Source organism: Ruoffia tabacinasalis (assembly GCF_005864045.1).
GTDB lineage: Bacteria > Bacillota > Bacilli > Lactobacillales > Aerococcaceae > Ruoffia > Ruoffia tabacinasalis.
This window is the reverse complement of sequence record NZ_VBSP01000002.1, coordinates 1-57,671: the sequence shown is the minus strand read 5'-3', so window position 1 is coordinate 57,671 and position 57,671 is coordinate 1. Positions and strand designations below refer to the sequence as shown.

Sequence of the window (57,671 nt, the reverse complement as noted above, 5' to 3'; positions counted from 1 at the left end):
ATGAGAGCAACAGATTTTCTGTAATTGCTCTCATTTTTTTGATATTTTTTAGGGAAGGAGGAAAAGAATGGCATTAAGAAAAATAGGTGTTATCTTCTCCGCAGAAGGTCATGCGCAGTATTTAGGACAGCTTAAACAAGTCAATCAAGAGATGCGTACACTATCAACTCAGTCTAAATTAGCAGTGGCTCAATTGGGTAATAACGCGTCAATTACGGACACGTATGGTGCACGCATGAAATCTATGACCGCTCAATTAGACGTCGCTAGAAGTCGAACTACGATGTTAGTAGACCAACAGAAAATTCTGGGCGATGAACAAAAACGTCTGCCATCAATGATTGATAACGCAACTAAGAGTTATAACCAGTCAAATGCCACGACAAAAGAATTGAGAAAGTCATATCAAGATTTGGCTAAAGCAAAAGGCGAAGATGCTCAGGAAACAATTGAAGCTGAGAAAGCATATAAAGCATCTAATCGAGAAACTAATGCACTCAAAAAAGAGTTGAAAGAACTTGAAGTTGTTTATAACCAAAACTCTAAAGAGTTAGAGAAATTACCTAACAACATCGCAAAGGCTGAACTAGCTCAACAGCGATTAACTAATTCAACTCAACGATTGCACGAAGAATATCGTAATCAAGGAGGAGTTTTAGCGGACGTTGCTAAAGGTTGGCAAGACTTTGGTGACAGGGTACAAAATGTTGGATATACGATGACTCGCACTGGGGACTATCTAACCACCAGAGTCACGTTGCCAATATTAGCTACTGGTGGATTGATGGTTAAAGCGTCAATGGATTGGGAGTCTGCTTGGGCAGGCGTAATGAAAACGAATGATGAAGTTGTTGATTCGACAGGTAATGTTATTTACGGATATGAACAACTGGAATCTGAATTAAGAGGTTTAGCAACAACAACACTTCCTTTAACACATACGGAGATTGCTGGGATTGCTGAAAATGCCGGTCAGCTAGGTATTGCGGCACAAGATGTGACGGAGTTTACAGAAGTTATTGGTAAGTTAGGCCATACAACTAACCTTACATATGATGAAGCTTCAACAGCCTTAGCACAATTCTTAAACGTCACTGGTTCAGGTACTGACACAGTAAGTAATTTAGCTTCAAGTATTGTTGCCCTAGGAAATAATACTGCAGCAACTGAAAAAGATATCTTAATGATGTCTCAGCGGTGGGCAACTACAGGTGCGATGATTGGTTTGACTGATGATCAAATCACGGCTATCTCTGCAAGTCTTATTTCAATGGGTGTGAATGTTGAAGCAGGTGGGTCAGCTTTACAACGATTTGGGCAAAAAGTAAATTCACATGTTTTAGATGCGGGTGAGAGTTTAGACTTATTAGCTGAAACATCCGGAATGACAGCAAGTGAATTTGCGACTGCTTGGGAAAATGAACCAGTTGAAGCAATTCAAGCATTTTTACTAGGATTGGACGGCGTAGTAAAAGAAGGTGGGAATGCTAACCAATTATTAAAAGAGTTAGGCATTACATCTGTTAACGAACTAAATGCGCTTCTAGCCTTAGCCGGAGGGCACGAACAACTCGCAACAGCGATTGGTCTATCTTCAGATGCATACGCTGAAAACACGGCTTTAAATGACGAATTCGCAGTGTTCGCTGAGACGACTGCTGCAAAAGTTCAAGTATTAAAGAATAGATTAACGGATATTGCGATTGAATTTGGTGGACCAATTGCTGACGCTTTAACATCTGCCTTAGATGCAGCAGAACCATGGATTGAAACTTTAGCGGATATAGCGGAAGAGTTTTCTAACATGGACGAAGCTGGTCAAAGAAACATATTAATGTGGATTGGAATTGCAGCAGCTGCTGGACCAGTATTAAGTATATTTGGTCGGTTAACATCAGTATCAGGAAAAGTTATTACAGGTGTCGGTAAGGTAATAAAGACTATTGGTAAATTAACTACCCCTAAATCGATACTAGATATGCCAGGCAACATAGGAAAAGTCACAACTGAATTAAACAAAGTACCGGGTAGTGCAACAACGGCTGGAGGTGCTGCATCACTATTCAGTAATCCATATGTGGTTGCGAGCGGAGTGGCCATAGCGGCTATTGCTGCGGTAGGTGCTTACTTATTATATGAAGCTAATGAACCTGTAAGAGCTCATGCTGAATCAGTGAAAGAAACCGAAGGAGCTTATCAAGACTGGTTCGACGGTGTGACTGCTGGAATTGGAATAATTTCAGAGTTAGGTGAAACAGCTATTGCTTCTGCCCAAGATACGACACAAGCTTATAAAGATGCATTAGATGAAATTCAAAATGCAAATGCGGAAACCCAAAATGCACTCAGTGCGATGTTCGGTGAGAATGTATTTGGTGGGAATGAGTATCGCTTCTTTGAAGGTGAATGGCTAAATCAATTTAGATTAAGACTAGATAACGTTACGCGCTCTATGAAAGATTTTGGAGCGAGTGAAGAAGAAATAAATCGTGTCCAAACTGCTTTTAATAACTACGGAACGATGTTAACAAATACTCAATCTGAAGTATTTAGATTATTCGAAGCAGAACAAGTCGTAACGGCTGATTGGGCGATTGCTCAAACACAAGCCATTGACGGGGTAACTAAAGCGGTTGTTGAAGGCTTAGAAGAGCGACGCACGGTACGTCAAGCTGAACTCGATGCACAATTGGAAGGTCAATATATTACTCAACAAGTGTATGACCAAGAAATACAAGCATTGAACTCTTACACTGATCAGGCTATAGCAAGTATTCAAAAATCAACACAAAGTATTAGTGAGATATTTGCGGAAGCGTCAAGAAACAACCGAGTCTTGCAAGAAGAAGATGTCGCTTCATTCGTGGCGAGCATGATGAATATCTCTAAAGTAACCGGTGAATCGTTATCTGAAAACCAAGAAGTTATGAATTTATTGGCGGATAATATGAGCTTCCTAACTCAACACACTTCTGTCGAAGCCATGAAGCGTATGGGGATCTTAGACGATGAAGCCATAAGTGCTTTAAAAAATGCTAAAACCACTGAAGAAGCTTTACAAATCATGATTAATGCACTAGATGCTTACGGTGCTAAAGAACTAGAGCCTAAGAATGCCTATGTAGATGGTAGTCAGGCCGAAGTAGAACTAATGGACCTCACCGACTTAGCTAACGAGTGGAACAATCTCACCTTAGAAGAGAAACGTGCACAAGTTGAGTCGCGCGGTAAAGAAGAAATTGATGAGCTACTTGAGTTACTTGGTGTTGATTGGGAGTCACTGACACCTAGTCAAAAGCGCTACTATGCTGAAGCTGAGGGTGGCGAAGCGTTAGAGAATATTTTATATCTAACAGGCGAATGGAATCGTCAAACAGACCCTGAAGTTAAATATGCAGTACTGGAAACTCAGATAGACAACGAAGCATTACTTGGTGCGATTGAAGCGCGTGATTTATGGAACAACGCTGACTTTATGTCATTAGCAATGGAAGTAGATACGAACGCACCAGATGCTGAAGCGCAACTCGTTAATTTAGTTAATTACTTTAGTGCACAACTTGGTTTACATCCGTTGCAAATGGAAACTGAGGCACTGACTGAAGAATCACAACAGAAATTAGCAGATTTAATCGCTACTTATACAGGTGCAGACGTTGGGGAAGTTTTAGAATTTCTGACAGAAACCAATGCACCTGAAACCGCTGATGAAATAGAGGAATTTAATGAAGCAGTTGCGGGCTCATCACCAGAAGTCACATCGACGTTCCATGCTAGTGCAGGTGAGGCGGATGTTGAAGCAGGTAAAGCTGATGAATGGAATACGACGTTAGGCGAGACACCAGAGTCAAAATCATCTGGTATTCAAACGAATATATTCTCAATGGCTTTAAACACTATAGCAGTACTTGGATACAACGTAGCAGTAGGTGCGATGACAGACAAAACATCTACTCTTACAACTGCCGTGCCTGGCATAGTCACGAACACATTATTAGTGCATGGTTGGAATAATGCAATGGCAAATTCTTACAGCAAGACATCTACATTGACCACCGTACACCGAACAGTGCGTGAAAATGCAGGGTTTGCAACAGGTGGCCACATCGATGCGTATGCTGAAGGCGGAAATATTGCATGGGGTGGAATGTTTGCAAATGGTGCATCTAATGTACCACGTGATTATGTGGGGATTGTTGGTGAAGCAGGACCAGAATTATTCCACGTAACTGATCGTGGTGTAAGTATCACACCTTTAAACTCACGCGAGAAAATGCGTGGCGTGACGGGTGCGATTGAAGATTATATGAAAGGCAAAGGCGGTGGCGGTGACACAATCAATTTAAGTGTGAATATCGACCAGCCAGTCATCCGTGAAGATAATGATTTAAAAGAATTAGAACAACGTTTTGTAAAAGTGATTGATAAATCACTGGGTCAATTAGGAATTTATAAACGAAGGGGGCTATCTCGATGAGTGATGGAATTTGGTTTAATGGGAAACATAGTTATGAAGACTTAGGACTGACTATGCCACGAGACCCCCAGATAGGTTTTCCGCAGAAAATTAAAAAGAAAACTCGGATACCGGGTACGAATATTATTATTGATAGTGACGAAGGTAGAAACACTCAAGAATATACTGAACGTGAAATCACTGTTTGGTTTAACATTATTGATTTTTCAAATATACACATAAAAAACACACTCCAAATTATTGAAAGAGCAGCTAACTGGCTTATAAGTCCAGTCGGTAAAAACAGGCTAGAGATAGATAATATTCCGTATTATTATTTTGAAGCTGAAGTTGAAGGTGTTGAGAATTTTGAAACTGATATGTTAAAAACAGGCGAAGCAGAAATTAAGTTTATTGCTTATCCGTTTAAAATTTCTAAGTTTAGAGAAGGTCATAACTTGTGGAATCCATTTGATTTAAGTCGGGATGTCTGGCAAGACGTCCAATTTACTTTACCGGATTTAGTGACACAGCAATTACCATTTAGACAGTTACCAATTGGTGAGATGGTCATATTAGGGTCGTGGACAAGTATTCAATCTGTCGGAGTGAATAATGTCATCCGACACTATGAAACTGAACCATTTTATGAAATTGTCGCGAAACGAACAGTTGAAACGAACCATTCAAATGGCTGGTTCGGCAATACTGAATATCAACTCAGCAATGGTTATTGGGTGCGAGACCAGAATATTATTCAAGCACGTACTCGTTGGCTAGATGTTAAATTGATTAATGTGAGTGATCATCCGATAACGCCTAAGATTTTACATGTGCCGTCTGATAGCGGTACGGCGTGGAGAGGAATTACTATTCAGCGTGATAATAACTTTTATAACTTGCGTGGGGATGTTCCAGGGCAAGCGGAATATCATAATGACTCATTCCAGTTATTACCTGGCGAGAATGATATCCGAATTTATGGGCAGAATAATGTTGTTGAATTTGTTTGGAGTAAGGAGGTGTTGTAATGGCTTTTCAAGCTGATTTTATAAATGGTAGTGAGAAAGTCAGAGCGCACTCACCTATCGATGAGGTAACTCGACTGAAAGATATTGAACTATCTCTTTCTGCTGTAGATATTGATTCGTTTGATTTTTCGGTTGAATGGAACCATCCAGCCATTGATTTTATAAATGAAATGAAAACGATGATAGAAGTTATCAACTTGGACACGAAAGAGACGATGTTTGAAGGACGTATCTTATCTCAAACAGGAACTACTGATGATAATCAAACCGAAAGACGGTACATCGCTGAAGATTGTACCGCTTTTTTGCATGACTCAAGACAAATGCCTAAGAAAATGACGGTTAAACCGAGTGAGTTGGTAAGGTTTTTATTAAATAGACATAACTCACTTGTAGAGCCAGAAAAACAGTTCGCTGTAGGAACAGTTGAGATTGATACGTATATTGCTTACGGAGATAGTCCAGAAGCTGAATTAGTGAAAGTGGAGCTACAAAGTGGTGACACCGCGACTATCAAACCAAGCACAACGAAAATATATGATTGGAACGGCAACGCACTGAATATAGCAAACTATGCTAAAGGGGTTGCTCATACGATAACAGACACACGTATGTTGAACGGCGTAAAACAGTATCTGTTAAGTCGAACTTGGCCAAGTGGTGTAACTACTCAGGAGGGCTTTATAAATGAGAACGATATTGTTGAAGCACAAGCGACAGTGTCTCCAGGTCAGATAACTGAACCAGGCGGGGAGTTATCGCCAAGAACGAAGTTTAAGATACGAGAGGGTGTCACAACTTATTATGGCGCTTCAGACGGCGGTGGAGCTAAAACAATCCCATCCGAGTATCGCGGATATACGTACACAGTTAGTTCGCATGGTTTAATTAATGGAATGTACGGAATGCTGTACAACGGCACGGTTATTGCGTGGATCCCATCAAGTGATGTTGTCCAGATTGATGGACGTGATTTTGAAGTAGTAACACCGCCAGAATCAACGGCTCCAGTAAAAGTTGGGGATAGTTATCCGCCTGGGACAAAAGCAAAAATTAAAAGTGGTATCACAACTTATTATTGGTCAGCTGATGGAACTAGACCAACCACAATACCATCTGATTATAAAACTAAAACTTACACCACACGTGAGTGGTCATCATTGTACAAGCGATATGCAATCTATTGGAATGGCACGCACATCGCATGGATAGATGAGTCTGCTTTAGATTTTGGTGCAACACCTAAACCAACTCAACCTATTGGTCGTGACAGACCGGTGTATACAGAGAAGATTAGATACATTGATGTAGAGCTAAGTTATTCAGACAGCACTTATGATGCGATTAAAAAGTATCTACTCGATCCGTTTGGTGCAGAATTAGAATGGACAAAGGTTGAAGAAGTTCGAACATTACATGTAAGACGAAGAATACAAAATGAAACAGATGAAAAGATTATGCCTGGACTAAACCTAATTCAGTCGAATTTAGAAGTTAATCCAGAGAATGTCACAACTGTTTTAATACCGATTGGTAATCCACCTAGCGACGAAGAAGGTGAAGAATAATGGTAGTAAGTGCAAACAGATGGCTGAATGAAGCCGAACAAAAAGAAAATGCTAAATATATTTGGGATAGACTCCGTGCGTTTGGTTGGTCGGAACAAGCAGTCGCTGCATTACTTGGAAACACGCAAGTAGAGAGTGGACATAACCCAGGCATTTGGGAGGGAACAAACCCCAACGATGCAAACAGAGGTTTTGGACTAGTGCAATACACACCAGGTAGCATGATAATCGATTACGCAAGAAGTATTGGTAAGTCGCCAGGCAACATGGACTTGCAATTAGAACTCATTGACAGCGACCATTTTGGACACTGGATACCGACTGAATCGTATGATTTTAGTTTTGCAACTTTTAAAACAAGTACGCAATCCGAAGTAACTTTAGCTGATGCATTTCTGAAAAACTTTGAACGGCCAGCAAACCAGTATCAACCAGATAGAGGAACACACGCAACCAGATGGCTTAAAGAATTTACAGGGTCGTCTGATGGAAGTAGTGGCCCAGTCATTGTTGAGAATGGTGGCCAGATATCAAAGGCTATTGAATGGATGCAAGCACGACAAGGTAAGGTTACTTATTCCATGAAGTTCAGGAATGGACCTAACAGTTATGACTGTTCAAGTGCCGTTTTTTACGCCTTACAACATGCAGGTTTCCCAATCCCCTTTGTCGGTAATACAGAAACTTTATACAGCATGGAAGGCGACCTATTAATTCCCATTAACAGAAACGATGTTCGCATGGGAGATATTTTTGTATCGGGAAATAAAGGTGGTTCAAATAACGCTTATGGACACACTGGTTTTGCGCTAAATGAAACGCAAGCCATCCACTGTTCAAGCCGTTTTAACGGAATTGGTGTATCAAGTAATGCGAACAGTACAGTATGGGCCTACAGCGGTGCACCTGTTTATTGGTACCGCGTGGCAGGTAGTAATATTGCTGGACCGACTGCAGACATCGATGAAGAAGATAAAAGTATTTACATCAACTCTGTGAACAATGGCAAAGAATACTTAAGACATGAACAACTTATATCGTTGTTTGGAGTAAATGTTGGCGAACAAACTTTTGATGACGTTGAAAGTCCGAATGATCTAATGCAAAGAGGTTTAGACTGGCTAGATAGCCAACCTCTAAATATAACTTCACTATCACTCACATATGCAGATTTAAGTTTAATGGACAGTCGCTACAAATCGCTAAAAATAGGTGATGTGATTACAGTGGTAAATGAAGAATTGAATATAAACACACGAATGAGAGTTGAGAGTATGAAAATAAACCTTGCTGATATGAGTATCCAAGAAATAACATTAGGTAAACAACCAATCAGAATTAGTGATTGGCTAGCACAACCAGAATTACTTACGACATTTAACACTATAGGAGGGATAAGATGACAGTATGGGATTACACACCAATTGGGCCTAAACCACTGCCATTACAAGTAGGGAAGATAAGCCCAATAGGTCAACAAATAGCAAGGGACGTAAGGCTGAAAGGCTACGGAGAAGATACAAAAGAAGCCATGGCTCGCATTGTAGAATGGGCTGATATTTTAAATAGTTATGCGTCTGAAGTGAGTGAAACGGCTCGAATATTATATAACGAGTACTACCGACAATATTCAGACGTCATCACAGAACTAAGCAAAGACCAAGACTACTACTCGCTACCTGAAATTGCGGGGGCGAGAGGTGGTTTTGACACGCTGGGGGAAAGGTTGAATGAAACTACCGCGCAGTTGGCACAAACTAAGAGCGAAGCCGAACGGAAAAGAAGGTTAGAGGATTTAGATTCAGAAGTTCTTGCGGCTATTGAGGGAGGCGAGGAAACCGAATTTAACCTGCTAACAATCCCGCAAGATGATAGCGCCACGATGTCGAAAATAAAATCCACTTTCGACTTTTGGCCTAGAACTACAAAATTTAAAAAGCGAAGTGTAAATTCAGCAGGCGAATATACAAGCTCTACTGTAAACTATGCGTCGGACTTTATACCTATATACGACAGTTACGAAACACTTGTAAACAATGACAAGAAATATAGAATTACAGTAGTATTTTTTAACGATGATAACGAAGCTGTGCATGACATGTCGTGGCAAACAGATGACATGGACATCAAGTCAATCATCGAATCAAAACCCGATGCTACTAAATTCGTCGTGCGTGTGAGTAATTTAACTGGGTCAACTATGCAAGACGATCTAGGAGATTACTTATCTTCTACGATTTATGTCAAAACTAACCGACATCCAGCACGTACTTCAGATTTATCAAAAGTGGAATTGAACGAGTGGCTAAAAAGATTCCCGAGTGCGAACTTCGATAGGGGTTATTTGACTGTGGATAACAATAGTTTAGCATTGGGTCAGAATATTGCAACAAGCTACCACAAGTGGTTAGCTTACGCAGACACTGACACCTCAAGGGAAATATCGCATATCAAGGCTAATTTTATAGCAAAAACAAATTCGTCCAATAGAATCTTTATAGAGAGTACCGACGGCAGAGTTGTGTGGCTATCGCTCGGCTCAAGTAATATCATCGAAGCCTATACTTTAAACAAATTCGATGGCACTTTTGCACCAATTATACATAAATATGGACGCATCGACTTATTCAGCTATCCGAGCGAAAATGAAACTTTTTCGATGACTGCGAAAATTGTGGGTAAGCTGGTAGTTGTTTATATTGACGACTTAGCTCAATGCGCTTATGACCTAAGCGGGTATATAGGTGATAAAATCACAAAGTGCGGTCTTGCATATCGAGGGAATAAATCGACGCCTAACACTGTCAAAAATTTCGAAATAAGTTATCAAAATGACAATTTCATGCACATAAGTATAGACGACACTTTTAGCGTCCTTAAAGATTTGACTATTAATGCGAGTTCCTACGCAACTCTCTTTGATCATGCGGACTTCGCTTTTATGAAATCCATGCACGAACAATATGGAGCGGTTTTTAGTTTGTATCTTTTCAATCAAGTAAATGGTGACTCTTTTAACTTGGAAGCCATGACGAATAAATTTAAGCAAGAATTTTCCGAAAATTCACACTGGTTAAAATTAGGATATCACTCAGACGCTGAAGACACTTATGCAAATACGCTGACTGATAGTGCGCTTGTGGCGAACGTTAAAAGTGTGTACGCTCAAATTCAGCGGTTTGCATCTAAAGATAACATTGATTTAATACCTCGATTTGGCTTTTTTAGCGTCAATAAAAGCGGGCTGGCGGCACTAAAAGCTCAAGGATTAATTATGGGCGCTTTGACAGCAGATGATGCGCGGACAGAAAATAGCGGATTGTCAGGTGTAGGACTGGATGTCGCCAGAAGTGCGGACAGATTCGTGGATATGCTTGAAGAATTGCATTATTTCCGAACTGAAACCAGATTGGATGGAATGTCTGGCACGGATGTGGTCAACTTACTCAATTCAATTAGTTTGGATCAAAATAACCGTAAAAACTACATACTATTCTCCCACTCTATTGACCACCAACCGTTAGAAAGTGCAATTAAATGGTCATTTGAAAAACAAATTGGTTTTGGTTATCCGATGAACAACGTTTAAAGGAGCGTGAAAAATGCAAATTGATTTAAATCTTATTGCTATGTGGGCAGGTGCTATCGCAACAATCTGGAGCATGATTAGATTGGTCGTAACACCTTTTAAAAATGCCATCACCAAAAATGACCAGACGATGAAGTCACTGGAAAAGGCGATTGATGCACTCACATACGATTTGAAAGATTCACAAAAAGATAGAGAGAAAATTCACAAAATATTGGACGTACATACAAGAAAAATTGGTGATTTGGAAGATGATGCCATTCGTAATACCGAGCGTATTAATACGTTGTTTAAACAGAGATAAGGAGTGAATATATTGATAGAAATATTAGATAATGCCGTTATTGTTGCTGGAGCGCTAGTGTTCATCATCAACGGTATCGTGGAAGTCATTAAACAAGCTACAGACTTAGATAACAAATACATCCCCTTATTATCGCTTGTAATTGGTTTTGGGATAGGCGTAGCGATTGCCTTAGGGTTTAACTTACCACTCGCAGAAACTATTCTAGCGGGCGGTATTGGCGGATTAGGAGCAAGTGGGTTATACGATAATTTTAAGAGTGTCTAATGGCACTCTTTTTTATATGGAGGTAATTAAATGGTACTAACGGAACAACAAGTACGAGAAAAGTTAAAAACATACGCACCACTCGTGCAAAATACGATTCGCCTATTTCAGTAGCTACACGCTTAGCGCAACTTATCGTGGAATCGCAAATGTTTACATCGGAACTTGCACTTAAATCAAATAACGGATTTGGGATAAAGGCATCTGCACCATGGACAGGTGATAGCGTACCACATGTATCGGGTGAAGTAGGCGGAGCGAGAGAATCGGAGTTTAGAAAATATCCATCGCATGAAGCTTCAATAAAAGATCATGCGGAGTTCTTTACGTCAACACCTTTTAGACAGACGGATAAGGTTTATGGACTAGCTATTAAAGCGACCAATTATAAAGACGAAGCAAAATATCTGGCGCCGAAATTTAAAGGGGATATGTATTCTTACGCAGGTGATCCTAATTATGCAACGAAACTTATAGATAAAGTGGAGAGATATAACTTAACGCAGTACGACACAAAGAAAGGAAATGATACAATGAGTTTTCCAAGACCAAAAATGACAGACAGACGCAAACAAGCCTTAGGTTATCCGGGTAGTGGAGCTTATGCTAAACGTTCGGTGAGTGCAATTAAGAACATCGTATGGCACTACACTGCAACTAAACACGAAGGCAATGGTGCAACGATCATCAAGAATCACGAACGCTATTGGCGAAATACGTATGGTTGGGATATTGGTGGCTACCATTATTACATTGACCGACAAGGTAACATCTATTGGAACTATGATTTGGAGATTGTGACATACGGCGCAGGAAGATTAAACCCGCAACTTATGCACATCTCGTGTGAGGCAAGTTCGGCGAGCAATTACACATCAGCGCAAGTTAAAGCACGTGAAGCGTTAACGTTATGGCTAATGAGTGAACCGCTGAAACACCTAGGCGGTCAAGACATGCGAGGACACAAGGAAATTCCTTATAACTCAACGTCATGCCCGGGATATTCGGTAGCCGAATTAAATCAATATCGTAAAGATTTATCGGCTAAGTTAAAAGCTGGAAGTAAACCTGTTGATCCGAATAATCCTCAAGGTATGGCAACGACACCATTCAAGGACTACAAAGAACCACGCTTACCGTTTGATGAACTTAAAAAGGGCGATACAGTGACCTTAGATACTAATTGGCAATGGGCCGATTTGACTAAACGTCAGCTATTGGCTTCGCCAAAATATAAAGAATTACTAGGTACTAAGGATAAAATTTCCGAAGTTATCAAGTTAGATAAACCTGGCAACCACTCTAAGGTGGCGTACAGATTAGAGAAATACAATTCGATTATATTAGAAGAATACTTAGAAGAATCTAAACGAAGCTGGGAACTGAAACCAGTCGAAGTTGAAACACCCGAAGAAGTTAAACAGAAATACGAAGAACTTCAAGAAGGTGAGTATATTGATAATGACGGTGTTGTATGGGTGTGGGGCAAGAAGTAAAATACATAGCTTGAGATGGTTGTGTATTTATTATACAATATATGTATATGATCAATAGGAGTGCTAATTATAGTCCTCTGAAAAAATAACCCCACTTCATTGCGAGGTGGGGCTTTTTTTATGCAATCATTCATTTACAAACCAAACACTTGTTCGTATAATGACAGTGAGGTGTATAATTATGAAAATAGATATGTTAGGTCCAGAGTTTAATAAATTCAGTGAAATATTTGATAAGTTGTACGTAGGTCGCGAACCATTATATGCAATCATAACAAATTTGGAAAATATGATGACAGCAAATAAAATAAATTTTTTCAAGCTACCAGCATTCAAATCAAAAGATTCTCGTAATCACTATTTTATCTTTAAAGTTGTGGACGACAGGTATGTTTTCTCGTATCTTAAGTAACAAAAAATGCCCCTTGATAAATGGGGCGATTAAGGGGCAAATTTCACTTAGTTTTATCTTAGCTAGTACTAGTTAGTAAATTTCAGAACATTGAACTGATGCGGTTATCCGAGGTTGGAATACTTGAGAAAATTTATCGTTTGGTTTCTGTATACCCTGCAGTTCAAGAAGCTTAATTATCATTAATTAAGGATCAATTGAAATAAGCCAGTTTAGACGAATTAAAAGTCTAAACTGGCTTATTTTTTTTGCTTTGTTTTGAGGAGTAGGTTTGCTGATTAAATCAAATATAAATGCCGTAATCAAGCATTCGAAAAAGAATTCGAGTGCATGTTTAGTCGTAATCAAGCATTCGAAAAGAATTCGAGTGCACGATTAGTCGTAATCAAGCACTCAAAAAGAATTCGAGTGCATGTTTAGTCGTAATCAAGCATTCGAAAAGAATTCGAGTGCACGATTAGCCGTAATCAAGTACTCGAAAAAAATTCGAATACTTGATTAACATAATATACTGGTCCTATGAACGTGGACAACCAGAGACATGTCCATTTCATTCGTGGGCTCATTTCATTCTGAAAAAATTTAAGCAGACTCATATATAGAACCCAAAAGCTTATGAAGACTAATCAAAGTTGTCTACTCCTCAAACATATCACTTCGATCAACAAAACCATCTGATGTTAATTCAACAATTCGATTACATACAGCTTGTAAAAAGCGCCGGTCATGCGACACTGTGATGATTACGCCAGGAAAGTCCTTAAAGACCTGTCTTAATTCACCCTGCGATGTGGGTGAAAAGTTTCTTGACGGCTCATCTAATAACAAAACATTTTGTCTCTGTAGATCAAATTTTAGTAAGAAAAGTTTTGCTCTTTGGCCACCAGAAAGGGCGTTGATAGAATGCGACATTTCATCAGGCAGAAACTTCATGCTGCCTAAGTAAGTCATAATTTGTGTTCTTTCTTCAGCCGATCCAGTTTCACTTAAGAAACTAATTGGGGTATCTTCGGGTGAAAGGATGTCATCATAATTTTGTGGCATATAGCCAACTTTTACTGCTTCAGTATTCGCTAATTTTTGCTCGATTTTCTTTAAGAATGTACTTTTTCCGATACCATTTTGCCCGATAATTCCGATCTTGTCAGAACCATTTACAGTCAGTTCCAGATTTTTGGTTAAAACATCGCCATCAATATCAATCGTTTCATTATATAGATGAAGAATTTGTTTACCATGTGGAACAGGCTGGGTATTCGAAAAGCGAATATCAATGGGATCTTCTTTTATTGGGACTTCGTCAAAATTTTCAGTTTCCCGGTCATATCGATTCCCCGTAGATTTGACTGCTTTCATTTTCTTAGCAAGTAATCTACCAGCGGTTGCATCATGCGCAGCTCTTAACTGTTGAGTCACGCTTTGTTCGATGCGATGGTGTCGCGCCATCTTTTTGTCGTGTTCTTCGCGCTGCTTCAAAGAAATTTTCATTTGTTGATTAAACTTAGATTCTTTTTGGCCAATGTATTCACTATAAGGTAGGTTAGCAAAGGTTGCTACAGGGCGTTCTTTGTGTTGCAATCTTTCAAGATGCAAGACACTTGTAGCAGTTTCTTCCAACAGGGCTTCATCATGGGAGATAAAGATGACCGTTTGTGTTGTATTTTTTATAAAATTCGTCAACCAATTCAAAGTTTCGATATCTAAATCATTGGATGGTTCATCTAATAGTAATAAATCACAGCCGATCATGAGCAATTTAAGAAGTTGAACTTTAATGCGTTCGCCACCAGAAAGTGATTTCAGTGTTTGCTGGGAGTATAGTCTGTCAATATCAAAGGCAAGTTGACTCCCGTATTTATATAATTCAGTGTAATCAAGTGTTGCGACGTCTATATCCGCAAAGAAAAATGATTCGATCTCTTCTTGTAATAATTCTTCCGGTAGAGCTTGTGGTAGATAGCCTACTTTACTAAACTCATTGACCAGCTCACCAGAAATATCTAAGTAACTGTGGATGTGATTTTGTTGTAAGATATAGTGCAGCAATGTTGATTTACCATTACCTTCTTGTCCAATAATCGCGAGTTTATCACCCGAATTCACCACGAAGTTGACATTTTCCATTAAAATCGATAAATCATATCGATGTCGTATAGTTAAATTTTTAATTTGTAACATAAATATTCACCTCATATTCAAAAAAACGGCCGACTACAATGAGATTGCAGCACGGCCGTTTTTAGGAAAGGGCATATTAGTAGGCAGTTTGGTATACCAAAAAAGCCTGTAGGATGCACAATTATCATCTAAAAAAGACCGCAAAAAATAAACCTTGTGTGTCTATTTTCCTAAAGCTGCTTTTTTAGATAATAATCATTTGTACACCACCTATCTTTTTATTATTCAAAATGTACCACAAAGTCAGATTTTTTACAAATATTTTCTTAAAAAGGGATTAATTAATGTAGAGTCAATAAATCAGTGGTAAAGTAAAAGGTGGACATAAATTCAATCTTAAAATATATATAAAGGAAGTGAAGTATGCTAGAGTTAAAAAATCTCAAAAAAGTATACAAAGTAGGAAATACAGTTACGAAAGCATTAGATGATGTATCTGTTGCGTTTCGTCAAAAAGAATTCGTAGCAATTCTTGGGCCAAGTGGTTCAGGGAAGACAACGTTTCTAAACGTGGTCGGTGGACTTGACCGCTACGATAGTGGAGATATGATTATTAATGGACAATCAACAAAATCTTTTAAAGATACAGATTGGGACGCTTATCGAAATAACTCTATTGGTTTTGTTTTCCAGAGTTATAATTTAATTAGTCACCTAGGCATCACTGATAATGTGGAATTAGGTATGACTTTGAGTGGTGTTTCGAAAGAGGAAAAACGTCAAAAAGCGGAAGATGCCTTAAGACGAGTAGGTTTGGGAGACCACTTAAATAAAAAACCAAATCAATTATCCGGAGGACAAATGCAACGTGTAGCCATTGCTCGTGCGTTAGCAAATGATCCAGATATTTTACTATGTGATGAACCCACAGGGGCATTAGATTCAGATACTGGTATTCAAATTATGGAGTTAATTCAAGAACTATCACTTGAGAAATTAGTGATTATGGTCACACATAACCCTGAATTAGCAGAAAATTATGCTAGCCGAATCATTGAGTTTAGCGATGGGCAAATGGTGGGGGACTCAAATCCATATGACAATACGGTTGAAGCAGATAAATTAAATTTAAAACGTACTATGATGAGCTATTTTACAGCATTAAGCTTATCATTTAAAAATATTTGGACTAAAAAAGGACGGACGTTCCTAACTGCATTTGCATCCAGTATCGGAATCATCGGAATAGCAGTCGTCCTATCTTTATCAAATGGTTTCCAAAAGCAAATTGACCAAACACAAGCAGAAACATTAGCGCAGTTTCCGATTACGATTTCTCAAATTGCTCAAGATACATCCGCAGAGAATCTGACGAATATTCAAGATAGCGGCAAACCTTTTCCTGAGACATCAGAAGTAGTCGCAGATGTGGATCCGAGAGAGAATTTACAACATATTAATCCAATTGATGAAAAATTTATTGATTACGTGGAAAATATTGATCCGGATTTGAGTCAACATATTAACTATGCGCGTAGCACGCAGTTGAATTTAATGCGCGAGATTGATGGCGAGCCACAAGTGGTTCAATTTTCAAATGTTGATAGTGAAAATCAAACCACCGGTGATATGATGAATATGGTCTCAAGTATGACCGGTGTTGGAGTTTCAACATTCCCGCATAACTTAGATTCCGGCAACAATACATTTTTACAAGATAACTATGATGTCCTTTCTGGAAATTATCCAACCAATGAAAATGAAGTCGTCCTAATTGTCGATGAGAATAACGAAGCGAACTTACATGGCTTGAATAATTTAGGATTTGAAGTAGAGGAAAGTGACGCGATTCCATTTGAAGATATTGTCGGAACTGAAATTGCCTTAGTTTATAATAATGCTTACTATGAAGAGTTACCTACAGGTAATTATGTACCAAACCAAGATTTAGAAGAAGTTTACAATAATGATTTAAATGAAATAATCACAGTGTCAGGAGTTCTTCGAATTAAAGAAGACTCACCAATGGACTTATTAGCTCCAGGTATTGCATATAGTGATTTACTCGCTCAAAAAGTTGTGAATGAAAATCAAGAATCTGATGTTGTTCAAGCACAGGAAGATTCCGATGTTAATGTGATGACGAACGAACCTCTAGAAGGTGAATCAAAAGATCAATTAATGACTTTCTTAGGTGCCAATGAAATACCAAATACAATTATGATTTATCCAAACAACTTCGAAGCTAAAGATGAAGTCCTAGCTTATCTTGATGAATTTAATGAAGGTAAAGATAATGAAGATAAAATCATTTACTCTGACTTAGCTGGTACGATGACAGAATTAACGGGTGGCTTAATGGATGCGATCACGTATGTGTTAATCGCCTTTGCTGCTATTTCATTAATTACAAGTATGATTATGATTAGTATAATTACTTACACGTCTGTACTTGAAAGAACGAAGGAGATTGGTGTACTGAAAGCCTTAGGTGCTCGTAAGAAAGATATCACACGCGTATTTGATGCTGAAACATTAATTCTTGGAGTCTTCTCAGATGTTATAGGAATCGTCGTCGCTTACTTACTGACGTTCCCAATAAACTCAGTGATCGAATCGTTGACGGAATTACCTAATGTTGCCCAACTAGATCCAGTACACGCACTCGTATTGGTAATCATCAGCACGATCCTAACTGTACTAGGTGGACACATTCCTGCTAAAATGGCAGCCAATAAAGACGCGGCGATTGCTTTACGAGCAGATTAATCGGTTTATGGGGATTTATCGACTCAAAGTGATGCTTTTCGCTCAAAAGCGATACTATGGAAACTCAAAGTGGCGCTTTTCGCCCAAAAGCGATACTATGAAAACTCAAAGTGACGCTTTTCGTTCAAAAGCGATACTATGAAAACTCAAAGTGATGCTTTCCGCTCAAAAGCGATACTATGAAAACTCAAAGTGTCACTTCCACCCAAAAAATCAACAAATTAAGTAGGAATCACATTAAATTTCCTGCCTAAACACAAAAACGACTCAATCGCATCGGATTGAGTCGTTTTTTTATTTGAATTCTTTAAAGTAACTCGTTTCGTCTTGTTCAGTCAGTTTACGCAATTCATCGCGCGTTTCTTGAGGTAACGATCCACCGAAGTCCATAAATTCGATTAAATCTTTGAAAGCGCGTCTTGGAATTGCCAAGTCAGACAGCTCATCTAATTCAAAGCCAAGTCCAATATCATCTTCCTTACCATTTTCTAGCTTTTGAACAAAATCTGGTTCAGTAACAAACACGGATGACATTCCGATCATGTCAGCATTTTCTAAAGCTTCTAACGCTTTATCGGGATCATTAATCCCACCTGTTGCGATGACTGGAACACGTCCATTAATATGATCATAAACTGCTTTGTTAACTAATTCGCCTTCGTGTTTTCCAGCGCGGGCAGTTGCTTTATAAATATCGCGCCCCCAGCTAGCAATCGCATAGTATTGAATATCCGACACCTCTAATAACCAGTCAAAATATTGATTAAACTCATCTACAGTATAACCAACTTCAGATCCACGTGTTTCCTCAGGAGTTCCTCTAAAGCCAAGAATAAAGTTTTCAACACCAGACTCATCAATAGCACCTTGAACAGCTTTCATCACTTCAACACCGAAACGGGCACGATTTTCCAAAGTTTGAGAACCGTATTCGTCATCACGTTCATTTGAGAAAGGTGAGAAGAACTGTTGTGGTAAAAGACGCTGAGCATTCGAAATTTCAACTCCGTCAAATCCAGCTTCAATGGCACGGCGTGTCGCATCAGCATATTGTTGAATCACGTGGTTAATTTTTCTTTTAGACATAGGTAAGACTTCATGCTCGACAGGAGTTTTTAAACTCATATGACTTGGTCCGTATACTACACCGTAATCACGCAATGTCACTTTCGCAAAACGACCGGCATGAGTTAATTGTAGTATGGCTTTCGCACCATCTTTTTTCATAGCTTCGGCCCATTTAGATAATCCATAGATATAACTATCATCACGAACACTCGGTCCAAACTCGAACAATTGCGCATAATCTTCGATATATGCAGCAGTAGTTATTTGTAGGGGCGCAGATTTACTTCGTCTTTCGGCATAAAGAGTTTCTTCCTCAGTGACATAACCTTCTCGAGAAGATGCGTTCGTTGTTAATGGGTTTAATGAGAAACGGTTTGCAATCTCGATTCCATTAGGTAAACGAAGGGGATCGAAAAGTGGGGCGTATTTTTTGTTAATTTGGTTAGACATTGGATCCTCCTATTAATTTATATTTTATCAATTGTATCATAGAGCTAACAAAGCGACCACTCACACGCTTACAAAATAACTCATATTATTACCACACTGAAAGGGATTTCAGTATAATAAAACAAGATAGGTTGCTGTTTTATATGAAAGGGTGGAAATAAAAATGAAAAATATGATAAAAGGTTTAGTCATGTTACTCCTATTCACAATGTTCGTTCCCTTAATGAATCATGTTCATGCAACATCAGAAACAAGCAGTACAGATGCAGAGATGGTACCAGAGTGGGGAATTACACTGTTTGAAGACAAAGCTCAAGAGAATAAGATGTTAGATCGTGCTTGGGAAGATTATCAAACCGCTATCGAATACTATCAATTAGCAGACTTAGAAACGATGGATCCAGGAACGTCATATGCTCAAGTAATTGGTACGTATAATCCAGATGAAGATATTGAAGTTAAAGAAGAATCGGCTGAAGACGGAACAGCAACAATTAGTTATATTTATCGAGCGGAAGAAGGGGATTTAAATCCAAACACCGGTATTGAAGACTGGGCTCAAGTTGATTTTTATTTTGTGAATGAGAATTTAATCTATACTGGGATTACTACTTTATCACTTGCCTTCATGGCAGAAGGATTAGTCTCAACTACTGACCATTCAGCTTTAGTATCTGACAATGCCAGTGTAGAAGAACTGGCTGAGGTTGAAAATTTTGAATTAAATGGCTTTGGACAAATCAAAGTAGACGGTGAGTATGCGTATGGAGTAGGCTATCCAAAAGAGTCAGACAATATTGGTGAAGGAGGTTTATTAATTATTCAAGATGGACAAGTTGTGGGTGACTCAACAGCTACTTTTGAAGATTTAATGGCCTATAGTTTTTCAGGATTCATATATTTAATGCTTGTTTCGCAAGTGGATAATCAAGTCTTTGAACCTGCGCAATAAATAAAGAGGAGGTCGTTTATGCTTTCAGTTGGAATTATGTCGGGGACATCTTTAGACGGAGTCGATGTCGCCTTATGTGAAATATTAGGCTCCGGAACGGATACGAGTGTGCGTTTTATTGAATTTGATACGTATGATTTACCTCAAGCAATTCAAGAAAAAGTTCGTCAATGTGCTGCAAATGAGTTCATTCGACCAGCCGATTTGTCATCGCTAAACTTTGAATTAGGTGAATTGTTTGCTGATGGAGTTAAACAAATTTGTCAAAAAGCTGGGATCGAAACAACTGAGTTGGACTTTGTTGCCAGTCACGGTCAAACAATTTACCACCATCCTTTTCCTAATAATGAATACGTTGCAAATACAATGCAATTGGGTGAAAGTGGCGTCATCGCAGCACGTTGTGGCTGTACAGTGATTAGTGATTTTCGCGTGATCGATGTTGCATTAGGTGGGCAAGGAGCCCCTTTAGTTCCATATTCTGAGTACGTAGTGTACGCAGATAAGAATAAATCCAGAGGTTTACAAAATCTTGGTGGCATAGGAAATATTACAATCGTTCCAAATACAATGGATTCCAACGATATTGTAGCATTTGATACAGGACCAGCAAATATGATGATTGACTCGGCAATGAAACATTATTTTCAGAAAAACTATGATAATGGGGGAGAATCAGCCTTGAATGGTGAATTCATTCCTCAACTCCAAGCTGAATTGAAAGGTCATCCATATTTAAAGTTACCCATTCCAAAATCAACAGGTCGAGAAATGTTTGGCGATGATTATGTGGCGTCTATATTAGAAAGATATAAATCAAGTAAAGCAGAAGATGTCGTGGCGACACTAACTTGGTTCACAGCGTATTGCATCAGTTATCACTACTACGAATACGTAGAGAAAATACATACTCTCGATGAATTAATCATTTCTGGTGGGGGAAGTCATAATAAAGCCATAAGAAAGTATTTGTCAGAATTAATGCCAGAAGTGTCTATTTTAGTTCAGGAGGATATTGGGTACAATTCAGATGCGAAAGAAGCGATTGCGTTTGTTATATTAGCCAACGAAACTCTTCATAAACAACCGTCAAATGTCCCAAGTGCCACTGGCGCTTCAAAACCAGCCATCCTAGGTAAAATTCAATACGCACCTTAAATATTATAATAGCTCAACAAGCTCAAAACCTTGTTGAGTTTTTTGCTGATTATTGAAGAAAATTTCATTTATCTTTAAAATACACGAAATGATATTTCAATTTAAGTAAATGTATGTTATTATCAATGTGTGAAAACGCATTCATTTAAAATGAGACAGGAGCGATGAAATGGAAGAAATTATTTTCGAGATTATTTCTAATGGAGGCAATGCGAAGTCATTAGCCTATGAAGCAATCGAAGCGTCAGAAAAAGGGGAGTACGAGAAAGCCGAGGAATTACTTGTTGAGGCGAATGAGTTTTTGAAAGAAGCACATAAAGTACAAACAAGCATTATTACGGATGAAGTGAATGGAAACCATATTACGGTTTCAGTTTTATTCGTCCATGCCCAAGATCACTTGATGACTGCGATGGAAGTAAGGGATTTAGCGAATATACTCATTAGACAGAATAAACGATTGAATGAGTTGGAGAAGAAATTAAGTTAAGCATAAAAGGTGAAAGGTGATGATGATGGCTAAAAACAAAGCAGAAACAAAAGCAAGAACGCAAGTTCCAACACTCAGTTTCAAAAATGCCTTTTTACTGATGTTGTATATATTTATAACATTTACCATTGGAATGACTATTATTGAATACATTCCAAGAAATATGCTTTTAGTAGTAATTACACTATTAAGTCTAGTCATTGGTTATGGTATAGGTTTTATCCAAGAAAAAATTCAAAACAAAAAGAAACTAGGTAAAGCTTTTCTTTGGTTAGGGGGCGTGTTTTCAGTCTTAGCTTTTGTCATGTTATTTGGAATTTATTATGCTGCTGTCTTATTTTAAGGAGGAATTAGAATGAAAATATTATTAGTTTGTGCCGGTGGAATGTCGAGTGCCATTGCTGCGAAGTCGTTGAAAGAAGCAGCTCAAAAAGATGGTTTGGATTTTGAAGTTAATGAAATAAGTACTTCTGCCTTTTCTGATGAAGTAGGAAGAGAGTATGATTTAGCATTAGTAGCACCGCAAGTGCGTCACAGATTTGATACGTTTAAAGCAGATGCTGACAAAGCCAATGTGCCAATCTTATTAATTGCACCTAAAGGTTATTCACCCATCGGTGGGAAATTTTTATTAGAGCAAATTAAAAAAGAAGCCAGTGATTTATTCAACTAAGGAGGATAAAAAATGTTTGAAAACATAGCGAATTGGATTGATTCACATCTTTCGACACCGATGGCAAAATTAGGTGAGCAACGTCACTTAAGAGCCATTCGTGATGGTATAGTTGCGACATTACCGATCATTATTGTTGCTTCTATGTTTATGGTTATTGCCTTTTTACCAAACTCATTACCTGAATCATGGGGTATTTCAAATTGGATTATGGAGAATCAATTCAAGATTCTATTACCTTATAGAATGTCAATGTACATTATGACCTTATATGCTGTCTTTGGAATTGGGTATTCTTTAGCAAAATCTTACGATTTAGATGCTTTATCAGGCGGGATTTTAGCAGAATTAGCTTATCTATTAACTGTTATCCCGGTGATGATTCCTGCAGTCACTGATGGCGTGACTGAATTAGCTACACAGAATCCTGAATTGGCAACTTATTTAGAACAAATTCCAGCTGGCTTTAATATTCCAATGGCAAATCTTGGATCCGGTGGGATGTTTATCGGGATACTGAGTGCCTTCTTCGCCGTTGAAGTGTATCGATTTACTCAACGTAGTGGTTTCAAGATTTCTATGCCAGAACAAGTTCCTGCTTCAGTGGCACGTTCATTTGAAGCCCTAACGCCAACCGCTATTATTCTAATTGTCGTATCAGCGATTACAATGTGGATGGAAATAGATGTTCACGGAATTATTGCAACATTTATGGAACCACTTATTTCAGCTTCTGACTCATTAGGTTCGGTATTACTATTAACGTTCTTAACGAATTTCTTCTGGATCTTTGGTATTCACGGTGCATCCATTGTTGGATCTTTAGCTCGACCTTTATGGTTAGTCCTTTTAGAGCAAAATACAACCGCATTAGCTGCGGGTGAAGCCATTCAGAATACAGCTCCAGAGCCATTTTATCAATGGTTTATCTATATCGGTGGTGCAGGAGCAACGATTGGTCTTGCATTATTACTTGCGGTCGCAACTAAATCTACTTATGGGAAAACCTTAGGTAAAACAGCGTTAGTTCCAGCAATCTTTAATATTAACGAGCCATTAATCTTCGGGGCACCAGTTGTCTTGAACCCAACATTAATGATTCCATTCACGGTTGCTCCAATGGTGAATGCTGTAATTGCCTGGTACGCAACAGAATGGGGATTTGTCAGTCGAACAGTCGCAAGTGCACCGTGGACGTTACCTGGCCCAATAGGAGCCTTTCTTTCTATGGGGAATGACTGGAGAGCAGCAGTACTAAATATTGTCTTAACACTCATCGCTGTCTTAATTTATTATCCATTTGTTCGTACTTATGACAACCAATTATTAGCCGAAGAACAACAAGATACAAGCGCAGAATAAAATATCATCACACATTCAAACGTCCTACTAATCTAGGGCGTTTATTAAGTAAAAAGGTAGGTAATTATGAGAAAACTAGGAATATCAATTTATCCAGAAAAAGATGACAGTCAACGTATCAAAGAATATATTAAAGCCGCTTCAGAAAGTGGCTTCAGTCGAATCTTTTCATGTCTTCTATCAGCTGATGGTGACAAAGATCAAATCATATCTGAATTTATAGAAGTGAATCAGTATGCTAAAGACCTTGGCTTTGAAATTATTGTTGATGTGGCCCCTCGTATCTTTGAGAAGTTAAACATAAGTTATGATGATTTATCATTCTTTAAAGAGATTGGGGCAGATGGCTTGCGTTTAGACATGGGCTTCACCGGAAGTGAAGAGGCTTTAATGACTTTTAATGAGCAAGATTTGCTGATTGAGATTAATATGAGTAATAATGTACATACGATTGATACCATCATGGACTATCAACCTAACCAATATAATTTAATCGCTTGTCATAACTTTTATCCACACCGTTATAGTGGTTTAGGAATCGATTTTTTCAAAGCATGTACAAAGCGATTTAGCCAATATGGGTTAAGAACGGCAGCCTTTATTACAAGTCAGAATAAAGATACATATGGACCTTGGCCAGTCACGGATGGTCTGCCAACATTAGAGATTCATCGGGAATTACCTTTAGATGTTCAATTAAAACATTATATTACATTAAACCTAATCGATGATATAATTATATCTAACTGCTTCCCAACAGAGGACGAATTACAAAAAGTAAAAGAATTAGATCTAACAATGCCGGTATTTAACGTTGATCCAATTGAGAATTTACCTGAAACTGAGACAGCTATTTTATTCGATACATTGCACTTTAACCGAGGCGATATCAGTGAAAATATGATTCGCTCTACCCAAAGCCGAGTAAAATACAAAGGACACCAGTTTGATGTCATAAATCCAGTAGAAGTCATCCGACGAGGTGATGTCATTATTGAAAGTAGTGAATACGGACATTATGCTGGAGAATTACAAATTGCCCTCAAAGATATGAAAAACAGCGGTAAGAGTAATGTTGTAGGAAGAGTAAGAGAAGAGGAAATATTTATCTTAGATGATATAAAACCTTGGCAAAAATTTAAACTTCAAGTAAATCGTTAATATTATAGAAAAGTGGTGAGGATTGTTTGGCTGAGACAAATATTATTGGCTTGATAAAATCAATCAAAGAGAGTTTACCTAAGGCGGAAAAGAAGATTGCTCAAGCAATTATAGATGCACCAGAAGACACAATCTATCTTTCAGCTAAGCAGTTGGGAGAAAAAGCGGGTGCCAGTGCTCCAACTGTGGTTCGTTTTTGTAGACGCTTAGATATTGATGGATTTACCCAGTTGAAACTCATGATTTCCAGCGAATTATCAAAATTAACCGATTCAGGTTACTCTGATATAAGTGAGGATGAGAATTTTTATGAAATTAAAGAAAAATTATTGGGGAATGCGCATCAATCTTTAGTTGATACAACATCATTAATTAAAGAAGAAGAAGTCAATGCTTCCATTCAGCAAATTGAAGAGGCAGATGTTATTTATGTATATGGAGTGGGATCCTCTCACCTCGTGGCAGAAAACTTTGCCCAAAAGTGGCGCCGTATTGGCAAGATAGCGATTGTTGAAAAAGATGCACATGTGATGATTACTCTCATAACAGGGAACCAACAAAAGGCTCTGTTCGTGGGTATATCTAACTCGGGTGAAACAAAAGAAGTGATAAAGTTATTGCAACTTGCAAATAAAGCAGGTTGTCAGACGATGGCGATTACACAGTTTGGAAAGAATAGTTTATCTGAAGAAGCCGACGTAACGATACGCCATGTTAGAGCGAATGAACAATTATATCGTAGCGCGGCGACTGCTTCTCTGCATGTACAGTTTTATGTCGTGGATATTTTATTTCACACTTATGCATCAAAACATTATGAAGATGCGATCGAACGAATTCTGCTTTCACGTAAAGCGATTAAAGATTACAATGACTAATTGTTTAACAGCCTATGCTTTAAGCATAGGCTGTTTCTTTATGCGAAACAATATATATATTGCAATCAATCATCATATGTCTTTTATATAATGCGTATTATATAATTGTATTTATGACGCATTAAATAATTTAGGAGGCATATATTATGCAACATGTATACGATTTTAATGAAGGAAGCCTAGAGATGAAAGAGTTATTAGGTGGTAAAGGGAGTAACTTAGCTGAGATGACGCGCTTAGGTTTACCAGTACCTAAAGGCTTTGTCATAACGACAGCAACATGTATCGATTATTTGGAACATGATGAGGAATTGGATTCAATGACACAATCAGAGATAAATGCTGCATTAATTCGCTTGGAGGAAAGTTCAAAGAAAGGATTTTCTGACACAGAAAATATACTCTTAGTTTCAGTTAGAAGTGGTGCGACGATTTCAATGCCAGGAATGATGGATACAATATTGAATGTAGGCTTGAATGATGCAAATGTTGCTTGCTTTGCACAAATCACACAAGATGAACGCTTTGCTTATGATTGTTATCGTCGACTTCTGCAAATGTATGGGAATGTTGTTTATGGTATTGATATGAAACACTTTGATAATATTTTAAATCAAGTTAAAAGAAATAAACGTTATAGCCAAGATTTCGAATTAACAGCTGATGATTTAAAAGATATGATTACGCAGTATAAAGAAATCTATATAAATCTTGCGGGTAAAGCATTCCCCCAAGATGTCAAAGCACAAATTATGGGTGCGGTTGAAGCGGTGTTTAAGTCATGGAACAATGATCGAGCCAAAATTTACCGAAAATTAAATAATATTCCAGATTCAATAGGAACGGCAGTAACAATTCAAGAGATGGTCTTCGGTAACAAGAACGAAGAAAGTGGTACGGGTGTTCTTTTCACAAGAAACCCATCAACAGGAGAAGACCAATTATATGGCGAATTCCTATTGAATGCTCAAGGTGAAGATGTAGTGGCTGGAATTCGCACACCCATCTCTATTAATCGTTTAAATGAAAGTATGCCAGAAATCTATACTGAATTACTAGACATGACTAATAAATTAGAACAACATTACAAAGACATGCAAGATGTGGAGTTTACAATCGAAGACCGAAAGTTACATCTACTGCAAACTCGTAATGGAAAGAGAGGGGCTAAATCAGCGTTCAAAATCGCCGCCGATTTTGTTAATGAAGGCATCTTAACTAAAGAAGAAGCCTTGTTAACGATTGATCCTGAATCGATTAATCAACTATTACATCCAACTTTTGATGAGAAAGACTTAGCTCAAGCTGAATTAGTGACAGACAATGGTCTGCCAGCGAGTCCAGGAGCAGCGACGGGGCACATAGTATTTGACGCTGAAACAGCGAAAGAATGGTCGGAACTAGGTAAACCTGTCATCTTAGTGCGTCATGAAACTTCACCCGAAGATATTGAAGGGATGAGTGTCAGTGAAGCAATCGTTACAAATCATGGTGGGATGACTTCTCATGCAGCTGTCGTTGCCCGAGGTATGGGGAAATGTTGCGTAGCAGGTTGTGATGTACTTGAGATTAATGAGGAGCAGAAATCTCTACGTTATCCTGGTGGTAGTTTAATTGAAGGGGATATCATCTCAGTCGATGGGGACACAGGTTCACTATATGTCGGAGCGATTCAAACGCGAAATTCAGATTTAGATGAGAATTACCATACTGTGATGTCTTGGGCAAATGACATTGCGACAGTAAAAGTTCGGATGAATGCAGAGACTCCTTTAGATATTCAAGCTGGTTTAGATTTTGGTGCGACAGGAATTGGACTCGTTAGAACTGAGCACATGTTCTTTCGACCAGAACCTTTGAGTGAATTACGTCGCTTTATCCTTTCTAACAGTGATAACGAAAGAAAAGATGCATTAGAATCGATTTTAATCCATCAACAAAATGACTTTAGAGAGATTTTTGAATTGATTCAAGATAAACCAACAGTCATACGTCTACTTGATATGCCATTACATGAATTTCTACCTAATTCAAAGCAAGACATTGAAATCGTTGCGAGCCAACAAAACGTTTCAGTTGAAGATATTTCGCAAAGGCTGACAGGTTTGAAAGAATTAAATCCAATGCTCGGACACCGTGGTTGCCGCTTAGCTATGACTTACCCAGGATTATATTTGATGCAGGCAGAAGCTATAATGTTAGCTGCCATTGAATTAAATAATAAAGATATAGCCGTTAAGCCTGAAATTATGATACCATTAGTAAGTACAGAGCGTGAAACGGCTTACTTAAGAGAAATTATCCAAGAGCGCATTGAAGCTCTATTAGAAGAACATCAAGTTCAATTAGCGTATACAATTGGAGCGATGATTGAAACACCTAGAGCAAGTTTAATTGCGGATAAAATTGCGCAACACAGTGACTTCTGTAGTTTTGGTACAAATGATTTAACACAAATGGCCTTTGGTTATTCTCGTGACGATGCAGGAAAATTCTTAAACCAGTATGTGAATGAAGGTGTACTCGCCTATGATCCATTTCAACGCGTGGATGAAGAAGGTGTAGGTGCATTACTCCAGATAGCGATTGAAAATATTAAGAAGGTAAACTCAACAATAAAATTAGGTATTTGTGGTGAGCATGGTGGAAACCCGAAATCAGTAGAATTATTTGCTTCATTAGGCTTTTCTTACGTGTCATGTTCACCTTACCGAATTCCAATCGCTCAAATGTCAGTAGCTCAAAGCGCAATCAAATTAAAACAATAAGCACGTTAGTAAGATGATAAAGTGAGGGACTAATATGAATTTCACACAACGGCAGAAACAAATTGTTGAAATTGTTAAAAGTAAAGAACCGGTAAGTGGTGATGTTATTGCTGAAGAGCTTGGTTTAGCAAAGTCGACGTTGAGAAGTGACTTGGCTGTCTTAACAATGACCGGGGTTCTGGATGCTAGACCGAAAGTCGGTTATATCTATTCAGGACTGGAACCTCAGTCACTTTTGTTTGAGCAATTTAATCAGTATAAAGTGGCGGACGTGATGATTCAACCCGTCATTGTTTACCCGGATACAATGGTAAATGATGCGATTACTTCATTATTCATGTACGATGTTGGTTCACTTTATGTAGCGGATTCAACGTCTAAAAGTCTCATCGGAGTTGTATCAAGAAAAGACTTACTAAGAAGTTTGATTGCAGGTCAAGCAGAGAAGACCGCCGTCGCAATTGTCATGACCCGTATGCCTAACATCATTGCGGTTACACCAGAAATGACGGTGCTGAAAGCAGCGGAATTAATATCCAATCATCAGATTGATTCTTTACCTGTAATTAGTTCAGACGATCAAGTTATTGGCAAGATGTCTAAGACGAATATAATTGATTTACTAGTTGAGTTAAGTTCAGAGGAGGATGCTTAATGCAAGAAAAAAATCACCAAACATTTTATGTTATATCAGATTCAGTTGGAGAAACAGCGATTAGGGTAACAAATGCCGCACTTGCACAGTTTCCGACTTTCACTGATTCAAGTGTTAAGCGATTTCCATTTATTAATACGTTAGAAGAATTAACTGAGATTTTAGAAGATGCACTAAAGCATCATGCCACAGTCGTTGCAACCTTAGTTAATGAAGACTTACATTATTTTACAAAAGAATTTACCCAAAAGAATGACTTGTTTTACTTTAATCCGATTCATGGTTTGATACAGCATATTTCAACGATCACTCACAAAGAACCGAGTGAACAGAGTGGAAGTTTACATAATTTGGATGATCAATACTTCAAACGAATTCAAGCCATTGAATTTGCGGTCAAATATGATGACGGTCAAAACCGACGCGGCTTTAAATTAGCTGATATCGTTATCTTAGGCGTTTCTCGTTCATCTAAGACGCCTTTAAGTATGTATTTAGCTAATAAAGGCTACAAAGTTGCGAATCTACCCATCTTTCCTGAGGCCAACATACCACAAGAAATTTTTGAAATTCCAAAAGAAAAGATATTTGGCTTATCAGCGTCGCCTAAATACATTAGTGACATTCGTAAAGAAAGAGTGAAGTTTCTAGGTCTAGATGAGAATGCGACCTATTCAAGTCTTGATCGTGTGAAAACTGAATTAATGTTTGCGAACGATTTATTCGATAAAGTTGACGCACATATCGTCAGTGTAGAAAATCAATCTATCGAAGAAATGGCCGAACATATTATACAAGAATATAAGAAATATCAATTGTATGAAACTGAGAAATAAACACGAGAACCAGCGATTTATAGCTGGTTCTTTTATTTTTAGATAATAAATCGTACTCATAGATTTATTTGAATGATTTACTTGAATTTATATAATAACTCGCTTATAATTAACAAGGTTAACTATTAACGAAGTTAAGTTATTTAAGGAGGTGTTATAGTGAAAAAGCGTCATTTAGTGCATCAGATGTACAACATGTCGCAAATGTTTTCTAGAGCTGCAGAAGTTCAAGGTCGGTCAGTGATGTCAAAAAGCGAGTTCAAGATACTGTTTCATGTATGGAAAACTCATCGAGAAGAAGATAAAATGTTGACCTCTCGTGAATTAGCTACTTTAATGAACGTATCTTCACCAGCAATATCTAGAACGGTCAAAGGCTTGGTTCAAAAAGAATGGCTGATTCAAGAAGATGACCCAGATGATCGCCGTAATATCTTTCTTAAATTATCAGATGAGGGAAAAGAAAATTATGAGCGAGCCATTCAACATATGGAAAACTCAATGAAAATTATTTTTGATGAGTTTACTGAAGAAGAGATCCGTGTCTTTCTCGATACAGGAGCTCGACTGACAAAAGTCTTAAATAAAATAAAAGAGGAAAGTGAGGAATAGTAATATTATATGAAAAATTTAATTAATCATTTAAAACCTCATTGGAAATGGGTTATTATTGCCCTTGTTGCGCATTTTATACAAGCATTCACAACGCTTTTGTTACCAACTTATACGTCTAACTTAGTTGACGTTGGGATTCAAAACAGAGGTGTGGAATTAGCAGTACCATTAAAAATGACCGCCAATTCAATGTCGGAATTCGAGATGTTATTATTACCTGAAGAACAGGAATTAATTGAAGAGCATTATACACAAGATGGAAACGGCAATTATACAATTAAAAGTTCCGTTGAAGAAAATGAAGAATTGATGACAGCTTTAAGTGAATCTTTTGAAGTTCCTTTAGCTATGTATCAGACAATCTCAGGGATGTCTGAAGAAGAATTAGCAGCGACAGCTCAAGAAAGTGATAGTTCAGAAGTGATGGACTTATCTGGTATGCGTGATGAGTACGTTGAAAAAATGAATACACTCGGACCTGCGATGGTGCATTCAACAGCGATTCAATCAGTTTTAGAAACAACTGAAGAAGCTGGAGGAGACTTAAGTAGTACTCAAATTAACTACGTCTTAACGCAAGGTGGACAAATGTTACTGATTGCCTTAGTTGCATTCGGTGGCGGAGCACTTGCAGCTTATGTAGCAGCAGTCGTTGGTGCGAAAGTCGGAAGTACTTTAAGAACAAAATCTTACGAAAAAGTTCTTCAGTTCTCTAATGAAGAGATGGAGAAATTCTCAACGGCTTCACTGATTACACGTGGGACAAACGACGTGCAACAAGTACAAATGGTGGTAACAGTATTCTTTAGAATTGTGTTATTCTCACCAATGTTAGCGATTGGGGCATTATTTTATGTATTCCAATCACAAATTTCAATGTCTTGGATTACGATTTTAGCTCTATCACTTGTCGGAGTTCTTATGGGAATTCTTATGAGTGTTGTAATACCTAGATTCAAAGTGTTACAAAAACAAATTGATAAAGTGAACTTATTCGCCAGAGAGATCTTAACTGGGCTACAAGTTATTCGTGCATTTGGTCGACAAGATTTAGAATCTGAACGTTTTGATGGCGCGAACCAAGATTTACGTAATAGTTATATCTTTGTTGGTCGTACAATGGCATTAATGAATCCAATTTTATTACTGATTGCCAATGGTATTTCAGTCTTAATTATTTGGGTAGGTAGCCACCGTATTGGTGACGGCTTAATGCAAGTAGGTGAGATGATGGCATTTATCACTTATACAATGCAAGTCATCTTCTCATTCTTTATGTTAACGATGATGTCAATTATGATTCCTCGTGCGATCGTTTCTGGGGAACGTATCCAAGAAATACTTGATACACCGTTATCTATCAATGATAAAGAAGACGTAAAAGTAATTGAATCACCAAAAGGTGTCGTAGAATTTGATAACGTCAGTTACAAATTTACTGGTGCAGATAATAATGTAATTAATAACATCAGCTTTACTGCAGAACCAGGTAAGACAACAGCAATTATTGGAGGTACCGGTAGTGGTAAATCAACGATCTTAAATTTATTAATGAGATTCTATGATGTATCAGAAGGATCAATTAAGATTGATGGCGTTGATATCAGAGATATTAGTCAAGAACAACTCCGTGATATTATCGGATATGTACCACAAAAAGCGGTACTATTCTCAGGTACAATTGAAAGTAATATTGGATACGGTGTTGATTCACTTTCTGATGAAGTAATGCATGAATCGGCTGATATTGCTCATGCAACTGAATTTATCGAAGAAAAAAAACGTGGCTTTAAAGAACGTATCTCACAAGGTGGAGGTAATGTGTCTGGTGGGCAAAAACAACGTTTATCAATTGCTCGTGCCATTGCAAAACAACCTAAAGTGTTCATCTTTGATGACAGTTTCTCTGCTTTAGACTACAAGACCGATGCATCATTACGTCAAGCTTTAAGTGAAAAAGTTTCAGATGCTTCAATGATAATCGTTGCTCAACGTATTAGTACGATCCTTGATGCTGAGCAAATTCTTGTTCTAGATGAAGGTAAAGTTGCTGGATTAGGTAATCACTTAGAATTAATGGAAACAAGTGAAGTTTACCGCGAAATCGCAACATCTCAATTATCTCAAGTCGAATTAGATAATTATGAAGAACAATTTAAACAAGAGAGGGAGGGAGAATAATGGCAGATAAAGATACTCAACAAGAAGAAAAAGTACAAAATCAACCAAAAGTTCCTGGACCTCGTGGTCAAGGCGCCGCAGAAAAACCAAAAAACTTTAAAGATAGCTTACTTCGAATCTTTAAAGAAGTATTGAATTTTAAATGGGCAATGTTACTTGTCTTTTTTACGACTATTCTCTCTGTATTATTTAATATTATTGGTCCTCGTGAATTAGGTAAAGCCACTTCAACATTATTTGAAGGTGTATTAGCTGAAGTTCAAGGAACAGGTTCGATTGAATTTAATGTAATTGGTAGAATCTTATTAACAGTATTAGCCTTATACGTAGTGAGTTCAATTTTCAACTGGGTTCAAGGTTTTGTAATGACAGGTGTTACGGAGAATGTCACTTACGGTTTACGTAAAAAGATGTTAGATAAGATTGATAATATGCCAATGAAATACTTTGAATCTCACTCACATGGTGAGGTCTTATCAAGAATTAGTAACGATATCGATACACTTGGAGCTTCATTATCGCAGAGTTTTGCTCAATTATTAAACTCTATCATGACAATGCTTGGTATTGCGATTATTATGTTTACAATTAATTGGATACTCGCTTTAGTTGTATTAATTGTCGTACCAATTAGTTTAATTACAATTCGTATACTAATTAATGTATCTCAAAAATACTTCCGTCAACAACAAGTATCCCTTGGTGTAATTAACGGACAAATTGAAGAGAACTTCTCAGGACAAAATATAGTTAGAGCATTTAACCAAGAAGATAATGCTATTGATGTCTTTTATAAAGATAATGCTAAACTAGAAGAATCTGCGTGGAAATCACAGTTCTACTCAGGTGTTATGTTCCCATTCATGCGTTTCTTACAAAACTTTGGCTATGCTGCTGTTGTAATGGTTGGGGCATACCTTGTAATTATTGGTATGATTCGTGTTGGGGATATTCAAGCCTTTACTCAATACGTTAACCGATTTACACAACCTATCACTCAGTTAGCTCAAATTGTAACTTTATTACAAACAATGGTTGCAGCGGCTGAGCGTGTGTTTGAATTCTTAGATGAAGAAGAACAAGATCAAACAACAGGTAATGCTTTAGATATTGAAAATGTACACGGTGATGTATCATTTAACCATGTTCAATTTGGATATAATCCTGATCAAGTCATCATTACAGACTTTAATGCCGATATAAAAGCGGGACAAAAAGTCGCCTTGGTTGGACCAACAGGTGCAGGTAAATCGACTATGGTTAAGCTGTTAATGCGTTTCTATGATGTTGATAAAGGTTCGATTAACTTAGATGGTGTGGACGTTAAAACGTATAGTCGTGCTAATTACCAACGTTCAATTTCGATGGTATTGCAAGATACTTGGTTATTTAACGGAACAATTATGGAAAACATTCGTTACGGACGTTTAGACGCAACGGATGAAGAAGTGATTGAAGCAGCCAAAGCTGTTCATGTAGATAATTTCGTTAAGAACTTACCTGGTGGCTATAACTTTGAAATTAACGAAGAAGCTTCAAACATCTCACAAGGTCAAAAACAACTTGTGACGATTGCGAGAGCCTTGTTATCAGACCGTCCAGTTCTTATTCTTGATGAGGCGACAAGTTCAGTCGATACTCGTACTGAAATTCTCATCCAACAAGCGATGGACCGTATTGTAGAAGGTCGTACAAGTTTCGTTATTGCTCACCGTCTTTCAACAATTAAAAACTCTGATTTAATTCTATACATGGAAAACGGAGACATTGTTGAACAAGGGAACCATGACGAATTAATTGCTAGAGGTGACAAATATGCAAATCTTTACAATAGTCAATTCGCTTCAGGTGGTTCACCGTTTGAGGAATTTGATGATTAAAGTCAATATTGAATAAGCAAAAGACATGAACAAATCGTTGTTCATGTCTTTTTTTATATGCAAAAACTTCGATATATTTGAACTTTAGTTTATATAAAGCTTATAATATAAGTATCAAAGAAGATAGGAGCGTTTACAAATGAAGAAAATAATAAACGTCATACTTGTTACTTTATTAGTTGTCTTAACTATGGGGCCCTTACCGGCAAAAGCACAAGAACTTGCTCCAGATGATGTCTTGTTAAATGTGATTAATGGATTGAAAGAAATTGAATCTTTTAAAGGTGACTTTGAAGGTAATATGGATTTAATTTATCCTGAAGGAACGATGGACTACACTGTTGATGGAAGACTTCAAGTCAAGATAGCGCCCGAACTTGAAGTAGGTTTTGATTTAGACGCAACGATGAACGCTGAACATAACGATGGGTCGACAATGGATGAAACATATCACTTACTAAATTATATCATCGATGAAACAATGTACACATTTGAAGAAGATTCTACTAAAGAAGGTGAAAGTGAATGGGTCACTGCTGACCTTACTACGGTACTCGGTATGCCAGCGGAACAAATTACTACTCAATATCAAATGCTTGTATCAGTCATCGAAGGATCAATTCGTAGTTATTATATTCCGTCTAGGGTGCATCAGTTATTAAGTGAGAAAACGACGGTAGAAGAGCATGATAATGGCTACACTGTCACAATTAACTCTTTCGAAACAGAGGAAGAATGGATTGAATTCTTTGAAGCCTTAGAAGAGTTAGGAATGACTGTGACTCAAGAAACAGTGGATTCGGGTGTTGAGATTAGTAACCAAATTGAAAATTATGAAGGTCAAGCTATTGCTTTGGCTGATGGATTAAATTATACAATTACCGTCGAAATGGATGAAGATTATTTTATTACAGCGATTCAAGTGATAGTTGATTCAGATGTTCAAACACTCGAAGAAGCTTCAGCATCTGAACCTGATCCGGACATGCCAGAGTCATTGCAAGTAGAATTTAATTATAATGTCACTGACAAAATCTTTAATGAAAGTATTGAAGTGCCTGATGAAGTTCCAGTGGGAGTAGCTTCATAGAATAAATAATGAAAATAATATAAATTAAAATATTATTAGAATTTGATGTTGATTTCGTGTGAGTAGTCAGGTATACTGTTTGAAACAGAGAAATGAGGTTAGGAACATGCAACAATTATCCCATACATTAAAATCAATGTATTTTAGCTACTTTAGATAGCGTTCATACCACCTAGTATGAACGTATAACGAAAGTTCATATCTATGGTGGCTTGATATTGTTGTGTCTTGGCCGCTTAGAGTATAAATTAAGCGGACCTCCTAAAATGGCCAGTTTCGAGAACTGCTTAGTTTATGCTAAGCAGTTTTTTTGTTGAAAAGTTATAAAAAAGGGGAGTGTAAACAATGTCAAATTCTATATCAAAAGGATTTAAAACTAGTGAGATTATCTCAATCGTCATTAGTTTACTTATATTAGCTCTAGCTGTTTTGAATTCAACGATGCAAATTGGTTTATTCAATATTCCAACCGTTACTTTTTCAGTTCTAGCTATTTTTGCTAGTAGCTTGGTATTGTGGCTGTTTGTTGCCATTGATTGGCCAAGTATTTTATGTTTAATTTGTTTAGGTTTTCTACCTGAAGTCACTTATGGACAAATTTTCCAGCAGTCATTTGGTAATACAACGTTTGTCTTTTTATTCTTTACATTCTTAGTGACACATGCCTTAGAACAAACATCATTTTTAAAGCGTGTTTCGGCATGGGCAATTAATAGTGCTTGGGCTCAAGTAAGTCCTTGGAGATTTGTTTTTGCTTTTCTATCGGTGATGTTATTAATCAGTACTTTCGTTTCACCAACGATCTTATTTATGATTGCCTTTCCAATCTATGAAGAGGTTATGACCCAATTCGGATTAGAAAAAGGGGATAAACAAGCTTCGAAATTATTAGTCGCCTTATATGCTTCAATAGCTATTGGAACAGCGATGACGCCTATTAACCACGTGTTCGCAATTACTGCGATGGGGCTATATGAAACGGCCTACGGAACGGCGATTACGAATGGTCAATATATGAGTTTCGCAGTGCCAGCAGGCTTAACAATTTTCTTAATTCTTTTAGTCTCTCTAAAGTGGATTTGGCGAATGGATTTATCTAACGTAAAACTGGGTGAGATTGCTTCATTATCAGATTTACCAAAAGCGGATAAAAAGGAAAAAGCAGTCGTTCTGATCTTTGGTGGGGTTGTTGCTTTATGGTTATTACCAGAAGTATTAGGCTTTATCTTACCTGGAGTGGCAGCATTTCTAAAATCAGCAGGAATTGCCTTTCCACCTATGATTGGTGCTTTAGCATTAGCAGTGGTTCATGTTGATGGGAAGCCGTTAGTAAAGTTACAAGAGGGAATTTCTAAAGGTGTGTTCTGGCCGAGCTTACTGATCGTAGCGGTGACACTCACTTTGGGTAGCTTCTTATCGAATCCTGATATGGGTGTAATTACTTTAATCGAATCATTCTTAACACCACTGTTAGTTGGCTTATCACCATTATTAATGGTATTAGTCTTCATCATTTGGGCAGCCTTGCAAACAAATTTCTCATCAAACTTAGTAACTGTGTCAGTTGTTACAACCATAGTTATTACAATTGCGGGTTCACAGGTGGATTTACCAATAAACGTGGCAGTCGTTGCGAGTTTAATTGGATTCATGGCGTCACTCGCATACATGACACCACCGGCAATGCCTTATATTGCTATCTCAATTGGATCTGGTTGGACCACAGCTAAAGATGCTTTATTATATGGTTTTTACTTATTATTATGGAGTGCCGCAAGTGCAGTATTGGTAGGATATACATTAGGAAGCGTATTTTTAAGTCAATTATCATAGGAGGAATAATATGTTAGAAAAACAAAGAGCAACCATCGACCGAATTGATCGCGAATTGGTAAAGTTATTTGAAGAACGAACGAAAACGGTTGAGGAAGTAGCTGAAATTAAATTAGAGAACAATATGGAAATCTTAGATAGTGGCCGTGAAGCGGTCGTTATCGAGAAAGTACAAAGTTACTTAGAAGATGATTCTTTAAAAGGTGAATTAGCCGATTTATATGAGAACATTATGCGCATTTCCAGAGGTCATCAACAAGAATGGATGAGTAAAAGAAAGTCGTAAGAGATAGGATAAAGGAGCAGTTTTATGAAAATAAATCCGAATTTTAATCGCTTACCTGGGAATTACTTATTTAATCATATTGCTGAGAAAGTTTCAGCATTCAAAGAAGGCAATCCTGACTCAGAAGTTATCAAATTGTCTATTGGTGATGTCACTCAACCTTTACCAAGGGGAGTGGTTGAAGCAATGACTCAAGCAGGTCAAGAACAATTGAAATCTAAAACTTTCAAAGGCTATGGGCCAAGTACTGGCTATCCATTTCTTAAGCAAGCGATTATAGAGCATAGTTATCAAACATTGAATATTGATTTATCAGAAGATGAATTATTTATATCAGATGGTTCAAAGACAGATGCAGGAGCCATTCAAGAGTTATTTAGTCTGGAAGCTAAGATTGCGATTGGTGATCCGGCGTATCCAACTTATATTGATAGTAATGTTATGGCGGGACGCTTAGGACATTATGATGATATGAGTCAAAGTTGGTCTGAATTAATAACGATTCCGATGACGGTCGATAATCACTATCAAGCGGTGCCAGATTTTGACCAAGAACAGCAGCCAGATGTGATATATATTTGTTCACCGAATAATCCCACGGGTGTCGCTATGACGAAGGATCAACTGCAAGAATGGGTTGACTATGCAATTGAGCATGAAAGTGTCATAATTTTTGATGGGGCTTATGAAGCCTTTATACAAGATGATCATATCCCGCATTCCATCTATGAATGTGAGGGGGCTAAGCAATGTGTGATTGAAATGCGTAGCTTTTCTAAGACAGCGGGCTTCACGGGTATGCGTATAGGTTATACTGTCATACCTAAAGAACTTGTGATTGAAGGTCAATCATTGAATGCCATGTGGACGCGTCGCCAACCAACGAAATTTAACGGTACCTCATATATCATTCAACGCGCGGCATTAGCGACTTTCGAACCGGAAGTTAAAAAAGAGTTGAAGGATAATATTGTATATTATCAACGTAATGCTCAGCATATGGTTGATGCTTTCAATGATGCGAGGATTGAACACTACGGTGGGGTAAATGCACCATATATTTGGTTGAAAACACCAAGAGACTTATCTTCTTGGGAATATTTCGATGAATTACTACAGGAAAGTCAAGTTGTCATCACACCAGGTTCTGGCTATGGGGCTAATGGTGAAGGATTTATGCGCCTGACTGCCTTTGGAACATATGAAGATACAGTTGAAGCGACTCAAAGAATCGTCGAAACTTATTATAAATAAAAAATACGGTTTGAAGTTCTCAATGAATTTCAAGCCGTATTTATTTGTTTAATAGTTAGCAATGATATCTTTGACGAGTTGATAGTTAACGGATTGGATTTTATAAGTTGAATTTTTTTAAAAAACAGCTGCACTCACTAACATTCCATGGGCATGAAATGTAGGAATTTCGCACCAACTAGGTGAAATCACAATTGTGTTGAGGCATTGAAACATAATCCACCTGAAGTATCAGGCATAATGTAGCGTTTATTTAATAGTGAATGAATTAATGGATGACTATTTAAATCGCCTTCTAAATGAAGGTTTACACCCATTACGTTAATAACCTATTCCGCACGTAAAATCTCTTCATTATTCTCATTCTCCATAATGTATTTTCGTGAGTTGTCATCATAATCAACAGTTTCATCATCTTTGAGAATGGTTAATTGGCCACGGTCCTCACCTTCAATAATAGCTTCAGCCGACTTCATCGGAAGTTTTCCTTTAGCTAAGTTAAAGGGTTCTTGATATTTATCTAAGTATGCTTTTCTTTCTGATTTAGGCATATATTGCCATAAGAAAGTCAATATTCGAGTTGTGGAAACACCAATACGTTCTGTCTTCGTCATTAAATTTGAATGATTTTAAGACTCTCTTAGCCCTGCTGTTCCCACTGTCTTGAAAAAGTTATGACGTGAGAAAGTATACACGGATTCATTTTCACGTTCTTGTAATAGATATTTGAGAACGTCGATCGCAGTTAGACTTGTTCGAATGGCAACGATACGATCATCTTTAGAATAGTCATGCGTGAGTTCATTTAGTGGGGAAGAGTTACTAATGTAATTTGGTTTTCCGTTCAAATGGTAAGGGTCTAATACTGGTAGAGAACCAGAACACAGATGGTCACGAACATATTGACGAACCTCATTTGAAACAGTGACTAATTCCAACTGTTTTGTTTCACTTAACTATCGCATATCTTCGACGGTTTCATAGTGTACAGTTGCATTCAATAATTCAATTTGCTTCATTGTTCGATCATTTAAATACTCACCAAACAAGGCACGCATCATAAATTCAGGAATATCACCTTCAATTTTTGCTTCTTCTTTTAGCCTAACTTCATACTCGCCTGATTGTTCGTAATCATAAGTAATATCAGTTGTTCTGGTATTTACAAGTGCTAAATCTGATTCTCTCTAAAAGGTACCCCTCGCCCAAAACTATGCGAGGTATCTTAGCAAACAATAGTAACATCATGATTTTTATCTTTTAATTTTTTTGCATAAGAAGTGAGAACAGCCGATCCGTTAATTCCCATCCCACTAATTGTGATATCCTTCTTATAAAAAAGTTTTAAACTTTGATTCTAATGTTAATAAAATCATATTCAAGTCCGTGTTAATAATTATCTAAAGTAACTTAATACCATTGAAATGTAATTTCATTTCATTCTTGATAAAAATAAAATTTTTGTATTGAAATTTCATTTCATAAGTTGTATAATTTGTTTAGAAAACGATTACAATGGAGTGAGGATATGTATGGTATTTCAATATATTTAAATGAAGATGTGACAGAAGAAGTTAAACAGTACATAAGACGCATGCATGAGATTGGTTTTAAAGGTATTTTCTCGTCAATTCATATCCCTGAAGATGATTCTGAATTGTATTTAGATCGATTAGGGCAATTAGGTTCGGTAGCAAAAGATTATGAAATGGAATTAGTCGTTGATGTTTCTGGAGACGCCTTAAAGAACTTAGGTATTTATTATAAAGATTTAACTCCATTGATTGAACTAGGTGTGACTGGAATTCGAGTCGACTATGGAGTCAGTCACGAAGAGATTAAACTCATTAGTGAGCAAGTAGATGTTGTTTTAAATGCGAGTACAATTAGCGTAGAAGATTTGAATATTTTAAAAGAGTTAGAAGTGGATTTCACGTCGATTGAGGCTTGGCATAATTATTATCCGCGTCCTGAAACGGGCTTAGATAAATTAGAGTTTATTAATATGAACAAATGGCTGAAAGAGCAAGGGATTACGGTCATGGCTTTTGTACCAGGAGAGGGTGATTTGAGAGGACCTTTATATGAAGGATTACCAACTTTAGAAGACCACCGTTACAAACATTCTTTAGGGAGCGCGCTTGAATTAAGGCAAACAACCTTTGTTGATAAAGTGTATATTGGCGACCCAGGTTTGAGTACTTATAGTCAAATTCAGTGGGAAAAATATTTAAATGAAACAGTCTTATTTTTCGAAGCAGTCGCGACTTCCAACACTATCGAACAACTGAAACATATCGAAGGGCGACACACTCAAAGAATGGACGCGGCTCGCGATGTCATTCGTAGTCAGGAAGCAAGGATGAGACAAGATTTCGTAGTTAAACCGGAACAAATGAGTGAACGAACGGTAGGTTCAATTACGATTGATAACTCTGATTATCTTCGATACGAAGGAGAAGTTCAAATAACAAAAACGAATCTACCAGCGGATGAAAAGGTTAATGTGATTGGTTATATACAATCGGGTGATTATCTTTTACTTGAGGCAATGAGACCTGGACAACCGTTTGAAATTCAATGGAAGAGAGGATAGATAGATGAAATTAGGCAAGCTAACAACTGAGACGAGAAATGAAGCTTCGATGGCATTAGACCAAATGAGCGTTCAAGAAGCTATTGCACTGATGAATCAGGAAGATCGCCGTGTACCCGAAGCGATTGAACAAGTTTTACCACAAATAGAAGCAGCGATTAAATTAATCGTGAAATCTTTTAAACAAGACGGTCGCTTAATATACATGGGAGCAGGAACGAGCGGACGCTTAGGGGTCTTAGATGCAGCGGAATGTGTACCAACCTTTAGTACACCGCCTGAGATGGTCGTTGGTTTAATTGCTGGTGGAGAAAAAGCCATGTTATCAGCAGTCGAAGGGGCGGAAGATTCTGCAGAGTTTGGGCGAGATGACTTAAAAGAATTGAAATTAACTAATAAAGATACAGTTGTGGGAATTGCGGCAAGTGGTCGAACGCCTTATGTTAAAGGTGGTTTGGCCTATGCTCAAGAAGTTGGCGCATCTACGGTATCAATTGCTTGTAACAAAGGCGCTGAAATTAGTGAATACAGCCAAGTTGCCATTGAAGTGGATGCAGGCGCAGAAGTATTAACCGGGTCAACTCGGTTAAAAGCAGGAACAGCTCAAAAGTTAATCTTAAATATGTTATCAACAGTATCGATGGTACAAATTGGAAAAGTGTATAAAAATTTAATGGTAGACGTACAACCAACCAATGAAAAGTTAGAAGAACGTTCCAAACGAATTATAATGCAAGCGACAGAATGTGATTATGAAGTAGCAGAAAAAGCTTTTCAAGAAGCAGATAACAACGTTAAAGTGGCCATTGTTATGGTATTAACAAATAATGATCCAAATAGTGCAAAAGACATATTAAGTCATAACAACGGGTTTATCCGAGAAGCTATAAAAGAAGAGGAGGAGCAATGATGAATACAACAAAAGAACAATTAATTGCTAAAGAAGTATACAAACATATGGGTGGTAAAGACAACACTACAGACATCTATAATTGTATGACACGTGTCCGGATTGATTTAGTTGATCCAAGTGTCGTCGATGAAGTTGAATTGAAAAAAGTTGACGGTGTCATGGGTGTTGTTCAAGACGGGAATAACTTACAAGTAGTTGTCGGTCCTGGTACAGCTAGTAAAGTAGCAACTGAATTAGCAAGTATGTCAGGCAGTGTTAAAGGTGCGGCTGTCGATGAAAACCTTGACCCAGAATTAACATCTGGACGAGCAAGTACAGAACAAATTACAAAAGAGAACAAAGAAAAATATAAAAAAGGAAATGATAATGCCTTTAAACGTATTACTCGCTCAATAGCTAGTATCTTTGTTCCATTAATTCCAGCTTTCGTTGGTGCCGGTATTATTGGGGGGATTGCATCCATCTTCCAGAACATGATTACCGCTGGTCAACTCGATGCAGCCACTTGGGGACATGCCGTTGATATACTAAATATTATTAAAAATGGTTTATTCGGCTACTTAAATATTTATGTAGGTATTAATGCTGCTAAAGTATTTGGCGCAACTCAAGGTATGGGTGGAGTTATCGCTGGGATTATTTACCTTACAGGTATGAACCCTGAGAATCCACTCATTAATATCTTTACAGGAGAACCCCTATTAGCGGGACAAGGTGGGATCATTGGTGTCATCTTAGCAGTATTTATCTTATCATATGTTGAGAAATCGGTGAGAAAAGTTATTCCAGACGCTTTAGATATTATTTTTACCCCAACAATCTCGTTGCTAGTAGTAGGATTACTTACGATTTTCGTTATTATGCCAGTTGCCGGGGTCATTTCATCCTCATTAGTTGGTTCAATAAATTGGGTTCTAGATATTGGTGGAGCCTTCTCAGGATTTATGTTAGGCGCATTCTTCTTACCACTCGTTATGTTTGGTTTACATCAAGTGTTAACACCTATCCATATTGAAATGATTAACACAACAGGTCAAACGAATCTCTTACCAATACTAGCTATGGCAGGTGCTGGACAAGTTGGTGCAGCAATCGCTGTAATGGTTCGCGCTCGTGAGAACAAACAATTAACAAACATGATTAAAGGTGCGTTACCTGTAGGTATTTTAGGAATCGGTGAACCATTAATTTATGCTGTAACATTACCTTTAGGTAAAACATTTATTACAGCGTGTATTGGTGGAGGGATCGGTGGTGCCGTGATTGGTTTCTTTGGAAGTGTTGGAGCAACAGCCATTGGACCAAGTGGAGTTGCTTTGATTCCACTAATTGCTAATAACATGAGGTTACAATATGTCATTGGTTTAATTGCAGCTTATATTGGTGGCTTTGTCGTTACATACTTCTTCGGAGTACCAAAATCAGCCATGGAACCTACTGAATTACAAGGATCAGGTTCACAAGCACAAGATCCGTTAGCTGACTTTAACTAATCAGATAGCGAGTCATTGACCTTGATGAGATTTAATTCTCATTAAGGTCTTTTTTTATTTCATATGATTTCACCGGATTAAATTCGTATTGTATTGTTAGTTAGTGTAAACTAATAGTTATAAAATACAACAAGAAAAGCAAAAAGATAAGGAGAATACGTCATGAAGAAGCGTTTATTAGTACTTGGATTATTAAATTTACTTGTTGTCCAAACGGTTCATGCAGAAGAAAAAAGCGAAAGTCCATCTGTTTCCCCTGATTTGGCGACACAAATACTCGAAGGCGAATTCAGTGATGAAACAAAAGAAACTATCTATAACAAAATAAAAGATGTCTTGGACAAAGTGACTGAAGTGATCGAATCAGGTAATAATATGAATGGAATTATCGGTATGGCTGACATCATAGAGTTATTTGGGGATGAGTATACCTATGAAGAAGATTCACTCAAATATGATATGTGGGTAGCCGTAGATACCTTTAAACTGACGGTTTCAATGAATGAAAACAATCAAGTGGACTATTTATATGGAAATTTGTATCCGACGTTTGAAAGATTACAAACAACAGATTCAGAATCTGATTTAGAAAAAGTTCAAAAAGTAATCAATCATCCTGATGCTTTACCAAGTTTTTCTGAAGTGGATGAAAATTATAAGGATTATTACTTTGAATTTATTCAAGATGAAATGTCTTATATTACTGGGACGTATAGTATGACCTACGACTGGGCTTCTAAAGATTTAATTCAATTAGAAGTTGGGCAAGCTAATTATGGTCGTGCCAACTTAACAGTGACACAAGCTGAGATTGATGAATTAAAGCAAAGGGATAATTTAATTATTCAAGATGTTATCGATGTGGTTGGTAATAACTGGACGTATGTTCAGAAACTTCAAGAGAATAGCCACTCATTCATCTGGCAAGATCCGTTGGGTAAAGATATCACAGTCATAGTGGCGGAGGATTTAAGCGTTGAAGAAATCTCAACAGGCAACTTAGAATAAAAATGTAGAGCAAGGAGAAAATGAATGTCAAAAAAAACAAAAACTTGGTTAGTGATCATTGGAAGCTTATTTATTCTGACAATCGTTGGCTTATATATATATACTTTTTCAAATACATCACAAGCAGACTCTACTTCTAATGAATCCTCTCAAATAGCTAGTCAATCTTCTGTTGTAAATGATAGTACTCAAGAAGAGATGATGGAAGAGCCGGTTGAACCGATTGAACAGGAGTTTTTATTTGAGGATTTACCAATGAAAGAAGGTAAAGAAACACTTCCATCACAAGAAGGGGAGTTAACCTTTAGATCAGTCGGGGATGTGTTAATTCATGACAGGGTCAGTTATTTAGCTGACACTTACTCACCGATCTATCAAGATACTGTGGCGAATATGCTTGAAGAAGGTTTTGAACCTGACCTCTTTGAGGGAGATGCAGCCTATGACTTTATGCCGATGTTAGCTCATATTCAACCTTATTTGGAATATGCTGATATTTCGATGGCTAATTTAGAAGTGATCGCTGCTTCACCGCAGTTACCAATGTCAGGGTATCCGCAGTTTAATGCACCGAGTGAGATTATTGCTGCACTGAAGCGAATCGGTATTGATATTGTAAGTAATGCTACAAATCATACCCTAGACTGGTTCAGTGAAGGCGCGCACTATTCACTTCAGAACTTGCAAGAAGAGGATATGATGTATGTAGGTAGTTATGAATCTTGGGAAGATTATAATACAAACCGAATAATAGAAGCAAATGGCATCAGTATCGGATTCTTAAATTATTCTTATGGAACCAATGGTATTCCCGTACCTGCTGGAGAAGAGTATTTAATTAGTCTGATTGACGTTCCCTTAATGGTAGCTGAAGTAGAAGCATTGTCCCAGCAAGTGGATGCGGTTGTCGTAAGTTTACAACTTGGGAATGAATATGATACTTTGCCGAATGAAGATCAGTTTTACATATTTCAAGCATTAAGTGATGCAGGGGCTAAGCTAATCTTAGGTGGGCATCCACATGTCCTACAGCCAGTTGATTGGTATAACAATGGGGAGACCTTTGCAATTTATTCTCAAGCAAGTTTTCTAACTGGACAAAGAGATTTAGATAATAAGCAAGGCGGGATTACTGAAGTAACGTTTCAGCGCGATGAGTCCGGTGAAGTGAATATTGTGAATCCTAAGTTCATGCCTATATTTAATTTGGGGGTGGAAGCAGAGAAGATGTATCAAGTTGTTCCATTTGCTGATATCGACTTACATCAAATTCCCGATGGCCAACTATGGTGGAATACGATTGATGAACGTATGCATATTTACGTGGATGATTTTGAGTTTGTAACTCATTTAGAAACGGAAGCGACTGAGGAAACAATAGATACTTTCAGATAGACGGAATGCTGTATTAGCTATTATTTTACATTTCCTTTGAGTTGTTATAATATAATTCTAATATTTAAACTAAATTTATAAGGGGATTTTAATAATGACTCAAGATGGGCGAATTGATTTTTTATATTTAAATGAACAAGATATGATTGATGCGGGCGTTTTAAATATGCAAGAATGTATTAACGTCATGGAAGATGTTTTTGGAATCTTAAGTACAGAAGATTACCGGATGGGTGGTAGAGAGAATAATTCTCACGGAATGGTTGTCTCATTCCCAGATGAACCTGAGCATAAAAGTATGCCGGCCAATGGTCCAGACCGTCGATTTTGTGCGATGCCAGCCTATCTAGGTGGTGAATATCGTATCGCTGGATGTAAGTGGTATGGTTCAAACCTTGATAATAAAGATAAAAACCTACCGCGTTCGATTCTCACAATGAATCTGAATGATGCCGATACAGGGGCACCATTAGCCTTTATGTCAGCTAATTTACTGAGTGCTTGGCGAACTGGGGCAATTCCGGGCGTAGGTGTGCGCTACCTTGCTAAGCCAGATTCAAAAGTGGTTGCAGTCTTAGGTGCGGGTGCGATTGGGAGTTCAACTGCTATCGCATTGCTTTTAGAGGCGAAAAACGCGGAAGTGTTTAAAATCTATGATGTGGATGAATCTCAATCGCAAATTCTGAAGGAAGATTTAGAAGAAAAATTTCCAAATGTATCGATACAAATTGTACATTCAATTGAAGATGCTGTGAGAGAGACGGATATCTTAAACTTAGCAACTTCTGGAGAAGCGAATCCTAAGATTGAGAGTGAATGGATTAAACCAGGTGCTTTAATTATCGGGTCTTCTTCAGGGAACTTTGATCCAGACTTTGTCATTAATAATGTTCGCTTAGTTGTCGATAATTGGAAGATGTATGAAGAAGTGAAGTACGAAGATGTCTATCCATATAACACCCTTGAGATGGGCGTTTTAGGACGATTATTCCTAGACTGGATTCATGAGGATCGCATGACGAGTGACATTATTATGAACGTAGGTGATATTATTAAAGGTAACGTTCAAGCTCGTGAGAACGACGATGATATTATCATCTTTGCTTTAGGTGGCCAACCTTTGTATGATATTGCTTGGGGTTACCAAGTTTATCAAAATGCCTTAGAAAAAGATATCGGAACAAAACTTAATTTATGGGAAACAGCGTTTCAAGCGAGATAAAGAAAATCATTCTCTGGATTGCCTGTAAATATGAATAGAAAAATCTCCTAACCACTGTGGGTAGGAGATTTTTTGTATAGTTTCTTTTGATTAATTCCAATTCTCAGATTGATAACCCACGGGGTATGCCACTTCATTAGGCGACAACACGCCGTCCTTGATGACTGGTAAATCAACAGGTAATTGACCTGTAGGTCCTTCTTCAGAAGAAGTGACACCAAAGATGACTTCAACCACAGCAGGAATGTTCGGACCGAATGATGCGACGGGCTCTTGTCCGCCTTCCGTTGGGTCCATACCGTTATATCCGTAAGAAATTAATATCGCATCATTATCAGTGAAGTTTACGGCATCATACGGTTTATTAATACTTACTTGCACCGTTGGAATACCTTGCTCTTTTGCGTAAGTGAATATTTCTTGCGGAATCGCTGTTCTAAAGTTATCAGCAGCAAGAGAGGATTCATCTACCATACTCGTGTATACTACGACATGACTGGCTTGTGAGATTGCCTCTGCAAAGTCAGTGAATTGACTTTCTTCATTATAAGTCAATATTTCATACGTAAAGTCAGACGAGAGTGATTCTTCTAATCGCATCCGCTCTATACTGAACTCAGTTCCAGGAACTTGATTTGTATCCGCTGTAATAAATAATACATGATCATCTGCTTCCGGTTGAATGGGTAAAGCGGCTTGTTTATTTTCAATTAAAGTGACAGCATGATTGGAGATTTCACGTTCATTGGCACGATTCATGTCAGAGCCAACTATCTCTGTTGCATTCGCAACGACATCATCTTCAGATTGACTTAAGAATTCATCCTCAAGTAAACCTAATTCTTCCTTAAGCGTTAAAATGCGACGGACTGAATTGTCGATATTATCCATGGGGATGTCTTCACTTTCAACTGCGTCAACAAGACCTTGAATCACCTTATCTAGCAAAGTAAGATCGTCATTGGATCTAATAATGACAGGCATCAATAATATATCTGCGCCAGCTTTTTTAGATAAGATCGAAGTTTCAACCTCACCAAAGTTATTTGCTATAGCTTCCATGTTTAAAGCATCTGTGATAACAATGCCTTCATAAGCCATCTCATCACGAACTAGATCTGTTAAGATTGATGGAGAGAGTGTAGCAGGTAATAAGATATCAGAACCATCCTCTTCCGATACTTTCATCTCTGATTCTAGTTGTGGGAACTGGATATGTGCTGTCATAATCATATCAGTGTCTGCATCCATCACAGCTCTGAAAGGAAGTAATTCATTATTCATAAATTCATCGAAACTTTTATCAACGACAGGTAAGCCGAAGTGAGAATCGACATCGGTATCTCCATGTCCTGGGAAATGTTTCGCGGCAACAGCGACGTTATGTTCTTTAATCCCTTCGATATAACTCAAGCCATGTTCAGAAACGATCTCAGGATCAGAGGAGAATGAACGTAAACCGATGACTGGGTTTTTGGGGTTGTTATTTATATCAACCGATGGAGCAAAGTTTACATTGATGCCTAAGGCTTCAAGCTCACTTCCAATAATGTCACCAGCTAGTTTCGAGTATTCTGGGTCATTTGTTGCTCCTAGCGCCATATTACCCGGTAATTGAGTTCCCGAACCCAAACGGTTCACGATTCCACCTTCTTGGTCAATTCCAATGAGAAGAGGTAAGTGATCACTTTCAACTTGAGAGGCTTGCATTTGATAGACGAGTCGGGCTGTTTGTTCTGTTTCAACCACATTTTCAGCAAATAAAATGACACCACCAAATTGATAGTCGGCAAAGATTTGACGAATATCATCGTTTAATTCAGTCACGCCTACTTCTTCACCATCGACTTCCCAATTTCTAAAGTCTGGCATGAGCGTTTGAACGACTTTCTCTTCGAGAGTCATATTTGCGATGATCTCGTCGACGCCATTATTAATATCTTCAGATTCTGCTTGTGCAGAATAGTAGGGCGTTGTGATGTTTAACAATAGCATTCCTGCTAGAAATAATCTCGTGAGTTTTTTCATCATATTCTCCTTTATAAGTTAATTTAAAAGTCTTTCTGTAACTTTCACCTCCGCTATATTGTATATATTAAATGATAACATATAAGCGCTTTCCAACCGAGTGATAATCACTATAACAACCGATTATTTATGTGGTAATATTAGATTAGAATCAGGAAAATTCAATTGACTTTTGATAAAATTTTCAAGTTATGAGGGATAAAGATGAAAAAATTGTATTCATTTCTGTATTATTCGCTTTTGTAGTTATTCTAGCAGATGTTAGTGCCCAGGAAAATTTATTTGGTAGATACGAAGTGACAAATGAGAATTCATTGATTAAAGAAATTCACATCCTCGAAAACCGGCTTCAAATTGTAATTGATAATGAATATTTAATTGAGAGTGAAACAGAAGATAAAACAGAAAAAAAGTCATGGATTATAAGAATCTTATGGTGAATGAAGATGCTTTATACGGTATTGTTGATTTGGAGGCTCAGTCAGATGAAGATAATTCACAAAATCAACAATATCTAGAGATAAATTTTTTCGATGGCCAATCATTCCCTAGTTTTAGTTTAGATATTGTTAATCCTGAATATTTAGTTATTGATAATCAACTAATTGTTAAATATCGTGGCGATCGCTTCTGGGATTTCAATATTGAAGAGGGTCAAATTTCAATGGATAATCAAGATGTTCATTTTGAATTAGTAGAATAATGTCATTACTGAATCTTACGGCATTTGTAGAACGAATTCGTTTTATGAATGCTTTTTATTTTGGTTGGAATTTTATAATTCTTTTAAAAGGATATCGAGATTTGATATAATGGATACTAACGTTATGAAAAGTGAGGCGCATTATGTTTAAAGGATTAATTGATCGTTTTTTAAGTAAGCAAACCAATGGGGAAGCTCGAACGAAAGCAGGAATCTTAGCTGGACGAGTGGGCTTAATCTCTAACTTTGTATTATTTGGAATTAAATTGCTGGCGGGGACAATGTCAGGCAGTATTTCGATTATTACAGATGGGATGAATAATTTAGGCGATTCTGCGTCTTCTTTATTAACATTATTCGGTTTTAGAGCAGCTTCTAAACCAGCTGATAAAGAACATCCTTACGGACATGAACGATCAGAATATATTACGGGCTTATTAATTTCTGTTGTTATCATTTATGTTGGTTTTCAATTTTTCACGTCTTCAATTAAACAAATCATGAATCCAACGCATCTAAATGCCTCACCACTAGTCTTTATTTTATTAGTTGTGTCAATTATAGTTAAGATTATACAAGGGAATTTTTACAAGACAGCAGCTAAGGCTATTCATTCAAATACATTACATAGTGCGGCACAAGATAGTATGAATGATGTCTTTGTAACTCTGATCGTACTCGTGTCCGCGACCGTTGAGACGGTGATGGGTTGGAAAATCGATGGTTATGCAGGTGCCTTGTTGTCTGTGATCATTGTTTATAGTGGTATTCAGGAGATTAATGACTCGATTAGTGATTTATTAGGGACCAGTCCCTCTAAAGATGAAATCCAAGCAATGAAAACTTTATTGGATAAGTATGATTCAATCGTAGGCTACCATGATTTACTTGTGCATAATTATGGACCAAACAAAACCTTTGCGACGATTCATATAGAAATCGACGATAGTTGGGATTTAACTTACTCACATCAAGTAATTGATCAAATTGAAGCAGACTTTGAAGAGAAGTTAGGGGTAGAATTAGTGTGTCACGTTGACCCAATTGCGATACATAATGAAGAACATACAGCTATTTACCGTCAAGTTAAAGATATTCTTAAATCATTTCAATTAGATTTAAAGTTTCATGATTTTAAAGTAGATAGTAAAAATCATCGAAGTCATATCACTTTTGATGTTGTTATTCCTGATGGCGTGGAGGAAACAAATGAGGAATTATTCTCAATGATCAAAGAGAAGATTCATTCACACATCGGTGCTTATGAATTAGTCATAGAATTTGATCGACTTGATTTGTTAAAAGAAGTTTAAATATGAAGACACTCCTTCGGATACTTTTAGTAAACGAAAGAGTGTCTTTTAAGTTATTATTCGGAACCTTCAGTCATACAACGATTTAAAATTTCAACAACATCTTCTGGATTTAAAGGAACGTAAGCTCGTGACAAGCGTTCGGCAGGTCCTTTGGCCATTTCTTCGAAATGTTCATCCGTTTCAATACCTACTTCCGGAAGAGTCATAGGTAAACCATTATCGACGAAGAATTGATAAGTCTTTTCAATCGCTTCTTCAGCCATTGCAAACTTATCATCGGTTTCTTCAATATCCCATACTTTGTTTGCATATCTCGCAAAACGATCCACGGTTTTGTCACTTAAGATATATTGCATCCAGCGCGGTGTTAGAATGGCTAATCCGACTGCATGGGTAATATCGTAGTAAGCAGATAAGTAATGTTCAATCGGGTGAGTTGTCCAACCGCCACCTTTACCCATCGAGGTTAAGCCGTTTAATGCTACGGTTGACGCCCACATTAAATTCGAACGCGCTTCATAGTTCTCAGGATCTTCTAACGCTATTGGTAAGTATTTAATAGTTGCTCGTAATATGGACTCACTTAAGCCATCTGTAATAAAGGCATTGTCTTCTGCTTGAAAGTAGTTCTCAATTGTATGAGACATAATATCTGCCGTACCAGCAGCTGTTTGATTCGCAGGCACAGTATATGTATAAGTTGGATCCAGGATAGAAGCATAGGGATATAGATGTTTGCTTGCTGTTCCTTGCTTCATCTTTACATCGAAGTTTGTAATAACAGCGTTAAAATTCATCTCAGTCCCTGTTGCTGAAAGTGTCAAAATATCTACTAAAGGGAGCGCAGCTGTAATTAAACTGCCATCCATAACTAAGTCCCAGGCATCGCCATCGTATTTTGCAGCTGCGGCAATAACTTTAGAACAATCGATGGTTGAACCACCACCTACGGCTAAGATGACATCGATATCATTCTCTTTACATATTTTTGCACCTTCACGAACCGTTTCAATCCGAGGATTAGGATCAATGCCACTGAGTTCAAAAATCTCACAACCTTTAAGTAAATCTTGTACCTCGTCATAGATACCATTTCGTTTAATACTCCCGCCACCATAAGTGAGTAAAACTTTGTTTCCGAATTGTTTAATTAAATCAGGTAAGTGTTTAATTTTACCTTCACCAAAGTAAACTTTAGTTGGAATATCGTAATTAAATGCTCGCATATAACAAACCTCCATTTGTATGTTGTGTTATTTTTATTGTACAAGACATCGCTTTCAATTAGCAATTAAAAAAACTTACCAAGTAACTGCTCGGTATGTTAAATCATCATTAATCAATATCTTCGAAATCGGATTTTGTAGGTATGTTGAATGGTTACATATCGAAGTTACCTTCCCATCAATCGACACCCACCGATGTTTTCATCTAAATTCGTAATTGTATATGTAATGTAGCAACACTTGAACGATTCGAGAAACCTAGGACCATTGTAGGAAATGCTTTTCGATAGAATTTAATTGGATTCACTCCAACCAATAAGAGAATAACAACGTAGACGAGTAACATAATTACGACAGCAGAGTAGAGTGCTGAGATAAAGTTAATCATATACTAATAACCTCCATCTCGTGAGATAAAATCGTATTTGCTACAAGCGCTGAAACCCGTAAGGCATTAATTTATTCTCGTTCGTTAACACACTATTCACGACAACTTGCGCAGTTTGCCGAAATTCATTGAAGGCTTTAATCGCATCAGGTTTTTTATTTCTCATGAAGCGAATAGAAGTCGCAAAGAATGCTCCTATAATTACTACAGATACGATACTACTATTTGCTGTCATCACTGAGAACAGATTATTAGGAAATAACTCTAAGAAGAATAGTGGAAAACTCTCAGCAGCAATACCTTCCATAGGCTAGTCCTAAAAATAAAGCAACCATCATCCGCATTGAAAAGGAAGTTTTTCGTTTTGACATATTGCGTATAATACCAATAATGACTAGTAGTAAAATGATCACGCCGATCGTGAACCGATGACTTCCTTTTTAAAAAATTGTAAAAAAGGGTTGATTTATCATATTATTCCTCCTTAAATAATTTTAAAATGAAAGAAGCAAGCGATGCTCATGACTCTATAAGTCTATTTTATGAAATAAAATTCAGGTATCAAAGTAATTGATTCTAATTCTTAATCTTTGAAATATTAATTTGACAAAGGCAGAGATTTGCGTTACTCTATCTCAAGTAAATTAAATAAGAGAACAATACAGTATTGAGGCCGCTTGTAATATCAGTAATCAGAAATGATGAAAGGATTGCTAGCCGAAATGTCAAATTGATGTTGGGGATAGATTGAATAAGTCTATCACTGTCTTGTAGGGTTGCCCAAACTCTACGTAGGTGAGCGTGCTGTGTTGTGGGCAAAAGAACCTGTCAAATTCTGGCTGTGAGCTTTTGCTCGCAGCCTTTTTATATACATTTTTTAAAAGTGCAATGTAGTAATTCGCTCACCATGCTGTAAAGTGTTCAAAATAAATGGAGGAACAAAGTGAAAAATATATTCAAGGCATTAGGAAGAGTCCGGATGCCACATACCTATGTATTATTGTTTAGTTTTATTATTATTGCTGCCATCCTTTCTTGGATTGTCCCAGCAGGGGAATTTGAGCGAGTAATGGTTGGAGAACGTGAAATTATTAATCCAGATTCATTCGCACATGTTGCAAGTAATCCTCAAGGTATCTTTGAAGTGTTGAAGAGTATTCCAAGAGGTTTCGCTCGAACACAAGGTATCTCTTACTTCTTATTTGTCACAGGTGGGTCATTTTTAATTATTAATAAAACCGGAATGATCGAATCGGCTTTAAGTCGAATTGTTAGTTCATTAAAAGATAAAGAAGCTTTAGTCATTCCAGTTGTGGTTCTAATTATGGGATTAGCAGGTTCAACGATTGGCTTGAGTGAAGAAACAATTGTCTTTATTGCTTTAGGTGTGTCATTAGCGCGAGCGATTGGTTATGACTCACTTATCGGAGTCGGAATGATTGGGCTTGGAGCAGGAGTTGGGTTTACATCTGGCTTCATGAATCCATTCTCAGTTGGGGTAGCACAATCGATCGCGGAATTACCCTTATACTCAGGTATTGAATTGAGATTAGTCCTGTTTACCGTATTATGGATTGTAACGTCTTTATATTTAATTATTTATGGTAAACGTGTCAAAGCTGATTTAACAAATAGTATTGTTTATGATGAGGAAATGAAAGCCAGAAATCATGCGGACTTTCAAGATTTAAACACAACTGAAAACATCGAATTCACAACTAAACAGAAGATTATTGCAGCTGTTTTTGTTGGTGGCTTTGTTGTTATAGCATACGGTGTTATGAGCTTAGACTGGTTTATAACTGAGATAGGTGCTGTATTCTTAGGAATGGGCTTAATTAGTGGTCTAATCTATGGAATGAGACCAGAAGATTTAGCAGATAACTTCATTGAAGGTGCTAAAGACATGATGTATGCAGCATTGATTGTTGGACTGGCACAAAGTTTAGTGATTATTATGGAAGACGCGATGATCCTAGATACATTGATTAATGGTTTAACGGGTGCAATTTCAAACTTACCGTCTGTCTTATCAGCGGCTGGTATGTACGTCGTTCAAATTATTATTAACTTCTTTATTAGTTCAGGTAGTGGACAAGCGGCTGTTACAATGCCAATCATGGTACCTTTAGCAGATGCTTTAGATGTCACACGCCAAACTGCAGTATTAAGTTACCAATTAGGGAACGGCTTCCTAGATTCAATTATGCCGATGTCAGGAATCTTAATGGCTCAATTAGCAATTGCAGATATTCCTTACAAAAAATGGGTTAAATTCGCCATGCCTTTAATGGGTATTTGGTTAGCGATTGGTCTAGTCTTTATTATCTTTGCACAATTAGTCGGCTATGGACCATTTTAGAAATTTCGAAAGGGGAAATATTATATGTCAAAAGAACAATTACACGAAATCGTTTCAGAAATGCGCGAGGAATTACAAGGTTTAAGTGATTATATTTATGAAAATCCTGAACTAGGATTAAACGAATATAAATCATCACAAGCCCATGTTGATTTATTAAGAAAACATGGCTTTGACGTTGAGTATCCATACTTAGGATTCGATACGGCGTTTAAAGCAACCTTTGATTCAGGTAAAGAAGGGCCAACAGTTGCCTACTTATCAGAATATGATGCACTTCCAGGCATTGGTCACGGCTGTGGTCACAACATGCTTGGGACTGTAGATACGGGTGCAGGAATTGCCTTATCTAAAGTCGTTGGTGAAACAGGTGGGCGCGTCGTAGTTCTAGGAACGCCGGCTGAAGAAACTGATGGTGTTAAAGTTGATATGGCTAATGCTGATACGTTTGACGATGTGGATGTCGCTTTATGTACACATCCCTCTGATCAAAACTTAATGAGTAATGTATCGCTTGCGATGGAAGCTTTAGAATTTGAATTCTTTGGAAAAACAGCTCACGCGGCTGGTGCTCCTTGGGAAGGAATTAACGCTTTAGATGCTGCCATTAATATGTTCAATATGGTGAACGCGGGTCGTCAACAATTACGTCCAGATGCACGTGTTCATGGAATTATCGCTGAAGGCGGTGTCGCAGCCAATATTATTCCGGAATACACTCGTGTTCAATTCTATGTTCGTTCTCTAGATATTAATTACTTACAAGAAGTGAAAGATATGGTTATCCGAAGCGCTGAAGCAGCATCAAGTGCAGCAGGTACGACAATGAAATATAACTATTTTGAAAAGTCATACTATAATATGATCACGAACCAAAAATTAAGTGATACATATAACGCTAACGCAGCAGATTTAGGAATCGAAATGATCGATGCGGGTGAAGACTTATCAGGTTCCATCGATATGGGGAATGTCAGCCAAGTTGTCCCATCTATCCATTCGTACTACGAAATTACAGATGGTGTACCAACTGCGGGTCATACCGTTGAATTCCGTGAAGCAACTCGTACTGAGTTTGGTTACAAAGCGATGATGCGCACGGTTGAGATTCTAGCTAGAACAGGTTTTGATGTGATTACAAAACCAGAACTACTGGCAGAGATTACTGAAGAGTTTAACAAGATTGAAAAAGTAAACTAATTTAATATTTTTGAGTTTTGGTATCAGCGAGATTATTCTTGCTGATACTTTTTTTGGATAAATAGTAATAAAATCTGTAAAAAATATAATATGTCCTGAATAATTCATAGTTTTTCTAAAAATGTCAATTAATGTTGTGATTATAGTACTTGTAGTAAATTGCTTCATCACCCGTTAGGTGATGCAAAAAGAACCCCTTTCTGATATGGTTAATTCACAAC

At 37.5% G+C, this 57,671-nt stretch carries 48 protein-coding genes, 1 pseudogene and 1 riboswitch (1 of these 50 running past the window's edge); of the genes and pseudogenes, 40 read left to right on the top strand and 9 right to left on the bottom strand.

Annotated features, from left to right (window positions below):
- From FEZ33_RS12370 to FEZ33_RS12965, 10 genes are all read left to right on the top strand, one after another.
- A protein-coding gene (locus tag FEZ33_RS12370) for a hypothetical protein (protein ID WP_171031232.1) crosses the window boundary here: on the top strand, positions 1 to 24 show its final stretch. The gene continues 117 nt to the left of window position 1, outside the view; the window shows 24 of its 141 coding nt (coding positions 118-141); its start codon lies off the left edge, out of view; its stop codon occupies positions 22 to 24.
- 43 nt (positions 25 to 67) lie between these two features.
- Positions 68 to 4,477 (top strand): phage tail tape measure protein, encoded by a 4,410-nt coding sequence (locus FEZ33_RS01185; protein ID WP_138403559.1) that lies wholly within the window; start codon positions 68 to 70, stop codon positions 4,475 to 4,477.
- The gene (locus tag FEZ33_RS01180) at positions 4,474 to 5,487 is read left to right on the top strand and encodes a phage tail family protein (protein WP_138403558.1); all 1,014 of its coding nucleotides are present in this window, start codon (positions 4,474 to 4,476) and stop codon (positions 5,485 to 5,487) included. The genes FEZ33_RS01185 and FEZ33_RS01180 overlap by 4 nt, the downstream gene beginning before the upstream one ends.
- Positions 5,487 to 7,055: a hypothetical protein gene (locus FEZ33_RS01175; RefSeq protein WP_138403557.1), complete on the top strand. Its 1,569-nt coding sequence runs from the start codon at positions 5,487 to 5,489 to the stop codon at positions 7,053 to 7,055. The genes FEZ33_RS01180 and FEZ33_RS01175 overlap by 1 nt, the downstream gene beginning before the upstream one ends.
- On the top strand, positions 7,055 to 8,458 hold the full coding sequence (locus FEZ33_RS01170) for a phage tail tip lysozyme (RefSeq protein WP_138403556.1): 1,404 nt from the start codon (positions 7,055 to 7,057) through the stop codon (positions 8,456 to 8,458). Before FEZ33_RS01175 ends, FEZ33_RS01170 begins: the two co-directional genes overlap by 1 nt.
- Positions 8,455 to 10,644 carry a hypothetical protein gene (locus FEZ33_RS01165; RefSeq protein ID WP_138403555.1) on the top strand — a complete coding sequence of 730 codons (2,190 nt, stop codon included), beginning with the start codon at positions 8,455 to 8,457 and terminating at the stop codon, positions 10,642 to 10,644. Before FEZ33_RS01170 ends, FEZ33_RS01165 begins: the two co-directional genes overlap by 4 nt.
- A gap of 13 nt (positions 10,645 to 10,657) precedes the next feature.
- Positions 10,658 to 10,948 carry a hypothetical protein gene (locus tag FEZ33_RS01160; RefSeq protein ID WP_138403554.1) on the top strand — a complete coding sequence of 97 codons (291 nt, stop codon included), beginning with the start codon at positions 10,658 to 10,660 and terminating at the stop codon, positions 10,946 to 10,948.
- A 12-nt stretch (positions 10,949 to 10,960) separates the two neighbouring features.
- Positions 10,961 to 11,215: a holin gene (locus tag FEZ33_RS01155; RefSeq protein ID WP_171031231.1), complete on the top strand. Its 255-nt coding sequence runs from the start codon at positions 10,961 to 10,963 to the stop codon at positions 11,213 to 11,215.
- Between the two features lie 71 nt (positions 11,216 to 11,286).
- The gene (locus FEZ33_RS01150) at positions 11,287 to 12,711 is read left to right on the top strand and encodes a glucosaminidase domain-containing protein (protein ID WP_328590758.1); all 1,425 of its coding nucleotides are present in this window, start codon (positions 11,287 to 11,289) and stop codon (positions 12,709 to 12,711) included.
- Positions 12,712 to 12,871: 160 nt separating this feature from the next.
- Positions 12,872 to 13,123 (top strand): DUF5960 family protein, encoded by a 252-nt coding sequence (locus tag FEZ33_RS12965; RefSeq protein ID WP_369122673.1) that lies wholly within the window; start codon positions 12,872 to 12,874, stop codon positions 13,121 to 13,123.
- A 636-nt stretch (positions 13,124 to 13,759) separates the two neighbouring features.
- Here the strand turns inward: FEZ33_RS12965 and FEZ33_RS01145 are convergent.
- The gene (locus FEZ33_RS01145) at positions 13,760 to 15,301 is read right to left on the bottom strand and encodes an ATP-binding cassette domain-containing protein (RefSeq protein ID WP_138403551.1); all 1,542 of its coding nucleotides are present in this window, start codon (positions 15,299 to 15,301) and stop codon (positions 13,760 to 13,762) included.
- Between the two features lie 363 nt (positions 15,302 to 15,664).
- On the opposite strand from FEZ33_RS01145, the gene FEZ33_RS01140 reads away from it, so the two are divergent.
- Positions 15,665 to 18,010 carry an ABC transporter ATP-binding protein/permease gene (locus FEZ33_RS01140; protein WP_138403550.1) on the top strand — a complete coding sequence of 782 codons (2,346 nt, stop codon included), beginning with the start codon at positions 15,665 to 15,667 and terminating at the stop codon, positions 18,008 to 18,010.
- Positions 18,011 to 18,304: 294 nt separating this feature from the next.
- Here FEZ33_RS01140 and FEZ33_RS01135 read toward each other — a convergent pair whose 3' ends face one another.
- Positions 18,305 to 19,528, bottom strand: a complete 1,224-nt coding sequence (locus tag FEZ33_RS01135; RefSeq protein ID WP_138403549.1) for an NADH-dependent flavin oxidoreductase — start codon at positions 19,526 to 19,528, stop codon at positions 18,305 to 18,307.
- A 163-nt stretch (positions 19,529 to 19,691) separates the two neighbouring features.
- Here FEZ33_RS01135 and FEZ33_RS01130 point away from each other — a divergent pair, with 163 nt between their 5' ends.
- From FEZ33_RS01130 to FEZ33_RS01045, 18 genes are all read left to right on the top strand, one after another.
- Positions 19,692 to 20,480, top strand: a complete 789-nt coding sequence (locus FEZ33_RS01130) for a hypothetical protein (protein WP_138403548.1) — start codon at positions 19,692 to 19,694, stop codon at positions 20,478 to 20,480.
- Positions 20,481 to 20,498: 18 nt separating this feature from the next.
- The gene (gene anmK / locus FEZ33_RS01125) at positions 20,499 to 21,638 is read left to right on the top strand and encodes an anhydro-N-acetylmuramic acid kinase AnmK (RefSeq protein ID WP_138403547.1); all 1,140 of its coding nucleotides are present in this window, start codon (positions 20,499 to 20,501) and stop codon (positions 21,636 to 21,638) included.
- A 169-nt stretch (positions 21,639 to 21,807) separates the two neighbouring features.
- Positions 21,808 to 22,128 carry a PTS lactose/cellobiose transporter subunit IIA gene (locus FEZ33_RS01120; RefSeq protein ID WP_138403546.1) on the top strand — a complete coding sequence of 107 codons (321 nt, stop codon included), beginning with the start codon at positions 21,808 to 21,810 and terminating at the stop codon, positions 22,126 to 22,128.
- 19 nt (positions 22,129 to 22,147) lie between these two features.
- Positions 22,148 to 22,471, top strand: a complete 324-nt coding sequence (locus FEZ33_RS01115; protein ID WP_138403545.1) for a hypothetical protein — start codon at positions 22,148 to 22,150, stop codon at positions 22,469 to 22,471.
- 12 nt (positions 22,472 to 22,483) lie between these two features.
- The gene (locus FEZ33_RS01110; RefSeq protein ID WP_138403544.1) at positions 22,484 to 22,801 is read left to right on the top strand and encodes a PTS sugar transporter subunit IIB; all 318 of its coding nucleotides are present in this window, start codon (positions 22,484 to 22,486) and stop codon (positions 22,799 to 22,801) included.
- A 12-nt stretch (positions 22,802 to 22,813) separates the two neighbouring features.
- A complete protein-coding gene (locus FEZ33_RS01105) occupies positions 22,814 to 24,163 on the top strand; it encodes a PTS sugar transporter subunit IIC (RefSeq protein WP_138403543.1) in 1,350 nt (449 codons plus the stop codon).
- A gap of 66 nt (positions 24,164 to 24,229) precedes the next feature.
- Positions 24,230 to 25,324, top strand: coding sequence for a DUF871 domain-containing protein (locus tag FEZ33_RS01100; RefSeq protein WP_138403542.1), 1,095 nt, complete (start codon positions 24,230 to 24,232; stop codon positions 25,322 to 25,324).
- Positions 25,325 to 25,350: 26 nt separating this feature from the next.
- Positions 25,351 to 26,202 (top strand): MurR/RpiR family transcriptional regulator, encoded by an 852-nt coding sequence (locus FEZ33_RS01095; protein WP_138403541.1) that lies wholly within the window; start codon positions 25,351 to 25,353, stop codon positions 26,200 to 26,202.
- A gap of 146 nt (positions 26,203 to 26,348) precedes the next feature.
- Positions 26,349 to 28,970 (top strand): pyruvate, phosphate dikinase, encoded by a 2,622-nt coding sequence (ppdK, locus tag FEZ33_RS01090; RefSeq protein ID WP_138403540.1) that lies wholly within the window; start codon positions 26,349 to 26,351, stop codon positions 28,968 to 28,970.
- 34 nt (positions 28,971 to 29,004) lie between these two features.
- On the top strand, positions 29,005 to 29,625 hold the full coding sequence (locus FEZ33_RS01085) for a helix-turn-helix transcriptional regulator (protein WP_138403539.1): 621 nt from the start codon (positions 29,005 to 29,007) through the stop codon (positions 29,623 to 29,625).
- On the top strand, positions 29,625 to 30,461 hold the full coding sequence (locus FEZ33_RS01080; protein ID WP_138403538.1) for a pyruvate, water dikinase regulatory protein: 837 nt from the start codon (positions 29,625 to 29,627) through the stop codon (positions 30,459 to 30,461). Before FEZ33_RS01085 ends, FEZ33_RS01080 begins: the two co-directional genes overlap by 1 nt.
- Before the next feature lie 159 nt (positions 30,462 to 30,620).
- On the top strand, positions 30,621 to 31,073 hold the full coding sequence (locus FEZ33_RS01075; protein ID WP_138403537.1) for a MarR family winged helix-turn-helix transcriptional regulator: 453 nt from the start codon (positions 30,621 to 30,623) through the stop codon (positions 31,071 to 31,073).
- 9 nt (positions 31,074 to 31,082) lie between these two features.
- Positions 31,083 to 33,257 carry an ABC transporter ATP-binding protein gene (locus FEZ33_RS01070; protein WP_138403536.1) on the top strand — a complete coding sequence of 725 codons (2,175 nt, stop codon included), beginning with the start codon at positions 31,083 to 31,085 and terminating at the stop codon, positions 33,255 to 33,257.
- Complete coding sequence (locus FEZ33_RS01065) at positions 33,257 to 35,137, top strand: ABC transporter ATP-binding protein (protein WP_138403535.1); 1,881 nt, start codon at positions 33,257 to 33,259, stop codon at positions 35,135 to 35,137. The genes FEZ33_RS01070 and FEZ33_RS01065 overlap by 1 nt, the downstream gene beginning before the upstream one ends.
- Positions 35,138 to 35,276: 139 nt before the next feature.
- A complete protein-coding gene (locus tag FEZ33_RS01060; protein ID WP_138403534.1) occupies positions 35,277 to 36,227 on the top strand; it encodes a hypothetical protein in 951 nt (316 codons plus the stop codon).
- 345 nt (positions 36,228 to 36,572) lie between these two features.
- Positions 36,573 to 38,060 (top strand): SLC13 family permease, encoded by a 1,488-nt coding sequence (locus FEZ33_RS01055; RefSeq protein WP_138403533.1) that lies wholly within the window; start codon positions 36,573 to 36,575, stop codon positions 38,058 to 38,060.
- Between the two features lie 10 nt (positions 38,061 to 38,070).
- On the top strand, positions 38,071 to 38,346 hold the full coding sequence (locus tag FEZ33_RS01050; protein WP_138403532.1) for a chorismate mutase: 276 nt from the start codon (positions 38,071 to 38,073) through the stop codon (positions 38,344 to 38,346).
- Positions 38,347 to 38,370: 24 nt separating this feature from the next.
- A complete protein-coding gene (locus FEZ33_RS01045; protein ID WP_138403531.1) occupies positions 38,371 to 39,600 on the top strand; it encodes an LL-diaminopimelate aminotransferase in 1,230 nt (409 codons plus the stop codon).
- Positions 39,601 to 39,929: 329 nt separating this feature from the next.
- Here the strand turns inward: FEZ33_RS01045 and FEZ33_RS01040 are convergent, their stop codons facing one another.
- The 3 genes and pseudogenes from FEZ33_RS01040 to FEZ33_RS12925 all read right to left on the bottom strand — a co-directional run.
- A complete protein-coding gene (locus tag FEZ33_RS01040) occupies positions 39,930 to 40,214 on the bottom strand; it encodes a hypothetical protein (protein ID WP_138403530.1) in 285 nt (94 codons plus the stop codon).
- A gap of 15 nt (positions 40,215 to 40,229) precedes the next feature.
- The gene (locus FEZ33_RS01035) at positions 40,230 to 40,538 is read right to left on the bottom strand and encodes a hypothetical protein (RefSeq protein WP_138403529.1); all 309 of its coding nucleotides are present in this window, start codon (positions 40,536 to 40,538) and stop codon (positions 40,230 to 40,232) included.
- An 18-nt stretch (positions 40,539 to 40,556) separates the two neighbouring features.
- Positions 40,557 to 40,769 (bottom strand): annotated as a pseudogene (locus tag FEZ33_RS12925) (hypothetical protein); the annotation flags it as partial.
- Between the two features lie 359 nt (positions 40,770 to 41,128).
- On the opposite strand from FEZ33_RS12925, the gene FEZ33_RS01030 reads away from it, so the two are divergent.
- From FEZ33_RS01030 to FEZ33_RS01005, 6 genes are all read left to right on the top strand, one after another.
- Positions 41,129 to 42,196 (top strand): DUF871 domain-containing protein, encoded by a 1,068-nt coding sequence (locus tag FEZ33_RS01030; protein ID WP_138403528.1) that lies wholly within the window; start codon positions 41,129 to 41,131, stop codon positions 42,194 to 42,196.
- A gap of 4 nt (positions 42,197 to 42,200) precedes the next feature.
- A complete protein-coding gene (gene murQ, locus FEZ33_RS01025) occupies positions 42,201 to 43,106 on the top strand; it encodes an N-acetylmuramic acid 6-phosphate etherase (protein WP_138403527.1) in 906 nt (301 codons plus the stop codon).
- Positions 43,106 to 44,602, top strand: coding sequence for a PTS transporter subunit EIIC (locus FEZ33_RS01020; protein WP_138403526.1), 1,497 nt, complete (start codon positions 43,106 to 43,108; stop codon positions 44,600 to 44,602). Before murQ ends, FEZ33_RS01020 begins: the two co-directional genes overlap by 1 nt.
- A 162-nt stretch (positions 44,603 to 44,764) precedes the next feature.
- Positions 44,765 to 45,610: a hypothetical protein gene (locus tag FEZ33_RS01015; RefSeq protein WP_138403525.1), complete on the top strand. Its 846-nt coding sequence runs from the start codon at positions 44,765 to 44,767 to the stop codon at positions 45,608 to 45,610.
- Positions 45,611 to 45,634: 24 nt separating this feature from the next.
- Entirely contained in the window at positions 45,635 to 47,005 is a 1,371-nt protein-coding gene (locus FEZ33_RS01010; RefSeq protein WP_138403524.1) for a CapA family protein, read from the top strand.
- Positions 47,006 to 47,099: 94 nt separating this feature from the next.
- Positions 47,100 to 48,227 (top strand): tyramine oxidase subunit B, encoded by a 1,128-nt coding sequence (locus tag FEZ33_RS01005; protein WP_138403523.1) that lies wholly within the window; start codon positions 47,100 to 47,102, stop codon positions 48,225 to 48,227.
- A gap of 90 nt (positions 48,228 to 48,317) precedes the next feature.
- Here FEZ33_RS01005 and FEZ33_RS01000 read toward each other — a convergent pair whose 3' ends face one another.
- A complete protein-coding gene (locus tag FEZ33_RS01000) occupies positions 48,318 to 50,255 on the bottom strand; it encodes a glycoside hydrolase family 3 protein (protein ID WP_171031229.1) in 1,938 nt (645 codons plus the stop codon).
- A 191-nt stretch (positions 50,256 to 50,446) separates the two neighbouring features.
- Between FEZ33_RS01000 and FEZ33_RS12365 the strand changes: the two genes are divergently transcribed.
- From FEZ33_RS12365 to FEZ33_RS00990, 3 genes are all read left to right on the top strand, one after another.
- The gene (locus FEZ33_RS12365) at positions 50,447 to 50,695 is read left to right on the top strand and encodes a hypothetical protein (protein ID WP_171031228.1); all 249 of its coding nucleotides are present in this window, start codon (positions 50,447 to 50,449) and stop codon (positions 50,693 to 50,695) included.
- Complete coding sequence (locus FEZ33_RS00995) at positions 50,671 to 50,958, top strand: hypothetical protein (RefSeq protein ID WP_138403521.1); 288 nt, start codon at positions 50,671 to 50,673, stop codon at positions 50,956 to 50,958. Before FEZ33_RS12365 ends, FEZ33_RS00995 begins: the two co-directional genes overlap by 25 nt.
- 143 nt (positions 50,959 to 51,101) lie before the next feature.
- Positions 51,102 to 52,271 carry a cation diffusion facilitator family transporter gene (locus tag FEZ33_RS00990; RefSeq protein WP_138403520.1) on the top strand — a complete coding sequence of 390 codons (1,170 nt, stop codon included), beginning with the start codon at positions 51,102 to 51,104 and terminating at the stop codon, positions 52,269 to 52,271.
- Between the two features lie 56 nt (positions 52,272 to 52,327).
- Here the strand turns inward: FEZ33_RS00990 and FEZ33_RS00985 are convergent, their stop codons facing one another.
- The 3 genes from FEZ33_RS00985 to FEZ33_RS12815 form a co-directional block, all read right to left on the bottom strand.
- Positions 52,328 to 53,500, bottom strand: coding sequence for an iron-containing alcohol dehydrogenase (locus tag FEZ33_RS00985; protein WP_138403519.1), 1,173 nt, complete (start codon positions 53,498 to 53,500; stop codon positions 52,328 to 52,330).
- Between the two features lie 205 nt (positions 53,501 to 53,705).
- Positions 53,706 to 53,888, bottom strand: coding sequence for a cation:dicarboxylate symporter family transporter (locus FEZ33_RS12820; RefSeq protein WP_138403518.1), 183 nt, complete (start codon positions 53,886 to 53,888; stop codon positions 53,706 to 53,708).
- A gap of 40 nt (positions 53,889 to 53,928) precedes the next feature.
- Complete coding sequence (locus tag FEZ33_RS12815; protein ID WP_138403517.1) at positions 53,929 to 54,195, bottom strand: cation:dicarboxylate symporter family transporter; 267 nt, start codon at positions 54,193 to 54,195, stop codon at positions 53,929 to 53,931.
- A gap of 350 nt (positions 54,196 to 54,545) precedes the next feature.
- Positions 54,546 to 54,700: riboswitch (Lysine riboswitch) on the top strand.
- A gap of 131 nt (positions 54,701 to 54,831) precedes the next feature.
- Here FEZ33_RS12815 and FEZ33_RS00970 point away from each other — a divergent pair.
- Both FEZ33_RS00970 and FEZ33_RS00965 read left to right on the top strand, forming a co-directional pair.
- Positions 54,832 to 56,250, top strand: coding sequence for a YfcC family protein (locus tag FEZ33_RS00970; RefSeq protein ID WP_235888740.1), 1,419 nt, complete (start codon positions 54,832 to 54,834; stop codon positions 56,248 to 56,250).
- A 24-nt stretch (positions 56,251 to 56,274) separates the two neighbouring features.
- Complete coding sequence (locus FEZ33_RS00965) at positions 56,275 to 57,450, top strand: M20 family metallopeptidase (RefSeq protein WP_138403516.1); 1,176 nt, start codon at positions 56,275 to 56,277, stop codon at positions 57,448 to 57,450.
- The last annotated feature ends 221 nt before the right edge of the window (positions 57,451 to 57,671 follow it).

Coding starts and splice junctions, on each gene's coding strand:
- FEZ33_RS01015 (WP_138403525.1), top strand. CDS start 44,765: ATGAAGAAGCGTTTATTAGTACTTGGATTATTAAATTTACTTGTTGTC.
- FEZ33_RS12820 (WP_138403518.1), bottom strand. CDS start 53,888: ATGATTAACTTTATCTCAGCACTCTACTCTGCTGTCGTAATTATGTTA.
- FEZ33_RS01070 (WP_138403536.1), top strand. CDS start 31,083: ATGAAAAATTTAATTAATCATTTAAAACCTCATTGGAAATGGGTTATT.
- FEZ33_RS01110 (WP_138403544.1), top strand. CDS start 22,484: ATGAAAATATTATTAGTTTGTGCCGGTGGAATGTCGAGTGCCATTGCT.
- ppdK (WP_138403540.1), top strand. CDS start 26,349: ATGCAACATGTATACGATTTTAATGAAGGAAGCCTAGAGATGAAAGAG.
- FEZ33_RS00965 (WP_138403516.1), top strand. CDS start 56,275: ATGTCAAAAGAACAATTACACGAAATCGTTTCAGAAATGCGCGAGGAA.
- FEZ33_RS01085 (WP_138403539.1), top strand. CDS start 29,005: ATGAATTTCACACAACGGCAGAAACAAATTGTTGAAATTGTTAAAAGT.
- FEZ33_RS01180 (WP_138403558.1), top strand. CDS start 4,474: ATGAGTGATGGAATTTGGTTTAATGGGAAACATAGTTATGAAGACTTA.
- FEZ33_RS01135 (WP_138403549.1), bottom strand. CDS start 19,528: ATGTCTAACCAAATTAACAAAAAATACGCCCCACTTTTCGATCCCCTT.
- FEZ33_RS01010 (WP_138403524.1), top strand. CDS start 45,635: ATGTCAAAAAAAACAAAAACTTGGTTAGTGATCATTGGAAGCTTATTT.
- FEZ33_RS12365 (WP_171031228.1), top strand. CDS start 50,447: ATGAGGGATAAAGATGAAAAAATTGTATTCATTTCTGTATTATTCGCT.
- FEZ33_RS01160 (WP_138403554.1), top strand. CDS start 10,658: ATGCAAATTGATTTAAATCTTATTGCTATGTGGGCAGGTGCTATCGCA.
- FEZ33_RS01145 (WP_138403551.1), bottom strand. CDS start 15,301: ATGTTACAAATTAAAAATTTAACTATACGACATCGATATGATTTATCG.
- FEZ33_RS01100 (WP_138403542.1), top strand. CDS start 24,230: ATGAGAAAACTAGGAATATCAATTTATCCAGAAAAAGATGACAGTCAA.
- FEZ33_RS01045 (WP_138403531.1), top strand. CDS start 38,371: ATGAAAATAAATCCGAATTTTAATCGCTTACCTGGGAATTACTTATTT.
- FEZ33_RS12965 (WP_369122673.1), top strand. CDS start 12,872: ATGACAGTGAGGTGTATAATTATGAAAATAGATATGTTAGGTCCAGAG.
- FEZ33_RS01130 (WP_138403548.1), top strand. CDS start 19,692: ATGAAAAATATGATAAAAGGTTTAGTCATGTTACTCCTATTCACAATG.
- FEZ33_RS01060 (WP_138403534.1), top strand. CDS start 35,277: ATGAAGAAAATAATAAACGTCATACTTGTTACTTTATTAGTTGTCTTA.
- murQ (WP_138403527.1), top strand. CDS start 42,201: ATGAAATTAGGCAAGCTAACAACTGAGACGAGAAATGAAGCTTCGATG.
- FEZ33_RS01050 (WP_138403532.1), top strand. CDS start 38,071: ATGTTAGAAAAACAAAGAGCAACCATCGACCGAATTGATCGCGAATTG.
- FEZ33_RS01175 (WP_138403557.1), top strand. CDS start 5,487: ATGGCTTTTCAAGCTGATTTTATAAATGGTAGTGAGAAAGTCAGAGCG.
- FEZ33_RS01055 (WP_138403533.1), top strand. CDS start 36,573: ATGTCAAATTCTATATCAAAAGGATTTAAAACTAGTGAGATTATCTCA.
- FEZ33_RS01165 (WP_138403555.1), top strand. CDS start 8,455: ATGACAGTATGGGATTACACACCAATTGGGCCTAAACCACTGCCATTA.
- FEZ33_RS01000 (WP_171031229.1), bottom strand. CDS start 50,255: ATGAAAAAACTCACGAGATTATTTCTAGCAGGAATGCTATTGTTAAAC.
- FEZ33_RS01185 (WP_138403559.1), top strand. CDS start 68: ATGGCATTAAGAAAAATAGGTGTTATCTTCTCCGCAGAAGGTCATGCG.
- anmK (WP_138403547.1), top strand. CDS start 20,499: ATGCTTTCAGTTGGAATTATGTCGGGGACATCTTTAGACGGAGTCGAT.
- FEZ33_RS01105 (WP_138403543.1), top strand. CDS start 22,814: ATGTTTGAAAACATAGCGAATTGGATTGATTCACATCTTTCGACACCG.
- FEZ33_RS01080 (WP_138403538.1), top strand. CDS start 29,625: ATGCAAGAAAAAAATCACCAAACATTTTATGTTATATCAGATTCAGTT.
- FEZ33_RS01005 (WP_138403523.1), top strand. CDS start 47,100: ATGACTCAAGATGGGCGAATTGATTTTTTATATTTAAATGAACAAGAT.
- FEZ33_RS01120 (WP_138403546.1), top strand. CDS start 21,808: ATGGAAGAAATTATTTTCGAGATTATTTCTAATGGAGGCAATGCGAAG.
- FEZ33_RS01140 (WP_138403550.1), top strand. CDS start 15,665: ATGCTAGAGTTAAAAAATCTCAAAAAAGTATACAAAGTAGGAAATACA.
- FEZ33_RS00995 (WP_138403521.1), top strand. CDS start 50,671: ATGGATTATAAGAATCTTATGGTGAATGAAGATGCTTTATACGGTATT.
- FEZ33_RS01030 (WP_138403528.1), top strand. CDS start 41,129: ATGTATGGTATTTCAATATATTTAAATGAAGATGTGACAGAAGAAGTT.
- FEZ33_RS01170 (WP_138403556.1), top strand. CDS start 7,055: ATGGTAGTAAGTGCAAACAGATGGCTGAATGAAGCCGAACAAAAAGAA.
- FEZ33_RS01040 (WP_138403530.1), bottom strand. CDS start 40,214: ATGACGAAGACAGAACGTATTGGTGTTTCCACAACTCGAATATTGACT.
- FEZ33_RS01020 (WP_138403526.1), top strand. CDS start 43,106: ATGAATACAACAAAAGAACAATTAATTGCTAAAGAAGTATACAAACAT.
- FEZ33_RS00985 (WP_138403519.1), bottom strand. CDS start 53,500: ATGCGAGCATTTAATTACGATATTCCAACTAAAGTTTACTTTGGTGAA.
- FEZ33_RS01065 (WP_138403535.1), top strand. CDS start 33,257: ATGGCAGATAAAGATACTCAACAAGAAGAAAAAGTACAAAATCAACCA.
- FEZ33_RS12815 (WP_138403517.1), bottom strand. CDS start 54,195: ATGGAAGGTATTGCTGCTGAGAGTTTTCCACTATTCTTCTTAGAGTTA.
- FEZ33_RS00990 (WP_138403520.1), top strand. CDS start 51,102: ATGTTTAAAGGATTAATTGATCGTTTTTTAAGTAAGCAAACCAATGGG.
- FEZ33_RS01115 (WP_138403545.1), top strand. CDS start 22,148: ATGATGATGGCTAAAAACAAAGCAGAAACAAAAGCAAGAACGCAAGTT.